The 55,360-nt window shown below is 62.3% G+C and carries 56 protein-coding genes and 1 riboswitch (2 of these 57 only partly in view); of the genes, 26 read left to right on the forward strand and 30 right to left on the reverse strand.

Annotated elements, in window-relative coordinates; all coding sequences use genetic code 11:
* On the forward strand, positions 1–511 hold the 3' portion of the coding sequence (locus C6W91_RS11615) for a crotonase/enoyl-CoA hydratase family protein (protein WP_370570845.1). 275 nt of this gene lie to the left of the window's left edge; 511 of the gene's 786 nt are visible here — the last part of the coding sequence; its start codon lies off the left edge, out of view; the stop codon is at positions 509–511.
* On the opposite strand, the gene C6W91_RS11620 is transcribed toward C6W91_RS11615, so the two are convergent.
* Together C6W91_RS11620 and C6W91_RS11625 are read right to left on the reverse strand one after the other, a co-directional pair.
* On the reverse strand, positions 501–1,481 hold the full coding sequence (locus tag C6W91_RS11620) for an ornithine cyclodeaminase family protein (protein WP_370570846.1): 981 nt from the start codon (positions 1,479–1,481) through the stop codon (positions 501–503). The two genes, C6W91_RS11615 and C6W91_RS11620, sit on opposite strands and share 11 nt — an antisense overlap.
* Complete coding sequence (locus tag C6W91_RS11625) at positions 1,478–2,353, reverse strand: PhzF family phenazine biosynthesis protein (protein ID WP_370570847.1); 876 nt, start codon at positions 2,351–2,353, stop codon at positions 1,478–1,480. Before C6W91_RS11625 ends, C6W91_RS11620 begins: the two co-directional genes overlap by 4 nt.
* 31 nt (positions 2,354–2,384) lie before the next feature.
* On the opposite strand from C6W91_RS11625, the gene C6W91_RS11630 reads away from it, so the two are divergent.
* Entirely contained in the window at positions 2,385–2,726 is a 342-nt protein-coding gene (locus C6W91_RS11630) for a helix-turn-helix transcriptional regulator (RefSeq protein WP_274832433.1), read from the forward strand.
* A gap of 86 nt (positions 2,727–2,812) precedes the next feature.
* Positions 2,813–4,111, forward strand: coding sequence for a ferric reductase-like transmembrane domain-containing protein (locus tag C6W91_RS11635; protein ID WP_370570848.1), 1,299 nt, complete (start codon positions 2,813–2,815; stop codon positions 4,109–4,111).
* Between the two features lie 115 nt (positions 4,112–4,226).
* On the opposite strand, the gene C6W91_RS11640 is transcribed toward C6W91_RS11635, so the two are convergent.
* The 5 genes from C6W91_RS11640 to secG form a co-directional block, all read right to left on the reverse strand.
* Positions 4,227–4,535 carry a DUF4389 domain-containing protein gene (locus C6W91_RS11640; protein WP_370570849.1) on the reverse strand — a complete coding sequence of 103 codons (309 nt, stop codon included), beginning with the start codon at positions 4,533–4,535 and terminating at the stop codon, positions 4,227–4,229.
* 155 nt (positions 4,536–4,690) lie between these two features.
* Positions 4,691–5,593, reverse strand: coding sequence for a fructose bisphosphate aldolase (locus C6W91_RS11645; protein ID WP_370570850.1), 903 nt, complete (start codon positions 5,591–5,593; stop codon positions 4,691–4,693).
* A gap of 113 nt (positions 5,594–5,706) precedes the next feature.
* The gene (locus C6W91_RS11650; protein WP_370570851.1) at positions 5,707–6,099 is read right to left on the reverse strand and encodes a DnaJ family domain-containing protein; all 393 of its coding nucleotides are present in this window, start codon (positions 6,097–6,099) and stop codon (positions 5,707–5,709) included.
* 7 nt (positions 6,100–6,106) lie between these two features.
* The gene (locus C6W91_RS11655) at positions 6,107–7,750 is read right to left on the reverse strand and encodes a CTP synthase (RefSeq protein WP_065270874.1); all 1,644 of its coding nucleotides are present in this window, start codon (positions 7,748–7,750) and stop codon (positions 6,107–6,109) included.
* A 161-nt stretch (positions 7,751–7,911) separates the two neighbouring features.
* Positions 7,912–8,280, reverse strand: coding sequence for a preprotein translocase subunit SecG (gene secG, locus C6W91_RS11660; RefSeq protein WP_065270873.1), 369 nt, complete (start codon positions 8,278–8,280; stop codon positions 7,912–7,914).
* Between the two features lie 216 nt (positions 8,281–8,496).
* Here secG and nthA point away from each other — a divergent pair, with 216 nt between their 5' ends.
* The 5 genes from nthA (at position 8,497) to C6W91_RS11685 (ending at position 11,808) form a co-directional block, all read left to right on the forward strand.
* Entirely contained in the window at positions 8,497–9,117 is a 621-nt protein-coding gene (nthA, locus tag C6W91_RS11665) for a nitrile hydratase subunit alpha (RefSeq protein ID WP_370570852.1), read from the forward strand.
* The gene (nthB, locus tag C6W91_RS11670; protein WP_368946972.1) at positions 9,117–9,794 is read left to right on the forward strand and encodes a nitrile hydratase subunit beta; all 678 of its coding nucleotides are present in this window, start codon (positions 9,117–9,119) and stop codon (positions 9,792–9,794) included. The genes nthA and nthB overlap by 1 nt, the downstream gene beginning before the upstream one ends.
* Before the next feature lie 2 nt (positions 9,795–9,796).
* Entirely contained in the window at positions 9,797–10,132 is a 336-nt protein-coding gene (locus tag C6W91_RS11675; RefSeq protein WP_370570853.1) for a nitrile hydratase accessory protein, read from the forward strand.
* A gap of 123 nt (positions 10,133–10,255) precedes the next feature.
* Positions 10,256–11,569, forward strand: coding sequence for an adenylosuccinate synthase (locus tag C6W91_RS11680; protein ID WP_065270870.1), 1,314 nt, complete (start codon positions 10,256–10,258; stop codon positions 11,567–11,569).
* Positions 11,569–11,808, forward strand: coding sequence for a DUF2842 domain-containing protein (locus C6W91_RS11685; RefSeq protein WP_065270869.1), 240 nt, complete (start codon positions 11,569–11,571; stop codon positions 11,806–11,808). The genes C6W91_RS11680 and C6W91_RS11685 overlap by 1 nt, the downstream gene beginning before the upstream one ends.
* 100 nt (positions 11,809–11,908) lie before the next feature.
* Here C6W91_RS11685 and C6W91_RS11690 read toward each other — a convergent pair whose 3' ends face one another.
* Positions 11,909–14,074 carry a chemotaxis protein CheA gene (locus C6W91_RS11690; RefSeq protein ID WP_370570854.1) on the reverse strand — a complete coding sequence of 722 codons (2,166 nt, stop codon included), beginning with the start codon at positions 14,072–14,074 and terminating at the stop codon, positions 11,909–11,911.
* Positions 14,075–14,213: 139 nt separating this feature from the next.
* Between C6W91_RS11690 and C6W91_RS11695 the strand changes: the two genes are divergently transcribed.
* Entirely contained in the window at positions 14,214–14,885 is a 672-nt protein-coding gene (locus C6W91_RS11695; RefSeq protein ID WP_370570855.1) for a thiamine diphosphokinase, read from the forward strand.
* Here C6W91_RS11695 and C6W91_RS11700 read toward each other — a convergent pair.
* From C6W91_RS11700 to C6W91_RS11710, 3 genes are read right to left on the reverse strand one after another with little or no spacing between them, the layout of a single operon-like run.
* Positions 14,851–15,786 carry a DMT family transporter gene (locus C6W91_RS11700; protein WP_065270866.1) on the reverse strand — a complete coding sequence of 312 codons (936 nt, stop codon included), beginning with the start codon at positions 15,784–15,786 and terminating at the stop codon, positions 14,851–14,853. The two genes, C6W91_RS11695 and C6W91_RS11700, sit on opposite strands and share 35 nt — an antisense overlap.
* A gap of 55 nt (positions 15,787–15,841) precedes the next feature.
* Positions 15,842–17,215 (reverse strand): L-serine ammonia-lyase, encoded by a 1,374-nt coding sequence (locus tag C6W91_RS11705; RefSeq protein WP_369001399.1) that lies wholly within the window; start codon positions 17,213–17,215, stop codon positions 15,842–15,844.
* The gene (locus tag C6W91_RS11710) at positions 17,216–17,923 is read right to left on the reverse strand and encodes a glutathione S-transferase family protein (RefSeq protein WP_370570857.1); all 708 of its coding nucleotides are present in this window, start codon (positions 17,921–17,923) and stop codon (positions 17,216–17,218) included. It lies immediately after the preceding gene.
* Positions 17,924–18,103: 180 nt separating this feature from the next.
* On the opposite strand from C6W91_RS11710, the gene rpiA reads away from it, so the two are divergent.
* The 5 genes from rpiA (at position 18,104) to C6W91_RS11735 (ending at position 24,350) form a co-directional block, all read left to right on the forward strand.
* Positions 18,104–18,892 carry a ribose-5-phosphate isomerase RpiA gene (gene rpiA / locus C6W91_RS11715; protein ID WP_274828289.1) on the forward strand — a complete coding sequence of 263 codons (789 nt, stop codon included), beginning with the start codon at positions 18,104–18,106 and terminating at the stop codon, positions 18,890–18,892.
* A 15-nt stretch (positions 18,893–18,907) separates the two neighbouring features.
* Positions 18,908–20,263: a glutathione-disulfide reductase gene (gene gor / locus C6W91_RS11720; protein ID WP_274828290.1), complete on the forward strand. Its 1,356-nt coding sequence runs from the start codon at positions 18,908–18,910 to the stop codon at positions 20,261–20,263.
* A gap of 79 nt (positions 20,264–20,342) precedes the next feature.
* Positions 20,343–21,494 (forward strand): FtsH protease activity modulator HflK, encoded by a 1,152-nt coding sequence (gene hflK / locus C6W91_RS11725; RefSeq protein WP_065270861.1) that lies wholly within the window; start codon positions 20,343–20,345, stop codon positions 21,492–21,494.
* The gene (gene hflC / locus C6W91_RS11730; RefSeq protein ID WP_065270860.1) at positions 21,494–22,375 is read left to right on the forward strand and encodes a protease modulator HflC; all 882 of its coding nucleotides are present in this window, start codon (positions 21,494–21,496) and stop codon (positions 22,373–22,375) included. The genes hflK and hflC overlap by 1 nt, the downstream gene beginning before the upstream one ends.
* Positions 22,376–22,919: 544 nt before the next feature.
* A complete protein-coding gene (locus C6W91_RS11735) occupies positions 22,920–24,350 on the forward strand; it encodes a Do family serine endopeptidase (protein WP_274838369.1) in 1,431 nt (476 codons plus the stop codon).
* 312 nt (positions 24,351–24,662) lie between these two features.
* Here the strand turns inward: C6W91_RS11735 and C6W91_RS11740 are convergent, their stop codons facing one another.
* From C6W91_RS11740 to C6W91_RS11750, 3 genes are all read right to left on the reverse strand, one after another.
* Positions 24,663–25,331 carry a Crp/Fnr family transcriptional regulator gene (locus C6W91_RS11740; RefSeq protein WP_065270858.1) on the reverse strand — a complete coding sequence of 223 codons (669 nt, stop codon included), beginning with the start codon at positions 25,329–25,331 and terminating at the stop codon, positions 24,663–24,665.
* A gap of 108 nt (positions 25,332–25,439) precedes the next feature.
* Positions 25,440–26,048, reverse strand: a complete 609-nt coding sequence (locus C6W91_RS11745) for a peptidoglycan-binding domain-containing protein (RefSeq protein ID WP_274839021.1) — start codon at positions 26,046–26,048, stop codon at positions 25,440–25,442.
* A 51-nt stretch (positions 26,049–26,099) separates the two neighbouring features.
* Positions 26,100–26,513, reverse strand: coding sequence for an OB-fold nucleic acid binding domain-containing protein (locus tag C6W91_RS11750; protein WP_274838301.1), 414 nt, complete (start codon positions 26,511–26,513; stop codon positions 26,100–26,102).
* A gap of 152 nt (positions 26,514–26,665) precedes the next feature.
* On the opposite strand from C6W91_RS11750, the gene C6W91_RS11755 reads away from it, so the two are divergent.
* Both C6W91_RS11755 and C6W91_RS11760 read left to right on the forward strand, forming a co-directional pair.
* Entirely contained in the window at positions 26,666–26,989 is a 324-nt protein-coding gene (locus tag C6W91_RS11755; RefSeq protein WP_274835986.1) for a 2Fe-2S iron-sulfur cluster-binding protein, read from the forward strand.
* A 134-nt stretch (positions 26,990–27,123) separates the two neighbouring features.
* On the forward strand, positions 27,124–27,819 hold the full coding sequence (locus tag C6W91_RS11760) for a VCBS repeat-containing protein (protein ID WP_274838300.1): 696 nt from the start codon (positions 27,124–27,126) through the stop codon (positions 27,817–27,819).
* A gap of 106 nt (positions 27,820–27,925) precedes the next feature.
* On the opposite strand, the gene C6W91_RS11765 is transcribed toward C6W91_RS11760, so the two are convergent.
* The 4 genes from C6W91_RS11765 to purD form a co-directional block, all read right to left on the reverse strand.
* A complete protein-coding gene (locus C6W91_RS11765; RefSeq protein WP_370570859.1) occupies positions 27,926–28,408 on the reverse strand; it encodes a GNAT family N-acetyltransferase in 483 nt (160 codons plus the stop codon).
* Complete coding sequence (locus tag C6W91_RS11770; RefSeq protein WP_065270854.1) at positions 28,405–29,022, reverse strand: LuxR C-terminal-related transcriptional regulator; 618 nt, start codon at positions 29,020–29,022, stop codon at positions 28,405–28,407. Before C6W91_RS11770 ends, C6W91_RS11765 begins: the two co-directional genes overlap by 4 nt.
* Positions 29,023–29,134: 112 nt before the next feature.
* Complete coding sequence (locus tag C6W91_RS11775) at positions 29,135–30,016, reverse strand: bestrophin family protein (RefSeq protein ID WP_274838298.1); 882 nt, start codon at positions 30,014–30,016, stop codon at positions 29,135–29,137.
* An 83-nt stretch (positions 30,017–30,099) separates the two neighbouring features.
* On the reverse strand, positions 30,100–31,365 hold the full coding sequence (gene purD, locus C6W91_RS11780; protein WP_274838297.1) for a phosphoribosylamine--glycine ligase: 1,266 nt from the start codon (positions 31,363–31,365) through the stop codon (positions 30,100–30,102).
* A 210-nt stretch (positions 31,366–31,575) separates the two neighbouring features.
* On the opposite strand from purD, the gene xseA reads away from it, so the two are divergent.
* Complete coding sequence (xseA, locus tag C6W91_RS11785; RefSeq protein WP_274838296.1) at positions 31,576–33,120, forward strand: exodeoxyribonuclease VII large subunit; 1,545 nt, start codon at positions 31,576–31,578, stop codon at positions 33,118–33,120.
* Positions 33,121–33,176: 56 nt separating this feature from the next.
* On the opposite strand, the gene C6W91_RS11790 is transcribed toward xseA, so the two are convergent.
* Both C6W91_RS11790 and C6W91_RS11795 read right to left on the reverse strand, forming a co-directional pair.
* Positions 33,177–33,566, reverse strand: a complete 390-nt coding sequence (locus tag C6W91_RS11790) for a hypothetical protein (protein WP_370570860.1) — start codon at positions 33,564–33,566, stop codon at positions 33,177–33,179.
* A 43-nt stretch (positions 33,567–33,609) separates the two neighbouring features.
* Positions 33,610–34,632: an alkane 1-monooxygenase gene (locus C6W91_RS11795; RefSeq protein ID WP_274838294.1), complete on the reverse strand. Its 1,023-nt coding sequence runs from the start codon at positions 34,630–34,632 to the stop codon at positions 33,610–33,612.
* Positions 34,633–34,780: 148 nt separating this feature from the next.
* Here C6W91_RS11795 and C6W91_RS11800 point away from each other — a divergent pair, with 148 nt between their 5' ends.
* The 4 genes from C6W91_RS11800 (at position 34,781) to C6W91_RS11815 (ending at position 38,304) form a co-directional block, all read left to right on the forward strand.
* Positions 34,781–35,425 carry a lysoplasmalogenase family protein gene (locus C6W91_RS11800; protein WP_370570861.1) on the forward strand — a complete coding sequence of 215 codons (645 nt, stop codon included), beginning with the start codon at positions 34,781–34,783 and terminating at the stop codon, positions 35,423–35,425.
* Between the two features lie 76 nt (positions 35,426–35,501).
* On the forward strand, positions 35,502–36,677 hold the full coding sequence (ftsY, locus tag C6W91_RS11805; RefSeq protein ID WP_274835975.1) for a signal recognition particle-docking protein FtsY: 1,176 nt from the start codon (positions 35,502–35,504) through the stop codon (positions 36,675–36,677).
* A gap of 67 nt (positions 36,678–36,744) precedes the next feature.
* Positions 36,745–37,647: an EamA family transporter gene (locus C6W91_RS11810; protein WP_274838293.1), complete on the forward strand. Its 903-nt coding sequence runs from the start codon at positions 36,745–36,747 to the stop codon at positions 37,645–37,647.
* Positions 37,648–37,683: 36 nt separating this feature from the next.
* Entirely contained in the window at positions 37,684–38,304 is a 621-nt protein-coding gene (locus C6W91_RS11815) for an inner membrane-spanning protein YciB (protein ID WP_274828303.1), read from the forward strand.
* 113 nt (positions 38,305–38,417) lie between these two features.
* On the opposite strand, the gene C6W91_RS11820 is transcribed toward C6W91_RS11815, so the two are convergent.
* The 10 genes from C6W91_RS11820 to C6W91_RS11865 form a co-directional block, all read right to left on the reverse strand.
* Complete coding sequence (locus tag C6W91_RS11820) at positions 38,418–39,107, reverse strand: glutathione S-transferase N-terminal domain-containing protein (protein ID WP_274838292.1); 690 nt, start codon at positions 39,105–39,107, stop codon at positions 38,418–38,420.
* A 231-nt stretch (positions 39,108–39,338) separates the two neighbouring features.
* Positions 39,339–40,178, reverse strand: a complete 840-nt coding sequence (locus tag C6W91_RS11825) for a 3-keto-5-aminohexanoate cleavage protein (RefSeq protein WP_274838291.1) — start codon at positions 40,176–40,178, stop codon at positions 39,339–39,341.
* Positions 40,175–41,056 (reverse strand): intradiol ring-cleavage dioxygenase, encoded by an 882-nt coding sequence (locus C6W91_RS11830; RefSeq protein ID WP_274828306.1) that lies wholly within the window; start codon positions 41,054–41,056, stop codon positions 40,175–40,177. Before C6W91_RS11830 ends, C6W91_RS11825 begins: the two co-directional genes overlap by 4 nt.
* Before the next feature lie 9 nt (positions 41,057–41,065).
* Complete coding sequence (locus C6W91_RS11835; RefSeq protein WP_274835971.1) at positions 41,066–42,820, reverse strand: FAD-dependent monooxygenase; 1,755 nt, start codon at positions 42,818–42,820, stop codon at positions 41,066–41,068.
* A 2-nt stretch (positions 42,821–42,822) separates the two neighbouring features.
* Positions 42,823–43,878: a branched-chain amino acid ABC transporter permease gene (locus C6W91_RS11840; RefSeq protein WP_274838290.1), complete on the reverse strand. Its 1,056-nt coding sequence runs from the start codon at positions 43,876–43,878 to the stop codon at positions 42,823–42,825.
* Positions 43,879–43,889: 11 nt separating this feature from the next.
* Positions 43,890–44,753 carry a branched-chain amino acid ABC transporter permease gene (locus tag C6W91_RS11845; protein ID WP_274832458.1) on the reverse strand — a complete coding sequence of 288 codons (864 nt, stop codon included), beginning with the start codon at positions 44,751–44,753 and terminating at the stop codon, positions 43,890–43,892.
* Positions 44,750–45,457, reverse strand: a complete 708-nt coding sequence (locus tag C6W91_RS11850) for an ABC transporter ATP-binding protein (RefSeq protein ID WP_065270839.1) — start codon at positions 45,455–45,457, stop codon at positions 44,750–44,752. Before C6W91_RS11850 ends, C6W91_RS11845 begins: the two co-directional genes overlap by 4 nt.
* A complete protein-coding gene (locus tag C6W91_RS11855) occupies positions 45,457–46,176 on the reverse strand; it encodes an ABC transporter ATP-binding protein (protein WP_065270838.1) in 720 nt (239 codons plus the stop codon). Before C6W91_RS11855 ends, C6W91_RS11850 begins: the two co-directional genes overlap by 1 nt.
* A 95-nt stretch (positions 46,177–46,271) precedes the next feature.
* Complete coding sequence (locus C6W91_RS11860; protein ID WP_274838289.1) at positions 46,272–47,546, reverse strand: ABC transporter substrate-binding protein; 1,275 nt, start codon at positions 47,544–47,546, stop codon at positions 46,272–46,274.
* 44 nt (positions 47,547–47,590) lie between these two features.
* Positions 47,591–48,655, reverse strand: a complete 1,065-nt coding sequence (locus C6W91_RS11865) for a maleylacetate reductase (RefSeq protein ID WP_065270836.1) — start codon at positions 48,653–48,655, stop codon at positions 47,591–47,593.
* Between the two features lie 91 nt (positions 48,656–48,746).
* Here C6W91_RS11865 and C6W91_RS11870 point away from each other — a divergent pair, with 91 nt between their 5' ends.
* From C6W91_RS11870 to C6W91_RS11890, 5 genes are all read left to right on the forward strand, one after another.
* Positions 48,747–49,697, forward strand: coding sequence for a LysR family transcriptional regulator (locus tag C6W91_RS11870; RefSeq protein WP_065270835.1), 951 nt, complete (start codon positions 48,747–48,749; stop codon positions 49,695–49,697).
* Between the two features lie 232 nt (positions 49,698–49,929).
* Positions 49,930–50,006, forward strand: a riboswitch (SAM riboswitch).
* 58 nt (positions 50,007–50,064) lie between these two features.
* On the forward strand, positions 50,065–51,267 hold the full coding sequence (gene metZ / locus C6W91_RS11875) for an O-succinylhomoserine sulfhydrylase (RefSeq protein WP_274838288.1): 1,203 nt from the start codon (positions 50,065–50,067) through the stop codon (positions 51,265–51,267).
* A 183-nt stretch (positions 51,268–51,450) separates the two neighbouring features.
* Positions 51,451–52,554 carry a GTP cyclohydrolase FolE2 gene (gene folE2, locus C6W91_RS11880; protein WP_065270833.1) on the forward strand — a complete coding sequence of 368 codons (1,104 nt, stop codon included), beginning with the start codon at positions 51,451–51,453 and terminating at the stop codon, positions 52,552–52,554.
* A gap of 1,090 nt (positions 52,555–53,644) precedes the next feature.
* Complete coding sequence (locus C6W91_RS11885; protein ID WP_065270831.1) at positions 53,645–55,093, forward strand: TrkH family potassium uptake protein; 1,449 nt, start codon at positions 53,645–53,647, stop codon at positions 55,091–55,093.
* Positions 55,094–55,261: 168 nt separating this feature from the next.
* A protein-coding gene (locus tag C6W91_RS11890; RefSeq protein WP_065270830.1) for an aspartate kinase crosses the window boundary here: on the forward strand, positions 55,262–55,360 show its 5' end (the start). Its footprint extends 1,140 nt past the window's final position; the window shows 99 of its 1,239 coding nt (coding positions 1–99); the start codon lies at positions 55,262–55,264; the stop codon falls past the right edge of the window.

A 55,360-nucleotide genomic window follows, 5' to 3' on the forward strand; every position in this document is an offset into this window, starting at 1 on the left:
GGTTGCGATGGCCTGGCGCCGGGTACCGGTGCCGGTGATCGCGGCCGTGCAGGGCGTCTGCTTTGGCGGCGGTTTGCAACTGGCGCTGGGCGCGGATATCCGCATCGCTGCGCCGGATGCGCGGTTTTCGGTGATGGAGATGAAATGGGGCATCGTCCCCGATATGGGCGGCATGGCGCTGTTGCCCCGGCTGCTGCGCTCGGACGTGCTGCGCCGCCTGACCTATACCGCCGAAGTGTTCGAGGCTCCGCAGGCGCTGGACTGGGGGCTGGTGACCGAAGTGTCCGACGATCCCCTTGCCTCTGCGCAGGCGCTGGCGGCAGAGATCGCAGGCAAGAACCCCGAAGGCATCCGCGCGGCCAAACGGCTGATCGGTGTGGCCGAAACCGCCGATCAGGCCGCAGTGCTGATGGAGGAAAGCCGCGAGCAAGTGGCCCTGATCGGCACGCCCAACCAGATGGAGGCCATCGCAGCGCAGATGCAGAAACGCCCGCCGCAGTTCAAGGACTGATAGGCGCGCCCTGAGGCGGCAACCGCGCCTTGTGCAACAGCTTGGGCCAGATGGCATTGACCGCGGTGAGATCCTGAACCCCGAGCCCGGACAGGCAGGCGATGCTTGTCCGCTCAGGGTTCTTGCAAGTACCTGCCTTCAGCGCCGCGCCGATCTCGGTCAGATCCGTCGCGGCCATCAGTCCGGATCGGATCGCACGGTGCGGCGCGCCAAAAGCCAGGCCTGACGCGTGCGCATCGACAAAGACCTGCGCCTGCGACAGGGCCACGGGATCAATTTCGCATTTGGTTTCGTCGTCTGATCCGACCGAAGTGATATGTTGGCCGGGGCTGAGCCAATCGGCATGGATCAGCGGTTGTTTTGCTCCGGTGGCGGTCAGGATCACATCGGAGGACCGGGCGGCCTGTTCCAGATCATCGGCGACCTCAAACCGCACCCTGGCAAAGTGTGCCTGCAACTTATCCACCAGCGCCTGCGCCTTTGCCCGCACCCGCCCCCAGACCTGAACCGAGGTCACGGGACGTACCAAAAGCAGCGCCTCAACCTGCAGCCGCGCCTGCGTGCCGGTGCCGATGACGACGGCGTGTTGCGCCCGGTCGGCGACCAGAAGATCGGCCACGACCGCGCCAGCGGCGGCGGTCCGGTAATCCGAGATCAGATGATCATCTTGCAGGATAGCAACTGGCCTGCAGGTCTGGCTGTCGAACACCACAATCATTCCGCTCGACGGCGGTGCGCCGATGTTGGCGAGATCCTGCGACCATCCCGCCATCTTGACCGTGAAAATGGGGCAGCCTGCAAGCGTCGCGGATTTCACATGAATGTCTGCGCCCGGTGATGGGTAGAGCACCTGGACAGGCGCTGTTGCCGTCCCGTCGGACAGCGCGCGAAAGGCCTGTTTCGCGGAGGGTATCAGATCCGCGACAGACATATGGGGGCGAATATCCTCTGCGGTGTAGATCGGGATCATGGCGCGCTGATCTCTCCGGTTCCGACAAAGGCGACCTCGCCCGCAACGGTGACATGGCTGATGGCATCAGGGGTGCCATAGGGGGTCACGAGCAGGGCGCTGGGCCGTCCAATGTAGTGGCCTTGCGTCAGGGTAAAGGTGTAGTCCGCCTGCACAAGTCCATGTTTCAATGCATAGGCGCCGATGACGCCACCGGCACTGCCGGTGGCGACGTCCTCAAGCAGACCGTCGTTGTTCCAGTGGCGGCCTTCGAAGCTCTTGGTGTCGAAAAGATAGGCGAATTCGGCGCCAACGGTCCGCAGCCTGTCCTCAAGATCAGGAACCATGATCCGGGCCTCACGTAGTCCGCCGGTCACGGGGACCACCAGGTACTTCAACCCCGTCGATATGATCTCAAGTGGCAGAGGCGACAGGTAGTCGGGGGGTAGGTTGAAGGCTTCGGCGAAGGCGGTGCGGCTGTCGTCCGGCACGGTGCCCAGGAAGTCGGGCTGTCCCTGATTCAGCGTTCCGAAATAGCGTCCGGCGCGGGCCATGGTGGTCACGCGCACTGATCGGTTGCCCTGCAGGGTGAAGGTCCAGGATTTTTGCCCGGGCGCCCCGCATTGCATATGAAGGCTACAGGCCGCTCCGATGATCGGATGGCCAGCAAAGGGCAGTTCCTCACTCAGGTCAAAGACCCGCGCTTCGATCTGGCCTTCGGTTTCCGTCAGGAAGATGGATTCGAAATGACGAAGCTCCTGCGTCATGGTCAGCATCTGTGCGGCGCTGAGGCCCGCACTATCGGGAAAAACCGCAAGACTGTTGCCGGAGTAGGGGCGGGATGCGAAGACATCACAATGGACAAAGTTGTAAGAGCGGTTGCACTGTGACATGACTGACCTGCATAGTGGAGAATCTATATAGATGATTGACTATACGTCTGCTGATTTGCTGTCAACGGCCGCCGCGTTGAAGGCGCTGGCCAATGAGAACCGGCTGCAAATTCTGCACTGGCTCAGCGATCCGGAGCGGCATTTTCCGCCACAGGAGGATGGTGATCTGGTCAGAGACGGGGTCTGTGTAGGGTTCATCACCGAGAAGATCGGGCTGCGACAGCCGACGGTGACGAACCATATGCGAATCTTGCAAGAGGCCGGGCTGGTGACCAGCAAGAAGATCAAGAACTGGGTGTTTTACAAACTGGTCCGTAGCCGGGCCGATGCCATCCTGGCCGACGCCGCCCACCTGTGGGAAGAACCGGAATAGGCCACAAGCCACAGGGGCAGTGATCGCACTGCGGGATATTGAGACGGATCAAGGACGCCAGGAGGGAAACCGATCAGACAAGGCCTATGAAATCGCTATTTCTCATACTGCTTTACGTTGCTGTGGTCATATCGCCGCTTGTGGTCTCTGCGATTTTCGGGGGACCGCCGCGCTCTTTCGGGGCTGAACTGGGCACCGGGCTGGGGATGCTCGCCTACGCCATGATCCTGGCCGAATTCGTCTTGTCTGGCCGGTTCAGGCGGGTGTCGTCCGAGATCGGTATGGATGTGACCATGCGGTTTCATCAGGTCATGGCGCGGGTGGCGCTGGTGCTTGCGCTGCTGCACCCTTTTTTCTACGGCGGCAGCCTTGTCGGCGGGCAACGGCCCTGGGATCAGACGCGGGTTTTGACCGTGACGACCGATTTTTCCGCCCTGTCGACCGGGATTGTCGCCTTCCTGCTGCTGCCCGCACTGGTGGCGTTGGCTGCCTTTCGCACGCAGCTGGATTACAAGTACGAGACCTGGCGCCTGATGCACGGGGTTGGCGCGGTGCTGATCGCCGGTGCCTTGCTGCATCATGCTCTGGCAGCGGGGCGTTACAGTGCTGACCCTGCCATGGTCTGGCTCTGGGGTGGGATGACCGCCGTGGCGGTGGGATCGCTGGTCTGGGTCTATGTGGTTGAGCCGCTGCGGGCGCGGCCCTGGCGGGTGGCCAAGATCAAACGCCTGACGCCCCGGCAATGGGGCCTGACCCTGAGGCCGGAAGGGCACGATGGGCTGCGCTACAAGGCCGGGCAGTTTGCCTGGCTGAACATTGGTCACTCGGCCTTCTCGCTTGATGAAAACCCGTTCTCGATCAGCTCCGCCCCGGCTGCGGGGGCAGAGGTCTCTTTCGTGATCAAGGAACTTGGCGATTTCACCGGTTCTCTGGACCAGGTGAAGCCGGGTATGCGCGCCTATCTGGATGGTCCCTATGGCAGCATGTCGGTTGAGGGGCGGTCAGAGCCGGGGATTGCATTGATCGCGGGCGGCGTTGGTATCGCACCGATGCTGAGCATTCTGAACCAGATGCGCCTGACCGGGGATTCGCGCCGGGTCCGATTGATCTACGGCAACCGCCTTGAAGAGCAGATCGTGTTCAGGGAGGACCTGCCGCGCGAGGATACGATTCTGGTACTGTCAGAGCCACCTGTGGGCTGGCAGGGGGAGACCGGGATGATCGGCCCAAACCTGTTGGATGGGAGTTTCACGGATGATGAGTTTGCAGAGTGGCTGTTCGTTCTCTGCGGGCCGCCGATCATGATGGATACGGTCGAGGATCACCTGATCGCACGTGGCGTCTCATCCGGCCGAATCCTGTCAGAAAGGTTCGACTATGGCTGAGTTCCTGCGAAACCGACCAATGCGGCGCCGGGTGGCTCTGGCGATCCGGGCGGTGGTCATTGTGGTCCTGTTGGCGCTGCTGGTCTTTGTCCTGCGATAGGGTGGAGCGCCCTTGTCAGTCCAGATCCGTCCAGGGCCAGGGTTTGACCTTGCTGGCGGCGGTCTGATAGCGCGCCGCCTTTGCTACCCAGATGCCAAGGTCCGTGCCGAACTCTGCCAGCCGTTCGTTTGGCTGCTTGTTGTTGAGCAACATCACCACGAACTGAATGACAGTCACCACGCCCAGCACCGTCTGCGCCAGTGAGATCAGGACGGCGATGATCAGCATGTAGATCAGCCGTGTCAGCAGGCCATCCTCGCCCTCGGGCTCAAATTGTTCGCCGTGCAGACGGCCGTCAATCTTGTCGTCGTCACTTCGTGCCATCGTAAATCCCGCTGGGTGGTTCCTGATGCAAATCATCATGCCCGTGGCTGTTGCCCGGAGCTGCAATACTAGAAACAGGATTTCACATCCGGGACAAAAGGAAAAGGCCGCGCCTGATATCAGACGCGGCCCGGATCTTTTGCCGTTAGCGCGCCTTACAGCGACGCGTCATAGATCTTGGAAATATTCGCGCCAAGGGCGGCATTATACTCCGCATCGCTCATCGACACATTCAGACCTTCGGTCAGCGCGCGGCTGAAGGAGGCGATCATCTTGGGGTTCTGGGACAGTTTCGCGCAGGCATCGTCGGTGCTGTAGCCGCCGGACAGGGCAACAACGCGCACCACCTCGGGGTGGTCGGCCAGATCATCATAAAGACCGGCTTCGGTCGGGATGGTCAGCTTCAGCGCAACCTTGGTGCCGCTCGGCAGGGCGTCTAGCGCGGCTTTCAGCTCGGTCTTCAGGATGGCTTCGGCTTCGGCCTTGGTCGCGGAGTGGATGTCGACCTCGGGCTCGATGATCGGAACCAGTCCGGCGGCGGCGATCTGCTTGCCCACTTCGAACTGCTGGGCGACCACATTCTTGATGCCGGTTTCGTTGGCTTCCTTGATGACCGAGCGCATCTTGGTGCCAAAGATCCCCGCTGCCACGGCCCGCGCCAGAAGCGCGCCCAGATCAGGCATCGGTTTCATCATCTGGGCGCCGTCCTGTTCGTCGGCCAGACCCTTGTCCACCTTCAGAAAGGGCACTACGCCGCATTTTTCCCACAGGTAGGTGGGGACCTGAATGCCATCAATTGCATTGTCCATCGTCTTTTCGAACAGGATCGCGCCAAGGATCTTGTCGCTGTTGAAATCCGGCGCGGTGATGATCCGGGCGCGCATTTTCTGGATCTCGCCAAACATCTCATCATCGTTCGAATAGGCGTCTTCCATCACACCATAAAGCGCCAGCGCCTTGGGGGTGGAGCCGCCCGACTGATCCAACGCGGCGATGAAGCCCTTGCCCTTTGCAATACGGTCAAACTGTTCCTGCTTGGTGGACGTCTCTTGCGCCATGGGTCGGGATCTCCGCGAATATCTGTTGGACTATTTCCAACCGTCTATACCGTGCCCGTGAACAGAAACAACTGGCCTGTCATACGGTTGCGCTAACAGTGTGAGCGATTGCGCTAACGGAAGAAGGATTTACGCGCATCCCGCGCCATGCCCCAGCGCAGTTCCAGATCCGCGATACGGGCCATGGCTGCGCGGCGCTCCTCTGCATCGGTCAGTGTGGCGTATTCCGCCCGGGCTGCGTCGAGTTCTTTCTTGAGCGTGAATTCTTCGGGAACCGCGCCTGCCTCGGCCATCACCCGCAATCCCGCCGCTAAACCGGGATCAACCAGTTCCTGTCCGGTGCGGTCGGGTAGGGGTTTGCCTTCGCCCTCAAGCCCCGCATGAGTGGCAGAATGGGGTGGACCGCAGCCAGTTGCAAGAACGGTATAGTGTCGCGGGGACTGTGCAGGGAGAAATGCAAAACGGCAGACGTTTAGGTCTGCCGTTTGCTGAATTTGGTTTGTCACTCTGGTTTTAAACCAGACGCGAGGTTTCCTTGGCCGCGCGCACGAAGTCCTTGAACAGGGGATGCGGCGCAAAGGGTTTGGATTTCAGTTCCGGGTGGAACTGCACGCCGATGAACCACGGATGGTCGGACCATTCCACGATTTCCGGCAGGCGGCCATCCGGCGACATGCCGGAGAATTTCAGCCCGCAGGCTTCCAGCTGGTCCTTGTATTTGATGTCCACCTCATAGCGGTGGCGGTGACGTTCCTCGATGTGGGTGCTGCCATAGACTTCGGCCACTTTGGAGCCTTCGGCCAGCGTCGCATCATAGGCGCCCAGACGCATGGTGCCGCCCTTGTCGTCATCGGCCTTGCGGCTGACCTTGTGGTTGCCCTGTACCCATTCCTTGAGGTGGTAGACGACGGGTTCAAACCGTTTCTTGCCTGCCTCGTGGTCGAATTCCTCAGAACCGGCCTCGGTTATCCCGGCCACATTGCGGGCGGCTTCGATTACCGCCATCTGCATGCCGAGGCAGATCCCCAGATAGGGAACATTATGCTCGCGTGCATATTGGGCCGCCTTGATCTTGCCTTCGGTGCCGCGTTCGCCAAATCCGCCGGGTACCAGAATCGCGTGGAACCCCTGCAGATGCGGCGTGGCGTCCTCACGGTCGAACAGTTCGGCGTCGACCCACTCGATCTTGACCTTGACGCGGTTGGCCATGCCGCCGTGGGTCAGGGCCTCGGCGATGGACTTATAAGCGTCTTCCAGCTGGGTGTACTTGCCCACGATGGCGACCTTCACTTCGCCTTCGGGGTTGTAGATGCGGTCGGCCACATCGTCCCAGCGCATCAGATTGGGTTTTGGAGCCGGGGCAATGCCAAAGGCATCCAGAACAGCCTGATCCATGCCTTCGCGGTGGTAGGCCAGCGGCGCCTCGTAGATGGATTTCAGATCCTGCGCGGCGATGACGCTGTCGGGGCGCACGTTGCAAAACAAGGCGAGCTTCTCGCGCTCTTTCTTCGGAATCGGGCCTTCGGAGCGGCAGACCAGAATGTCAGGCGCCAGACCGATGGAGCGCAGTTCCTTCACCGAGTGCTGGGTTGGCTTGGTTTTCAGCTCGCCAGAGGCCTTGATATAGGGCAGCAGGGTCAGATGCATGAAGATACACTGACCGCGCGGTTTGTCCTGGCTGAACTGACGGATTGCTTCGAAGAAGGGCAGGCCTTCGATGTCGCCCACGGTGCCGCCGATCTCACAAAGCATGAAATCGACCTCGTCTTCGCCGATCGAGATGAAGTCTTTGATCTCGTTGGTGACGTGCGGGATCACCTGAATAGTCTTGCCGAGGTAGTCGCCGCGGCGCTCCTTCTCCAGCACGTTGGTGTAGATGCGGCCCGATGAAATCGAGTCGGTCTTGCGCGCCGGTACGCCAGTGAACCGCTCGTAGTGACCAAGGTCGAGGTCGGTTTCTGCGCCATCGTCGGTGACGAAGACCTCGCCATGTTCAAAGGGGCTCATCGTGCCGGGATCGACGTTCAGATACGGATCCAGCTTGCGCAGGCGAACGGAGTAGCCGCGTGCCTGCAACAATGCGCCAAGGGCTGCAGATGCCAGCCCTTTGCCAAGCGATGAAACAACGCCACCAGTGATAAAGATAAATCGCGCCATGAGTGTTCGGCTGCCCCCGTGAGAAGTCAGATTTCAGCTGCCCGACGGCCTGTAAAAACCGCAGCATCACGGGACTTTACGTATAAAGGATTCGCGCAATAAGCGCAAGGGAACCGCAAGATGCTGTTACGGTCCCCGTTTTATTTTCTAGCTGTAGTAGGTTAGTCGGCGCTGGGTACCAGCGGTGCGTTGTCGCCTTCTGCCGGAGGCAGCAGGTCGCTGCCAAGGGGCGCTGCCGGTGCCGTCTCTGCGCCGTCGTCGCCAGCGGGTGCAACGATTCGGTCAGCAACCGAAGAACCTGCGGATTTCTGGGCGGCTAGAACGGTCAGGGTGATCGAGGTGACGATAAAGGCCGCTGCGAGGATCCAGGTCACTTTGCTCAGCGCCGTTGCTGCAGCGCGGCCGGTCATTGCGCCGCCACCGCCACCGCCGCCCATGCCAAGGCCGCCGCCTTCGGACCGTTGCAGCAGAACGACAGCAATCAGGCCCAGAGCCAGAAGAAGATGGATGATCAGTACAACGTTTTCCATGGGTCCCTGCGGCGGTTGGCTCAGTATCGGGCGGTAAATAGGGAAGAATGCAGACAGGGGCAAGGGCCGAGTTGGCCGGGCCGCATTCTGTCGCGCCCGAATGTGTCAAATGAAACAGAACCGGACGCGGGAAGCGCCCTGTTTTCGCGCCCTTCTGCGGAATTTCCGGTATTTGTGACTGGACAGAATTGGCGCCCGGGGGGCACATGTTTGACCATGCCACATGATCATTCTGACCACCCGCATGCTTTGCTGCCGCCCGATCCCGCCCTGCGGGTCAAGGCGCTTGAAACGATTCTGACCCGCAAGGGGCTGATCGACCCGGCGGCACTCGATGAGATCATCGACACCTATCAGACCAAGGTGGGCCCGCAGAATGGTGCCCGCGTGGTCGCCCGCGCCTGGAGCGATCCCGCCTTCAAGGCTGCGCTTCTGGCGGATGCGGACCCGGTGTTGTCCGAACTCGGCTATTATGGTCGTCAGGGAGAACACATGGTGGTGGTCGAAAACACACCCGAGCAACATAATATGGTCGTCTGCACCCTGTGCAGTTGCTATCCGTGGCCGCTTTTGGGAATCCCGCCGGGCTGGTATAAATCTGATGCCTACCGCGCCCGCGCCGTGCGGGCGCCGCGTGCGGTGCTCTCTGAATTTGGCGTGACTCTGCCTGAAGGCACCCGGGTGCGGGTCTGGGATTCCACCGCCGAGGTCCGTTATCTGGTCCTTCCAATGCGTCCCGAGGGCAGTGAAGGACTGGACGAAAATGCGCTTGCTGCGCTTGTGACCCGCGACAGCATGGTGGGCACCGGCCTGCCGAAAACGCCTGGGGCACCCTGATGACCCGACTGCATGATATGGGCGGACGCTTTGGTGACGGGCCGGTACGGCCGGAGGGGCCGAATGCGCCGGTCTTCGCCGCAGAATGGCATGCCCGCGCGCTGGCGGTGACGCTGGCCTGTGGCGCCCTGGGACAATGGAATATCGATACCTCCCGCCATGCCCGCGAAAAACTGGCGCCGCTCGATTACACCCGGTTTTCCTACTATGAAATCTGGCTTGCCGCGCTCGCGGATCTTCTGGTCCAGAAGGGGGTCCTTAGCGAGGATGATCTGGCCGGGCAGGGAGGGGATGGTCCGCACCCCCTGGCCGATCGGAAACTCTCTGCCGACGCCGTGGCCGCGATGCTGGCCAAGGGCGGTCCGGCTACCCGCACCGGCGGGCCGGAGCCGGTTTTCAGCGAAGGCCAGAGCGTGCGCACGCGCCATCCCGGTGGCAGCAGGTTGGTCGATGGCGGCCACACACGGCTGCCTGCCTATGCCACCGGCGCGACGGGCCGCATTCTACGCCTGCAAGGAACCCACGTGCTGCCAGACAGCGCTGCGCACGGTCTGGGTGAGGCGCCGGAGCCACTTTATGCGGTCGTTTTCCCGGCGGGGGAATTGTGGAGCCATCCGGAAGATCCGGCGGATGAGGTGGTTCTGGACCTGTGGCAAAGCTATCTGGAGGCGGTTTGAACATGAACACATGTCGTCCTGGCGATGTCCCCGAACCGGCCTTTGAACAGCCCTGGCACGCGCAGGCCTTTGCGCTGACAGTGCATCTCAATGAAAACGGCCGCTTTACCTGGCCCGAATGGGTTTCGCGCTTCTCGGCGACACTGGCCCGGCACGGGGTGTCGCGCGACCTTAATGGCGGCGATGATTACTTCGCAGCTTGGCTGGAAACCCTCGAGGCGATTCTGGCCGAGGACGGGGCAGCCCCGGCAAGCGAGGTGGAAAGCACCCGCGAAGGCTGGGAAAAGGCCTATCTGGAAACCCCGCATGGGCATCCGGTGGTCCTGCGCGACGCCTGAGCCGGTCTAACCGGCAAGAAACACGCTGCAGGGGGGCGCCTGCGGCGAATTTGCGGTTTTACTGGGCCTGCGGCACCGCTATACCGGCCCGGGTTTGAACCAGACAGCTATAAAGGACCGGATATGGCCAATGTCGTCGTAGTCGGCGCCCAGTGGGGCGACGAGGGAAAAGGCAAGATCGTGGACTGGCTGAGCGAGCGCGCCGATGTGATCGCGCGCTTTCAGGGCGGCCATAACGCCGGCCATACGCTGGTTATCGACAGCAAGGTCTATAAGCTGCACGCGCTGCCCTCTGGCGTTGTGCGCGGTGGCAAGCTGTCGGTGATTGGTAATGGTGTGGTTCTTGATCCCTGGCATTTGATCAAGGAGATCGAAACCGTACGGGAACAGGGCGTCGATATCACGCCCGAGACGCTGATGATCGCCGAAAACACGCCGCTGATCCTGCCGCTGCATGGTGAGTTGGATCGCGCCCGCGAAGAAGCCGCCAGCAAGGGCACCAAGATCGGTACCACCGGTCGTGGCATTGGCCCGGCATACGAAGACAAGGTTGGCCGCCGTGCCATCCGCGTTGCCGACCTGGCAGACGAAGCCACGCTGGAGGCCCGTGTGGACCGCGCGCTGCAGCATCACGATCCGCTGCGTAAGGGGCTTGGCGTCGACCCGATCGACCGCGATGCGTTGATCGCGCAGCTGAAAGAGATCGCTCCCAAGATCCTGCCCTATGCGGCGCCGGTCTGGAAGGTTCTCAACGAAAAGCGCAAGGCCGGAAAGCGGATCCTCTTCGAAGGAGCCCAAGGCGCGCTGCTGGATATCGATTTCGGCACTTATCCTTTCGTGACCTCCTCCAATGTGATTGCAGGTCAGGCGGCCACGGGTGTCGGAATCGGGCCTGGGTCCATCGACTATGTTCTGGGCATCGTCAAAGCCTATACCACCCGCGTGGGGGAAGGCCCGTTCCCGACCGAACTGCTGGGCGCCGATGGCAAACCCGATGCGGATGGTGAACGCCTTGGCACCCGCGGGCATGAATTCGGCACCACTACCGGCCGTCAACGCCGCTGTGGCTGGTTCGATGCCTGTCTGGTGCGCCAGACCTGCGCCACCTCGGGCATCAACGGCATTTCGCTGACCAAGCTGGACGTTCTGGATGGGTTCGAGACGCTGAAGATCTGCACCGGATACGATCTGGATGGAGAACGTCTGGATTACCTGCCGACCGCGGCAGACCAGCAGGCCCGCTGCACGCCGATCTACGAGGAAATGCCCGGCTGGTCCGAATCCACCGAAGGCGCGCGCAGCTGGAATGACCTGCCAGCCAATGCCATCAAGTACGTTAAACGCGTGGAAGAGCTGATCGAATGCCCGGTTGCGCTTCTCTCCACCAGCCCGGAGCGGGACGACACCATTCTGGTGACGGACCCGTTTGCTGACTGATGGCGGATAAACCCCGTCTCAGCTACAAGGCCCGCCGTCGCTGGGCGCTGGTGCTGCTGCTGATTGGCATGCCGCTTTATATCGTCATCGCGGTGACCATCCTCAACCTGCTGAACCGACCGCCGGTGGTGGTTGAACTGCTGGTCTACGCGGTGCTGGGCATCGCCTGGGCGCTGCCGTTCAAGTTCGTGTTCCGGGGTATCGGCCAGGCCGACCCGGATCAGCCGCCGGAAGAATAAATCCTGTCCGGTAAGGGCATATCCAAATGTAAAAAAAGGCGGGCTGTTCGGCCCGCCTTTTCGTTTGGATGGTTCGGGTGGAAACGCCTACCGCGGCAGATTAGCCAACGGCCCGTTTGGCCGGGCGGAAGCCGGTTTCATCGGTTGCGGCAAAGCGGCCGTTTTCGGAGCGCTCGATCTTGCCTTCCCGCAGCAACTGCCCAAAGGAACGCAGCCCGTCTTCGCGATTGAATTCGGCAGCGCCTGCATCGCGCACCTTGTTCATCAGCTGCGGGCGGGAGAAGTGATCGCGGCCTTCGACAAAGCTCATATAAGCGGCTGCAGCCTCCAGCAGATCCTGCAGCTCGACCGCGCCGCGCTCTGCGGCATAGGCCGCGAAATCTGCGGCAGTGGCATCCGAGGCAGAGCCTTCATCCTTCAGCACCGAAATCCGACGCGGGCGCACGGGGCGCGTGGCTTGCGGCGTGCCGCTGGCGTTGTCCTCGGCTGCGGGGGAGGGATCGATGCGCTGCTCCGCCACCAGTTTCAAAGGCGCGGGACGGGACGCATTGCTCCGTTCGCGCGCGCTGCGGCCACCGGTCGGCACCGGCCGACGCGGTTTGACCACGCTGGCCAGGTCCTGGCGGTAGGCGTCTTCACTGTTTTCGCTACCTGCGCTGCCACCGGCAGAGCGATCTGCCTCGGCTGCTGCCACTGCGGCGCGCAGATGGCCGTAGGTTTCGCGCGAAGAGGCGGTTTCCGGCGCGTCGAGTTTGGCATCTGCTGCATCCATCAGCCGCGATACATCGCTGTCGGGGAAATCTGCGGAAGGGGCTGCCGGGCGTTTCTTGGCAGCATCCTCGGCGGCAGCTGGCGCTTCGGCCTCTTCGGTGCTTTTTTCTGCCGTCGCGGTTTCCGCTTTCTGCTCTTCCTGCAGGTCTTCTTCGGTCTCTTGCGAGGCGGCGAGGAGTTCGGCCTCGACTTCTGCCAGCTCGCGCATCAGATCGGCTTCATCCTCGTCCGACAGACTGCTGTCGACGCCAGGGGTTGCGGAGGCAGTGGCGGGCTCGTCCTCGGCGCTGTCGGAAAGGTTTGTCAGGGCACCTGTGGCGACAACCTGTTCAAGATCGGCCCGTTTGACTTTGATAACACGGGCGCGCATCGGACGGCGCGCCTCCTCAGCCGCTTCCGGCTCGGCCTGGTCAAGTTCGGCGGCTGGTTCAGCCTGTTCCGGTTCAGCCTGTGCCTCTGGCTGCGCGGTTTCCTGTTCCGGGGCTGTCTCGGGCGCAGGTTCAGCTTCAACCGCTGCCTCTACAACGGGCTGATCCGCTACGCTGTCCTCGGCTTCGGCGTTGCTTTTGTCCAGCTGGGCCAGAACGCGAGAGATCTCGTCATCCTCCGAAGTGTCTTCGTCGACTTTGGCTTCCTCTGCGGCCGCGTCCTCGGCCAGGGCTTCGGAGATGTCGCTTGCGGCCTCTGACAGGATGCTTTCGGCGTGTTCGTCTTCGGAGAAATCCTCTTGTGGGGTCTGGGACACCACGGCACGGATCCGGCGCAGTTTGGCGGCGATGCTTTCGGCGGCAGCGGCGTCACGCTTCGGCGCTTTCGGCTCTGCGATTTCCGCTTCGGCGCTTTCGTCTTCAGCTGCTTTCGCGGGTTTCGAATCTTCGTCTTCTGCAGCCTCGGCTTCACTGTCATGGGCTGCGGCAGCGGCCGAGATGGCGGCGATCTTGTCCGCGTCAGGAGCCGGGGGCTGTGCCTGCCCTTCCTCGGTTAGGGGGGCGGCATCGCCGTCCGCCTCATCTGTATCCGTTGCGTCCGCGGGTTCTTCTGCGGCCTCGTCGGCAGAAGCTTCGGGCGCCGGGGATTCTTCGATGCTCGGCTCGGCTGCGCTGTTTTCCGTCGGCTCTGACTGTTCGCTGGTCGGAGCGACAGTGTCTTCAACATCTGTTTTCTGTGTATCTCCAACCTGCGCTTCTTCAGTCGGTGCGTCTGAAACCGCAGCCTCTGCAGCGGGCGCGGGCTGTGGCGCTGTGGCGGCGCGCAGATGGATGCCTTCGGTGCTGGTGCGGGCCTCGACCTGACGTGCGATCTCCCGCTGCGCAATACGGGCGAGCATGTCTGCGTCGGGCTGTGGCGGTTCGGCACCGAAATATCGGTCATCAGAGGCCAGGTCACGAAAATACTCTGCAATCGCCTTCATGGTGCCAAAGGAGTCCTCGAACCCTTCCAGCGTGCAGGAGAATGTCCCGTAAGAAACGGTCAAAACTTTGTTATTTTGTACCATAGGGCTGCGCGTCCTCACCAAAGTCGTTGACGTTTACAGTATGGATCAGGTCGTCAAATTCTGCGCGAATCCGTGCAATTGATCGTATCATTTTGTGTTTAGATTGTGGCCTGTTTCCAGATCTGCGAGAAATCCCGGCATGAATAAGCTGATTGTTGATGAGATGACGCCAGTAACCCTGGTTGGTGGCGGTCATCTGGGTCTGGAAGACCTGAATGAGGCGTTGCGCCATGCGCCGGTGCTCGTGGCTGCGGACGGCGGCGCGGGGGCTGCGCTGGAGCAGGGACACGTACCTGAGGCGGTGATCGGGGACTTCGATTCGCTGCCTGAGGCGGTACAAAACCGGTTGCCTGCGGAAAACCTGTTCCATCTTCCTGAGCAGGACACCACCGATTTTGACAAGGCGCTGCGGTCGATCCGGGCGCCGGTGGTGCTGGGGGCGGGGTTTCTTGGGGCGCGCGTCGATCACCAGTTGGCGGCCTTTCACACGCTGATCCAGCCCGGGCGCAGCCCCTGCATTCTGATCGGTGCGACTGAACTGGTATTTCACGTCACCCGGCGTATTGCCCTGCCGATGGCGGCGGGCGATGTGGTGTCGCTGTTCCCGATGCAGCCGGTAACCGGACGCTCCGGTGGGCTGGTCTGGCCGATCGAGGGGCTTCAGATGTGCCCGACCAGCCGCATCGGGACCTCCAACCGCGCCGTGGGGCCGGTCTGGATCGAAGCGGACGGGCCGGGGTTGCTGGGCATCGTGCCGCGCCGATACCTGGAGCCGCTTATGCAGGTGATTGCGTCACCGGGGCCTTGCTAGATTGCGCCGCTTGCCGTGCCACGGCCTGTTCGCGCAGGATTACGTAAAGACCCGCCGCAACGGTGATGGTGATCCCAAGGGCGGCCAGGCCATCCGGCAGTTCGATGAAGATCAGCCAGCCGAACAGGGTGGCCACCGGGATTTCCAGATATTGCATCGGCGCAAGGGTCGCGGCCGGGGCATAGCGCAGGCTCCAGGTCATCAGCAGATGCGCGCCGGTGCCCAGAACCCCGATGCCAAGCATCAGAAAGCTGGTCCACAGATCCGGAACCACGATCTGCAAACCCTCGATCCCCAGCGGATCGCCGATCAGCAGCAGCGGCGCCAGCATAACACAGGCCATCGTGCCGGATACGGCCTGTAGGCTGATCGGATCTGTCTCCTTGGCGATCTGCCGGGTGACCATCATGAACAGGGCAAAGATCACCGCCACCGCCAGCGGCCAGAGGGCGTGCAGGCCAACTTCGGCAAAGCTGGGCTGGATCACCAAGAGGGTGCCGGCAAAGCCGACAACGCAGGCCAGGATGCGGCGCAGGCCGACCTCTTCGAGCAGGATGAACTTGCCGATCAGCAACATGATAAAGGGCATGACAAAGGCAATCGCCACCGCATCCGCCAGCGGCAGGTATTTGAGGGCGGTAAACATCGCGCCGATCCCGCCGATATGCAGCAGGGTACGCAAAAAGGTCAGCCGCAGCACACGCCCGCGCATGCGCCACATGCGGGCGCCCCCCCAGACCAGCGGCATCAGCAGAATCACCTGTGCGGCAAAACGGACAAAAATCAGCTCTCCCAGTGGGATATGCTGGCCAAGCAGTTTGGCCACCGCATCGCCCAGCGGCGCGAGGATGCAAAAGCCAAGCATCAGAAGGATGCCGAGAAGGGGACGATCTTGGGTCATGAAACGCACGCTAGGCGGGCGTCCCGGGAAGGGCAAGACAGGTAATCCCGCCTGATCAGCAATTTGGCACGTTTACGGCCAGCCCCCCAAGCGATGTTTCCTTGTATTTTTCATTCATGTCGGCGCCGGTCTGCCGCATGGTTTCGATCACCGCATCAAGCGGCACAAAGTGATGCCCGTCACCGCGCAGGGCCAGCGATGCAGCAGAGACCGCCTTGATCGCGCCCAGACCGTTGCGTTCGATACAAGGCACCTGCACCAGACCTTTGACGGGATCGCAGGTCATGCCCAGGTGGTGTTCCAGCGCGATCTCGGCGGCGTTTTCGACCTGTTCGGGGTTGCCGCCCATCACGGCGCAAAGACCGGCAGCCGCCATCGCGGCAGCGGAGCCCACTTCGGCTTGGCAGCCCGCTTCGGCGCCCGAGATGGAGGCGTTGAATTTCACCAGCCCGCCGATTGCGGCTGCGGTCAGCAGGAAATCCTCGATATTGCGCTCGGATGCGCCAGGGACGTGATCGAGGTAATAGCGCATGACGGCCGGCAGCACCCCGGCTGCGCCATTGGTGGGGGCGGTCACCACCTGTCCGCCGGCGGCGTTCTCTTCGTTGACGGCAATCGCGTAGACGCTGATCCAGTCGTTGATCGTATGCGGCGCAGTCAGGTTCATGCCGCGCTCGGCCATCAGCGCCTCGTGGATCCCCTTGGCGCGGCGGCGGATGCTGAGACCACCGGGTAGGATGCCGTCGCGCTCCAGTCCGCGATTGATGCAATCGTTCATCACCTGCCACAGCCGCGCGGTGCCCTCTTTCAGGCTGATCTCACTGCAGCGGGAGACCTCGTTTGCGCGTTTCATTGCGGCGATGCTTTTGCCGCTCTGCTTGGCCATTTCCAGCATCTCTGCGGCTGATTTGAACGGGTAGGGCACCGGCGCGCCTTCGTCCGTCGCCTTGCCTGCCGCCAGTTCTTCCTCGGTCAGGACAAAGCCACCGCCGACAGAGTAGAACACCTGCTGCAGGATCACGTCGCCCTGCGCATCGGTGCCCATCAGGATCATTCCGTTGGCGTGGCCTTCAAGCGTGTGATCGTAGTCGAAGATCAGGTCGGTCTTCGGATCGTAGGCCAGCGTGCCCAGCCCCTCGGGGCTGACCTGACCGGTCTCGCGGATCTGGGCCAGCGCGGTTTCGGCCTTTTCGTCGTCGTAGGTGTCGGGGCGGAACCCGGCGAGGCCCAGGGTGGTGGCGCGGTCACTGGCGTGGCCGACACCGGTAAAAGCCAGCGATCCATGCAGCGAGGCGCGCAGCCCGTGAAAATCAAAGGGCGAGGCGCGCATCTGGTCAAGGAACCGCGCCGCTGCCACCATCGGGCCCATGGTGTGCGAGGACGAGGGGCCGATGCCCACTTTGAACATATCAAAAACGGAGAGGAACATTCAGGTAGCCGATCCTTCTGGGGGATTTGCGTAAACAGGGGCGGTGAAGGGCGCAGGACCCAGACCTTCGGCGGTCTGGGCGGCAGCCGTGGCAGGACGCTGCTCAAGGCGGTGCAGCATGGCAGAGAGGCGCGGATAATCGGCCAGATCGAACCAGCTGCGATCCCGGCTCATAGGGTACAGCGCCATCCAGCGCATCAGGCAGGCGAGATAGAGGTCCAGTATCGACGGATCCTCTGCCGCCAACCAGATGCCGCCGTCGCTGGTTGCGCGCTCCAGCGTGGTCAGATGCGTGGTGAGGCGGGCGGTCAGATGACGGTGCAACGTATCCTGCTGCGCCAGATCATCGCCGATGTATTTCTGCGGGTAGAATAACATGCGCAGGTCAGCATGCAGGGTGTTGGACAGAAAGAACAACCACTTCAGCGTCCATCCCCGGTCCGGACTATCCGCCATCGGCAGCAACGCAGCGTGGCGGTCGGCCAGCCACAACAGGATCGCGCCGGTCTCAAATAGGGTGCCAGCAGGCGTTTCCAGTACCGGGATCAGCCCCTGCGGGTTGAGGCTGCGATAGGCCGGGCTGTCCAGCGCGCCGCCCCGGCGGTCGATCAAAACCGTCTCATAGGGTTGCTGCATCTCTTCCAGCGCCAGGCGGATCACCAGCGAGGCGTTGTCGGGGGCATAGTGAAGGCGGTAGCTGGGCGTCATGGGGCAACCTTAGAAATACTCGTCACAGGGGTAACGTCCGTTTCCGGCGTTTCCAATAGGAAACACGCCAAAGGCTCCGCAGCCGCCAAGGATACATGGCAAAAGCCGTGGAATTGTTTCTCGCCCTTCCGGGGGACATTCTTTATAAGGCCATCAAACCCTTATCACGGAGCCGTTACTATGGCCGGAGAACTGTCACCCATCGACAAGGCAAAATTCGTTGCCGCGAAACGGGCTGCCGATCTGGTTGAAGATGGCATGCGCGTGGGGCTGGGAACCGGATCCACCGCCGCCTGGCTGGTGCGCTGCCTTGGTGAGATGGTTCGCGAACAGGGGCTGAATTTCACGGCGGTGCCGACCTCGACCCGCACGGCGGAGCTGGCACGTGAAATGGGCATCCGGGTGATTTCGCTGGATGAGGCCAAGTGGCTCGACCTGACCATCGACGGCGCTGATGAATTTGACGCCGACCTCAACCTGATCAAGGGCGGCGGCGGTGCGCTGTTGCAGGAGAAGATCGTCGCGACCGCATCCGATCAAATGGTTGTTATCGCCGATGCCGGAAAAGAGGTGGAAACACTGGGGGCTTTCCCGCTTCCGGCAGAGGTGATTCCCTTCGGCTGGCAGACCACTCAGGCGTTGATCGAGGAAACCCTTGTTTCTATGGATGTTCTGGGGCGTACAGCGACGCTGCGGATGAATGGTGATGCGCCGTTTGTGACGGATGAAGGCAACTATATTCTGGACCTGCATCTGAAGCGGATCGGCAATTGCCGACAGCTTGCCATGGTGCTGAACCAGATTCCTGGTGTGGTTGAAAACGGGCTCTTTATCGATATTTGTGACACCGTCATCATCGGCTATGGCGATGGTGAGGTTGAAACACGCGATATCAATGAAGGAACCGTGGAGAAGGACAGGCTCGACTTTGTCGAGACCGACAACCTGTTCACGGATCTGGCGGACTGAAAAGGCTGAAATTCCATGAGTTTTGATTATGATCTCTTTGTCATTGGCGGTGGCTCCGGCGGCGTACGCGCGGCACGTGTGGCGGCTGGCGGTGGTGCCAAGGTCGCCCTGGCCGAGGAAGACCGCTATGGCGGGACCTGCGTGATCCGTGGCTGTGTGCCCAAGAAACTAATGGTTTTTGCCAGCGAATACTCTGGTATGGTCGAGGATGCACAGGCCTATGGCTGGGACATTCAGCCCGGCGCCTTCAACTGGGATGCCTTCAAGGGCAAGCTGGAAGCGGAGCTGGACCGGCTCGAAGGGATCTACCGCAATCTTCTGAAAAACAGCGGTGTCGAAAGCTTTGATGCGCGCGCAAAACTGGTCGACGCCCATACGGTGGAGCTGTCCGACGGGACCCGCAAAAGCGCCAAGCACATCCTGATCGCCACCGGTGGCCGCCCCATCGTGCCGGAATTCCCGGGCAGCGATCTGGCGATCACCTCAAACGATATCTTCCATCTCGACAAGCTGCCCGAGAGCATCCTGATTGTCGGCGGCGGCTATATCGCCTGCGAATTTGCCGGCATCATGAACGGGCTGGGCGTGAAAACCACGCAATACTACCGCGGTGCGCAGATCCTGCGCGGCTTCGACGATGAGGCGCGCGGTCTGGTCTCCGATGAAATGTGCCAGGCTGGGATCAACCTGCATCTGGGCACCAATGTGATCGAGATGGCCCGCGAGGGCGACAAGATCCGCGTCAAGGCCACCAATGGCGACGAGGCGCTGTTCGATCAGGTGATGTATGCCACCGGTCGTGCGCCCAATGCCGATGATCTGGGGCTCGAAGGTCTTGGCATCGAACGCGGCCGCAAGGGCGAGATTCTGGTCGATGAGTACAGCCAAACCGGGGTGCCGTCTGTCTATGCGATCGGCGATGTGACCGACCGGGTCAACCTGACGCCGGTGGCGATCCGCGAAGGCATGGCCTTTGTCGAAACCGTGTTCAACGGTAACCCGACCAGCCCGGATCACGAGCTGATCCCGACGGCAATCTTTACCCAGCCTGAAATGGGCACCGTGGGTCTGAGCGAGGAAGACGCAGCCAAGCAGGAGCCGATCGAGGTCTATGCGACATCGTTCAAGCCGATGCAGCAGGCCTTTGCCGGGCGCGCCCAGCGGGTGCTGATGAAACTGGTCGTCAGCCAGGCCACTCGCAAGGTGCTGGGATGCCATATCGTCGCACCCGGCGCAGGCGAGATGATCCAGCTGGCAGGCATTGCGGTCAAGATGGGCGCGACAAAAGAAGACTTTGACCGGACCGTGGCGGTACACCCGACCATGTCCGAAGAGCTTGTGACGATGAAGACTCCGGTCCGGACCGCTTGAATTATCGGTTTCGGACCACAGGTTAGGTCGCAGGAAAACATGTGCCGCAACCATGCGGCAGCAAAGGGATAGGAGACACATGGCGGGAAATAGCGGTGGTCCCTGGGGGGGCGGAGGCTCTTCCGGTGGCGGTGGAGGCAACCGGGGCGATAACAACGGCGGTGGCGGCGGCGGTGGCCGTCGCCCCGAGGATCCTCAGATTCCCGAAATCGACGAGCTGCTCAAGAAGGGCCAGGAGCAATTCCGGGTCCTGATGGGCGGCCGGGGTGGTGATGGCTCCGGCGGTGGTGGTCGCGGTGGTTCCGGCGGCGGTGCGCCGCTGTTCACCAAAGGCACCGTAGCCATTGGCGCGATTGCCGCTGCGGTTCTGTGGGGCATGGCCAGCTTCTATTCGGTCAAGACCGAAGAACGCTCTGTCGAACTGTTCCTTGGTGAATACTGGGATACCGGCCAGCCCGGTCTGAACTTTGCCCCCTGGCCGCTGGTCACCTACGAGGTGATCCCGGTTCTGGTCGAGCAGACCGAGAACATCGGCGCAGGTTCGCGCGGGGTTGATGCCGGGCTGATGCTGACGGGCGATGAGAATATCATCGACGTCGATTTCCAGGTCGTCTGGAACATCAACGAGCCGGACAAGTACCTGTTCAACCTGCGCGATCCGCGGGCCACGATTCAGGCTGTCGCCGAATCCGCTATGCGGGAAATCATTGCCCAGTCCGAACTGGCACCGATCCTCAACCGGGACCGGGGTGTGATTACCTCGCGGCTTGAGGAGCTGATCCAGTCGACGCTGGACAGCTACGACAGCGGCGTGAATATCGTCCGGGTCAACTTTGATGGTGCCGATCCGCCAGAGCCTGTGAAGGATGCCTTCCGCGAAGTGCAGTCCGCCGGTCAGGAACGTGACCGTCTGGAAAAACAAGCGGATGCATATGCCAACCGGAAACTGGCCTCCGCACGGGGTCAATCCGCACAGACGCTGGAAGAGGCCGAAGCCTATCGTGCTCAGGTGGTCAACCAGGCCAGCGGTGAAGCCAGCCGCTTCTCGGCGGTTCTTGCCGAATATGAAAAGGCGCCTGAGGTGACCCGCAAGCGTCTGTATCTGGAGACCATGGAAGAGGTGCTGGGCAACGTGGACAAAGTCATCATCGACTCGTCCGTCGGCGAAGGCGGCCAGGGCGTGGTGCCTTATCTGCCGCTTAACGAGTTGCGCCGGACGGAGGGCAAGTGATGAAAAAGACTACGTTTATCCTCCCCATTCTGGTGATCGCCGTTGTCGCGGCCCTGTCCGCTGTCTTCATCGTGGACGAACGCGAAAAGGCACTGGTGCTGCGCTTTGGCCGTGTGGTCGCGGTACAGGAACAGCCCGGTCTGGCCTTCAAGGTGCCGCTGATCGACGAAGTTGTCACCTATGATGACCGGATCCTCAGCCTTGAGGTTGGCCCGCTGGAAGTCACCCCCGAGGATGACCGCCGTCTGGTGGTCGATGCCTTTGCCCGCTACCGGATCACCGATCTGCGTCAATTCCGTGAAGCGGTGGGTGCCTCCGGCATTCCGGGCGCAGAAAACCGTCTGGACAAGATCATGCGCGCTCAGACGCGTGAGGTGCTGGGCTCCGTCAGCTCGAACGACATCCTGTCTTCGGACCGGGCTGCCCTGATGCTGCGCATCCGCAACGGTGCGATCAGCGAGGCCAGCGGTTTCGGGATTGAGGTGATCGACGTGCGTCTGAAGCGTACCGACCTGCCGCAGGCGAACCTCGATGCTACCTTTGCGCGGATGCGCGCCGAGCGTGAGCGAGAGGCCGCCGACGAGATCGCCCGCGGTGAGGAAGCCGCCCAGCGAGTGCGTGCGCAAGCGGACCGGACCGAGGTCGAATTGGTGTCCGAAGCTGAACGCGAAGCCGAAGTCATTCGCGGTGAAGCGGATGCGGAGCGCAACGCGATCTTCGCCGAAGCCTATGGCCGCGATCCGGAGTTCTTCGAGTTCTACCGTAGCCTCACCGCCTATGCGCGGTCGATGCAGGACGGCAATTCCTCGATGGTTCTGTCGCCGGACAGCGAGTTCTTCAACTACCTGAAATCCTCGACCGGTGGAGTTTCGACGCGATAACGCGCTGGTTTCACAGGGTTTCGAAGAGTTTCTAAAATAAAGGGGGCCGACATTTCGTCGGCCCCTTTTCATTTGCTCTGCGTGGCTTGCGTCGCGTTGGAGGGGCAGTCGGGCTGTCGTCCGCTGCCGGTGTCTCCCCAGTCTTGGTCTGGCGGGAAAAAGGCGGGAAAAGGCAGGGGGTGCAGGGAACACCCTGAGCTGCACCAAACCTGCAATTTTGTTCAAAACCTTGTGATGATCGCCACGCCGGGCATCCTGGTGGATTCTTGGTGCCCTTTAAGTGACGGATTAAATGGGGGAAAATGGCGTGCTCCGGTTCTCTACCGCTTTCACTTTGCCTCGAAGACGTGCAACATTCATTGCAGCGAGGGAGAGAGTCCCTACATTAATCCCATCCTGTACTTCTGCCGATCACGCGTGGAACCGCAGGCAGAGGTCAGGAGGAGAAACCGGAATGGCGATGACAAGGAGTAGTGCCGTGCAAGCACAGGCAATTTCTTATTCGGATGCGCAGGACAGGACAGGGGCGCCATGGCGGCTTCTGATGCTCGCCCTGATCAGCAGCATCATGGTACTGGCCCAGGTCCTGATGGCCCAGGCCCGCCCCGAAAGCCTGGCACCGCTGGCGGAAAAAGTCAGCCCTGCTGTAGTCAACATCACCACCACGACCGTGATCGAAGGCCGGTCTGGTCCACAGGGGATCGTCCCCGAAGGCTCTCCCTTCGAAGATTTTTTCCGCGAGTTTCAGGACCGCAACGGAAACAATGGCGGCAATGACCGTCCGCGCCGCTCATCGGCGCTGGGTTCCGGCTTCGTGATTTCCGAAGACGGCTATATCGTCACCAACAACCACGTGATCGAATCCGCCGACGAGATCGAGATCGAATTCTTCCCGGGCGACGGCCAGCCTGCGCAGCCGCTCCCGGCCAAGGTGGTCGGGACCGACCCCAACACCGATATCGCCCTGCTGAAGGTCGATGCGCCGATGCCGCTGAAATTCGTGACCTTTGGCGACAGCGACACCGCCCGTGTCGGCGACTGGGTGATTGCCATGGGCAACCCGCTGGGGCAGGGGTTCTCCCTGTCGGCCGGTATCGTCTCCGCTCGTAACCGGGAGCTTTCGGGTTCTTATGACGACTACATTCAGACGGACGCAGCCATCAACCGGGGCAACTCGGGCGGGCCGCTGTTCAACATGGATGGTTCGGTTGTCGGCGTGAACACCGCGATCCTGTCGCCCAATGGTGGTTCCATCGGGATCGGCTTCTCGATGGCGTCGAACGTGGTCAGCAAGGTGGTCAAACAGCTGAAGGAATTCGGTGAGACCCGCCGTGGCTGGCTGGGCGTGCGGATTCAGGACGTGACCAGTGACGTGGCCGAGGCGATGGGCATGGACAACGCCAAGGGCGCTCTGGTCACAGACGTGCCCGAAGGTCCGGCACAAGAGGCCGGCATGCTGGCGGGGGATGTCATCCTCAGCTTTGACGGCAACGATGTCGAAGACACCCGCAGCCTGGTGCGCACCGTAGGTAACACAGAAGTCGGCAAGACCGTGCGCGTGATCGTCTACCGCGAAGGCAAGACAGAGACGCTCAAGGTTACTCTGGGCCGCCGTGAAGATGCCGAGCGCAAGGCTGGGCCTGCCGGTGGTGACGATACTCCGCAGGAGCAGACCGAGAAGCAGCTTCTGGGTCTGTCGGTTGGCGTTCTGAACGACCAGCTACGTGGTGAGCTGAATGTCCCCGAAGGCACCAATGGTCTGGTGATCCTGTCGGTCGACGAAACCTCGGAAGCCTGGGAGAAGGGGCTGCGCGCAGGTGATGTGATCACCGAAGCCGGGCAGCAGAAACTCTCTGGCATCAGCGATCTGGAGGCCCGTATCGACGAGGCCAAGGAAGCGGGCCGCAAGTCGCTCCTGCTGCTGGTCCGCCGCAACGGTGAGCCGCGTTTCGTGGCGCTCAATCTGGCGGAATAATCCACGGACCTGTCGCCGGGCGCGGCGCAGGACTTCGTGCAAAAGGCCGGGCATTGTCCCGGCCTTTTCTATTTGGGGCCGGAGGCGGGTGGCGCCACGCTGGGCTCTGGGCTCTGGGCTCTGGGCTCTGGGCTCTGGGCGCGAATAGAAAAGAGCCATGTGCTGGCGGGCACATGGCTCTTGTAGGTACAGGCTGGCATTGGGATGGAACGGTAAATGCCTGCCCTTGAAATGACCTTCGCAGATCAGCGGTCCCGGCTCTGTGACCCAGTTCACACCAATGTCAGAAAATGTGTTTTTGGGTCGTTTGGCTCAGATCAGTTCCGGTTCCGCCAGCAGGCCGAGGGCCGTGCGATCGAGGATCTGCAGGGCGCCGCGGTTGATTTCGATGATGCCGCTGCGTTTCCAGTTCGACAGTGTTTTCGACACCGCCTCGCGGGTGGCGCCGACGAATTCGGCAAGCTCACTTTGCGACAGTCCCAGTCGCCCGTCGCCGCTGTCCGGGGTAAGGTACAGCAATTTGCGGGCCAGCCGGACCGGCATCGGCAGAAACACCTGTTCGTTCAGCTGTGCATTCATCCAGCGCATGCGCTGCCCCGCCAGTCGCAACAGGTCCCCGGCCAGTTCGGGATGTTGCTGGATCTGAGCCAGCACATCCCGGTTGCGCAGTCGCCGGATACGGCTGGGCTCGCTGGCGGTGACTGTCGCGGTGCGAGCGCCCGGATCAAATAGGGCAATCTCTCCGAACACCGCTCCGGGGCGCATCAGATCGAGCGTCAGCTTGCGCCCGGCGATGGACAGGATCGAGAACTCCAGGGCGCCTTCGATGATGGCATAAAGCGCATCGCCGGTATCGCCTTGTTCGAACAGAACTTCGCCTTGGGACAGCCGGATGTCACTGGCCTGGCTTTCCAGCATCTGCCGCAGCGGCGCCGAGGCCCCGGAAAGGAACCCTGTGTCCGGCAGGCGGTCATGTCGCATCGTGTCATCTCCGCAGAGGTTTGCCCGGGATGCCGTTGTCCGGCGCCGGTACGGTCTTTTGCGCCAGACACTATCAGAGGCGGGGCGGGCGGGGAACTGCTGTTGCGCTTACGATTTCGGGATCGCGATCAGGCCTAGACGGCGGGCGCTGTCCAGCGACAGGATGTGGCTCTCAAGGCCGTGTCGCTGCTGATAGCGCAGGATCGCCTGCCGCGTGGGCCGGTCCAGCTTGCCGGTAACGCTGCCCTTGTAGTGCCCCCGCACGGCCAAGGCGCGCTGTAGCGAGGCGATGAAGTCCGGCGTCATGTCGACGGGGCAGGTGATCTGCAGCCAGCTTTCGGTGCGCGGGCGCACGATGTCCTGCCGGGTTTCGGTGCGGAAGACAGCGGGCTGAACAATCCGGCCATCGGCGTCGCGCTGTTCCGGCTCGGCCAAAACCTGGACAGTTACCGTTTCGATGATGGCGGGGCTGACGTGGCGGTCCCAGCAACTGCCCGGCGCCGCGCCGGGCGGGGCAGCAGGTCGGGAGCGCGCATCGGCGCCGGTGCCGGGAGCACTGGCCGGTGTACAGGCGCTGAGCGCTGCGAATGTCAGAAGGATGACCAAGGACCGGAACAGGGGCTGCCGCAGCAACCCTGCCAGATGTCTTGTCTGGGGCGGCATCGACGGGCGTTTCAGCTGTCGTATCTGGAGCCTCGGCAAGGGGGCGCTGATCATATGCTCGGACCTCTGAGGGTCTGCAGGCAGACCGGCGGGTTTTGCCGCAGGTTAGTCCATTTTCTGCACTGGCGCAAAGGCCGGATCCTCGCTGCGTCCCTGACGGCTCAGCAGGATGTCCAGCATGCCCGAGATATCCTCGATCCCTTCGGCAATCACATGGGTGACACCGTCGCCGCGTTGCAGGCGGCCGGTGATCCGCAGAAGCCGCCCGGAAATGACGGCGCGGCGGTAGGCCTCGTATACCTTGCGCCAGACGATGACATTCACCACCCCGGTTTCATCCTCCAGCGTGATGAAGATCACCCCTTTGGCGGTGCCGGGGCGCTGGCGCAGGATCACCAGCCCGGCCACCGTGACGCGGGCCTGTTGCGGCACCCGCTCCAGCTCGGCAGCCCTGAGGCAGGCAGGCGGGCGAGGCCATCCGGGGGCGGTGCGGCTTTTCTGTGGTGGGGTGGGTGTCATCGTGACGCTTTGGTGGTTTGAAAGTTAAGAACAAAAATAGAACATATGCCGTCAAAGTCCACCCCTGGCCCGGGTCAGGGCAGATTGCACTGGTGCAGCGGCGGGGCCTTGGATAAACAGGCGGGAAGGACCGAGAAGGGGAAGAAACGACCATGGCAAAGATTACCTATGTCGAGCACAACGGCACCGAGCATGTTGTGGAAGTGGCCAACGGGCTGACCGTGATGGAAGGCGCGCGGGATAACAATATTCCGGGGATCGAAGCCGACTGCGGCGGCGCCTGTGCCTGCTCCACCTGCCACGTCTATGTCGATCCTGCCTGGGTCGAGAAGCTGCCCGCCAAGGATGACATGGAAGAGGACATGCTGGATTTCGCCTTTGAGCCCGATCCCGCGCGCTCCCGTCTGACCTGTCAGCTGAAGGTGACGGATGCTCTGGACGGTCTCGTTGTAAAGATGCCCGAAAAGCAGATCTGATGACTTTGCCGGGGGCAGGAGCGCGGCGTCTGCCGTCACGATCCTGGCCCCGCACCATCCGCCGCGCGGGGCAGGTGTTATGCATGTGGCTCCTGTGCGGGGGAGTTTTTGGCAGCGGTTCGGCCACTGCGCAAATGGGAAAAAATGACATCGGTCATTGGTACCCGAGCGGAAGCAAGATCCTGTCCGCCGAGTATACCGGCCCGACCACACGCTATGCCCATGGCGTTCTGGGGGACGCGGTGGAGTGGTCCGGCCTCTTCCTGACATTTGCAGGGCCGAATGGCACCACGATGCGTGTCGAGATCGAACTACCCAAGGATCACGTGTTCGAAGATCTGCAGCCCCGTCTGGTGGATCTGTCCCTGGATGGCCGTGCCGATGCCGTCATGGTCGTGGAAACGGATATGGCGCGGGGGGCGGCGCTGGCGCTTTATGGCGCTGGTGGGAAGATCGCGGAGACGCCACACATCGGGCAAAGCAACCGCTGGCTGGCCCCTATCGGCGCTGCAGATCTGGATGGCGATGGCCATGTGGAGCTTGCCTATATCGACCGACCGCATCTGGCCAAGACACTGCGCATCTGGCGCTATGACGGCAGGACGCTGACCGAGGTTGCAAGCCTGCCGGGGCTGACCAATCACCGGATCGGGCAGGATTTCATCACCTCCGGCATTCGCAGCTGTGAAAACGGCCCCGAGATTGTGACCGCCGATGCCAGCTGGTCCCGCATCATGGCCTCCCGCCTGACCGTCGCGGGGATCAAGACCCGCGACATTGGCCCCTTTTCCGGGACGCAGTCGGTTGAGGATGCCCTGACCTGCGAATAAGGCGGCATGCCCGCCGAGCTGCGGCGCCGGGCGCAAGGGCTAAAAGCATTCCGTGAATGCGCCTCAGCGGGAGGGAGGGCGACGATGCATCCTCAAAGCAGACCTCTCAGACAGGGCGACGAAATGTCAGCGAGGTTGGCCGGTCATAGCCGGGATGCGCTGTGGCGCCGACCTGCACAAATCCCAGCCGCGAAAAGGCCTGATGGTTTTCCACCAACTCCACGCGGGTTTGTAGCTCCACGGCGGGCAGGCCCAGTTCCCTTGCCCGCTGGGCGGCGTGATCCACTAGAATGCGCGCCAGACCGGCGCTGCGGCTGCTTTCCTCCACCGCCAGTTTTCCAAGATACAGACAGTCCGGTTTCGGGGTCAGGAACACGCAGGCCAAGGGCGGCGTGCCAAGGATCCAGATCTCGCCGCGTCGGCATTGTTCCTGCAGCGCCTCTACCGTCAGACGCCGCATCGAGGAGGGCGGATCGATGCGCCCCTCCATGAAGGCAAAGCTGCGCCGGATCAGGTCGAGAACCGCCGACAGACGTGGATCCGATGCGGCTAGGCGCTCCGGTGTCAGCCGTGAGGAAACGCCAGTCACGGGCTGTTGCCGCCCACCACGTGATCGCCGCCGATATCCCCGAGCGAGGAGAACAGGCTGGCGGTATTGTTGGCTCCAACCTTTTTCAGAAGCCGCGCCCGGTGCACCTCGACCGTGCGATAGCTGAGCGTCAGGATCCGGGCGATCTCCTTGCTGGTCTTGCCTTCACGCAGCAGGGAATAGACTTCGCGTTCGCGCCGGGTGAGGGGTTGATAGGGGCGCACGCCCGACAGGTCGGCAAAGCTCCAAACCGCGCGGCCCAGCGGCTCATCCGGGGTAAAGGTATGGCCCCGCACCCGCACCCAGAACAGATCCCCGGTCTTGCGTTTCATCACCCGCTCGTCCCAGTAGGGATTGCCCTGTCCAAGGCTCTTGTCACCGCGGTTGCGCAGGTTCTGGAACTCTTCGTCCGACGGATAGAGAAAGGAAAAAAGCTGGTCCAGCAGCTCTTCGCGGGCATAACCAAACATGTCGCAGAACCGTTGATTGCATTCCCGCAGCACGCGGTTTTCCGTCACCACGATGCCGACAGGGGAATATTCAAAGGCAAGTTGTGCCAGATCGCGGTCGGCATAGAGCCTGTCCAGCGTGGCGGGATCCGGGTGTTTGTCCATTGTGCATTGTGCCTCCCAGGCTTGACCCAAGTTAGTAACCTACCGCAAAGCCGCTGAAAACACTTATAGACAGCGCAAAAGCCGCAGGGCGGGCCGGGCAATGGGCGCGCTTTCAGGTCAGGATATAGTTCTGCGGTGTCATCGGCGCGGGTGGGGTTTGCTCCAGATGGTCGCAAAGAGAAATTTCGGCCGTCCGGCACACCGCATCCAGCGGCAGGCCGTTCACGGTTTCGCCGAACGGATGCGACAATTCCTCGGTCACCTCGGCAAGGCCGAAGAACACATAGGCCACGATGGCGACAAAGACGGGGGTCATCCAGCCGGTGCTTTCCAGCAGCGCAAAGGGGATCAGCAGGCAGTAGAGATAGGTGGTCCGGAACACTAGCAGCGAGTAGACATAGGGCAACGGCGTCGCGGCGATCCGTTCGCATCCGGCCTGGGCCAGGGTGATCGAGGACAGGCGCTCTGACAGCGCCTTGCGGGCAAACCCGTCAGGCGCGGATGTTGCGGCCAATGTCGTCATCCGGTTCATCACGGCGCAGGGCGGATGCGGCGCTTGCGAGAAATCCTCACCGGCCCATGCGTTTGCCTGGGTGAAATCCGATGATTTGCGCAGATTGATCCGGTGCAGGTGGATGAACCCCAGCGCCAGTCGCAACAGTTGCTGCCGATCTTCGCGCTGCGGCAGGAACAGCTCCGCATCGCGGCCAAGCGCCCTCAGATCGGCAAGCAGCTGCCCCCAGAGGCAGCGCCCCTCCCACCAGCGTTCATAGGCGGCGTTGTTGCGAAAACCGAGAAACAGCGACAGGGCCACGCCGAAGACCGCAAAGGGCGCGGCGTTGGTGTGGGGTAGTGGAAGAATATTTCCGTCCAGCCAGACCACCACAGCGGCCAGTGCGGAGACCGCAAGAATGCGCGGCAGTATGCGGGGCAGGACAGAGCCACGCACCGCAAACAACAACGCCACAATGCCAGGCTTTTCGCGCAGGATCATCGGCAGGGTCCTTCAACAAAAGTGGGAGTGGTCAACTGAGGGCTGCCCCGGACCAGGTCGGCAGCCCCCGGAAACTGTACCTGCTACGACAGGGCGCGCCAGCCGATGTCACGGCGGAAGAACCCGTCTTTCCAGTCGATCTGGTCGACCATCGCATAGGCCCGGTCGCGGGCTTCAGCCAGGCTGTCGCCGCGGGCGGTGACGTTCAGCACCCGGCCGCCATTGGCCAGAACCTTGCCGCCGTCTGCCTTGGTGCCAGCATGAAAGACCATGTTGCTGCTGTCCTCGGGCAGGGCATCCAGACCGCCGATCTCGGTGCCTTTTTCGTATGAGCCGGGATAGCCATTTGCCGCCATGACAACGGTGATGGCGTGGTCATCGCCCCAGTTCACCTGCGCGTCGCTCAGGCGGCCTTCGGCGGCGGCGTGCATCAGGTCCAGCGCCTGGGCGCCAAGCCGCATCATCAGAACCTGACATTCCGGATCGCCAAAGCGCACGTTGTATTCCACCAGACGCGGTTGGCCGTCCTTGATCATCAGACCTGCATAAAGAACCCCCTGATAAGGCGCGCCGCGCCGGGCCATTTCGGCCATGGTGGGTATGACGATCTCTTCCATGGCGCGGGCTTCGATCTCGGCCGATAGCACGGGGGCCGGGGAATAGGCGCCCATACCGCCGGTGTTGAGACCGGTATCGCCTTCGCCGACGCGTTTGTGATCCTGCGCGGTGCCGATGGACAGCACGTCCTCGCCATCCACCAGTACAAACAGCGAGGCTTCCTCGCCCTCCATGAACTCCTCGATCACCACCTCGGCGCCGGCGCCGCCGAAACTGCCACCGAACATGTCCTCGATGGCATCCAGCGCGGTCTGTTCGTCCATCGCAACGATGACGCCCTTGCCAGCGGCCAGACCGTCGGCCTTGACCACGATGGGGGCGCCTTGTTGCTTCACATAGGCCTTGGCGGCCTCGGCATCGGTGAAATGGCCATAGGCTGCGGTCGGCGCCTTGGCCGCGTCGCAGATCTCCTTGGTAAAGCTTTTGGAGGCTTCCAGTTCCGCCGCCGCCTGCGAGGGGCCAAAGACCAGAATGCCCGCTTCGCGCAGCCGGTCGGCAACACCAGCGGCCAGCGGCGCCTCGGGGCCGACGATGACGAAATCGATGGCGTTTTCCTCGGCAAAGGTCACCACCGCGCCGCCTTGCTCGATATCAAGGCTGGCACAATCGGCGATCTGGGCAATGCCCGCATTGCCGGGCGCCACGATCAGCTTGTCGCATTTGGGGTTCTGCATCACCGCCCAGGCCAGAGCATGTTCGCGCCCGCCGCTGCCAAGGATAAGGATATTCATCGCGTCTTCTCCGGTCTGTCCGCCCCGGAACCGGAGCGTATATCGCCATGCGGCAGCGGCCTGTCTGGAGCAGGAAATGACACCTGCGCCGGGGGCTTGCCATGCTTGTCGCGGGTTCTATGCTGCGCGGGCCTGTAAAACAAGAACTGCGTATGGTCGCAGGCCTGCCGCCATCTCAACTGCCCAGATAACAGTCCGAAAGATCCGCCGATGTCCGACCTGCTCGACGATCCCACCCCCGGTCAGAACGCGCCGGAATTCACCGTTTCCGAAATCTCGGGTGAGGTGAAACGCACCCTGGAAAGCACCTTTGGCCGGATCCGTGTACGCGGCGAGGTAGGGCGGGTGTTCAAGGCGCGTTCGGGGCATCTGTACTACGACATCAAGGACGACCGGAACGTGCTGGCCTGTACCACCTGGAAAGGTCAGGTCGCGGGTCTGTCGGTGGTGCCCGAAGAGGGACTGGAGGTGATCGTCACCGGCCGCCTCACGGCCTTCGGGGCGCAGTCCAAGTACAACATGAACGTCGAAGAGGTCGCGGTCGCCGGGCAGGGCGCGCTGATGGCGCTGCTGGAAAAACGCAAGAAACAGCTTGAGGCCGAGGGTTTGTTCGCGCCTGAGCGCAAGAAACCACTGCCTTATCTGCCGGGAATCATCGGGGTCGTGACCTCGCCTTCGGGGGCGGTGATCCGCGATATCCTGCACCGGCTGCGAGACCGGTTCCCGCGCAAGGTTCTGGTCTGGCCAGTTGCCGTTCAGGGCAGTAATTGCGCCCCGGAGGTGACCCGCGCCATCGAAGGTTTCAACCGCATGACACCGGGCGGCGCTCTGCCGCGCCCCGATCTGATCATCGTGGCGCGCGGTGGTGGTTCGATCGAGGATCTCTGGGGCTTCAACGAGGAAATCGTGGCCCGGGCAGTGGCGGCCTCGGATATTCCGCTGATCTCTGCCGTGGGGCACGAAACCGACACCACGCTGATTGATTTTGTATCGGACCGTAGGGCGCCGACGCCGACGGCGGCGGCCGAGCTGGCGGTGCCAGTACGGCTGGATCTTCTGGGCTGGAGCGAGAATCAGGGTGCCCGGCTGGCGCGTGCCGCGGGGCAGGCGGTGCAGCTGCGTCGCCAACGCCTGAATGACCTGTCGCGCGCCTTGCCCCGCCCGGAAACCTTGCTGGAAACGCCCCGGCAGCGGCTGGATCAGGCCAGCGATGGCTTGCCGCGTGCGCTGACCTCGGTGGTGCAGCGCCGCCGTGTGCAGCTGAGCGAGACGGCTGCAAGCCTGCGCCCCTCGACCCTGCGGCAGCTTGTGGCGGGGCGGACGGACCGTTTGCGCAACCTGTCATCGCGGCTGTCTTTGCGACCCATCCAGCAGGAAATCCAGCGGCGTCAGGATCGGATCACCCAGTTGGGACAGCGGCTGGACACTGTGCAGCGGCAACGGCTTGACCGGCAGCGGCAACAGCTTTCGGCGGCGGGGCGGCAGCTTGAGATCCTCAGCTACAAGGCAACGCTGGAGCGTGGCTATGCGGTGGTGCGGTCCGGTCAGACCGTCATCACCACCCGCGCCGCGGCCGAAAAAGCGGGGCCATTGGAAATCGAGTTCAAAGACGGACGGCTTGATCTGGGCGGTGCACCTGCGCCAGCCGCAAAGACAGGCGGCGGTGAGGCGTCGGCAGCAAAGCCAAAGGCCAGCAAGCCCAAGGCCAAACCCAAGAGCACCCCGGATGATGGGGAGCAGGGATCGCTGTTCTGATAGCAATTTGATCCTGCCGACCCGTACCTCACTATTCGGCGCGGAGTGAGCGCGCGTCAGACCCCGACGTCGGGGCCGAGGCAGATCATCTCTTCGCCGATATCCTCGGCCTCATAAAGCTCGGTGGCTTCGGGGTCATTCTGGAACCGCGCGCTGAGACCGTTGGGGGTAAGGGAGAACCGCCAGCACTGGGGATCATTGCGGTCCTCATAGAGGAAACAGATCTGATCGGCTTGCTGGTACCAGTGCCCTTCTTGACAGCGGCCATCGAGGAAGGACCAGATGACACGGCGGTTCGGCAGATAGCGTTCTACCCCGTAGGCGATGCCATCAAAGCCATAGAACAGCGTCTTGCCCCGGGTGTAGCTGTCGAACTCCTCAGCGCCCATCGGCTCAGAGGCTTTGCCCATCCCGGGGACAGCCAGCAAAGCGCACAGGGGAATCATCAACAAGGTCCGCATGGAATGAAGTGTGCCAGACAGGTGGGGCTCAGTCCAAGCCTTCGGACCGCTTGCCGCTCAGTTTGGCCAGTTCCCGCCCCATCTTGCGCCGCCAGAGGGAGGGGATCAGCGCAATCGCGCCCATCACGGGCAGGGAATGCGGCAGTGTCGGCATATCGGGCGTGAGCCGCAGTTCGGGGAACCGGCGGGCGGGCACGACGTGGTGGTCGGAATGGCGCGGCGCGTTCAGCATCATCGCCGAAGAATACCAATGCGGTGCGTTCCAGGAATGCTGCGGCCCGACGGGCACCGGGCGGCCCGTGTCACGGGTTTGGCGCAGCAGCCCGTAGTGCTGCACGTAATCGGCCAGAAAGATCTGCATCTGCGCATGGGCTGTGGCAAACAGGAAAAGAATGAGGGCGATGATCCCGCCCGCCAGATAGGCGGCCGCGCAGCACAGCAAGGCGATACCGATATAGGCCACATAAGGATGGCTGAGGGGCGACGGGGGGATCTGCTTGCGCTGCCGCGCAGCGTTTTCAGCAGCCAGCCCTGCGCGAAAAGAGCCAATCCAGGCCCGCGGCAGGAACCGGTAAAAGCCTTCGCCGCGTCGGGCCGTGTTGGGATCCTGTGGGGTCGCTACATGCACATGATGCACTTTCAGATGCGCCGAGGCATGGTGCCCGATCAGCATGGTAGCATAGACCAGAACACCGAGGCGGCGCAAAGCCCGGGTTGGGCGGTGGATCAGCTCATGCGCGTTGGGATGTGAGATCTGTCCCATGAACAACCCCTGCGCCAGAACCAGCGGTATCGCCCCGCCCCAGCCGATCCGGGGCAGGGCCGTGGCCACTGGCAGCAGCAGGGCAAAATGGGCAAGAGCCAACGCGACCTGAAGCGCCTCTGCGCCGCGCGCGCCGGTCTGGTTCTGCGCCCGTCGCCCGATCCGGTCCAGTACCAGCACCAGTGCGGACATGGATCCAAGGGCTGCCCAGCTCCAGATCCCGCCCCAGAGACTGGCAAGCCCGATCAGAACGGGCGGCGTCAGGCTGGCAATGGCGAACCAGAACATGGGGGCGGTCCTTGTGCAGGTGCAAAGGGATGAAGGGCGTGCTTTTCCCTTGGTTACCTTTGACCGAAGCCATCGCCTCGGGCAAGCATGCGGGGCAATGACGCGCGGCATCTGCCGTAGCAAGATGAGGCAGGGGAGAGAGGCCAGAATGGAAACCCTATTATTGAGTGCCGCGGCAGGCTGCGCGCTGGCCTATCTGTTTTTCACGGCACGCCCCGCAGGGCTGTTGCGCAGTATTCTCAAAACCTCCTCTGTTGCCTTGCTGGCTTTGCTGGCGCTGATTGCCGGGGCTCCGGTCCTGCTGGCGCTGGGGCTGCTGCTCTGCGCGCTGGGCGACTATTGCCTGTCCCGCGATGGGGAGGGGGCCTTAATGGCCGGGGTCGGGGCCTTTGCCGCCGGGCATCTGGCATATGTTGTGCTGTTCCTCAGCACGCCGGGAAGCGATCCCGGGCGGCTCTTGCAGATGTCAGGCCTCCTCATCTTGACCGCTCTGGTCCTTCTAGGCGGTATCATGGTGCGGGTACTTGCGCCGCGCGCAGGGGCGCTGAAGGGCGCGGTGCTGGCCTATATCCCGATCATCCTGTCGATGGGGGCGGCGGCTGCCACCCTGCCCGGGCAGGGCGCGTTGGTCTGGGCGCTGCCTGCGGCCCTTGCCTTTGTCGCATCGGACGTGGTGCTGGCCTTTGAAACCTTCGTCCTGCCTGAGGGGCACCGGCTGCGCCGGATTGCCCCCTATGCGGTCTGGCCGCTTTATTGGGGCGCCCAGCTTGGCTTTTGGTATGCATTTTCCTGACCTCTGTGCTGTCATCCGCTTTGCAACCGCGGGCAAACCGCATTAGGTGAGTTACAGACTTACTGCGGAGACCCCGATGGCGTTTTTCACAAAGCTCAAGGACCGGTTGTTCAAATCCTCTTCGAAACTGGAGGATGGGCTGGATGCAATTGTTGCGGAAGGGGCCGACGAGAAGGCCGAGGATAAGGCTGCTGTCGAGAATGCCGCTGCCCCTGAACCTGCGTCTGAGGCAGCGCCGCAAGTTTCGGAGCCTGTTGCGGAGGAGGTGCCTACGCCGCAGCCTGTCGCGACTGAACCGAAGCCCGCCGCCCCCAAACCTGTTGCTGAACCAATCCCCGAACCAGAGCCTGAAAAGCCGCAGAAATCGCCGGGGCTGCTGGGGCGGCTCATGGGGCGCGCCGGGGGCACTGCGCCGCGTCGGGTGCTGGACGACGAGATGCTGGAGCAGTTGGAAGAGCTGCTGATCGCTTCGGACATGGGGGTGGATACGGCCCTGCGGGTGACCGCGAATATGGCCGAAGGCCGTTTCGGAAAACGCCTGTCCACGCAGGAGATCAAGGAACTGCTCTCGGCCGAGATCGCCCGCGTGATGGAGCCGGTGGCCAAGCCACTGCCGATCTACGCCAAGCGGCCGCAGGTGGTGCTGGTTGTCGGCGTCAACGGATCCGGCAAGACCACCACCATCGGCAAGCTGGCCAGCCAGTTCAAGGCGGCGGGTAAGAACGTGGTGATCGCGGCCGGCGATACCTTCCGCGCCGCGGCGGTGGAACAGCTGCAGGTCTGGGGCGACCGCGCCGGGGTACCTGTGCTGACCGCGCCCGAAGGATCGGATCCGGCGAGTCTCGCCTTTGATGCTATGACCCGCGCCGAAGCGGACGGGGCGGATCTGTTGCTGATCGACACCGCCGGGCGGCTGCAGAACCGCGCCGACCTGATGGAGGAGCTGGCCAAGATCGTGCGGGTGATCCGCAAGAAGGACGAGACCGCGCCGCACAATACGCTTTTGGTGCTGGATGCGACCACTGGCCAGAACGCGCTGAACCAGGTCGACACCTTCCAGAAGCTGGCCGATGTTTCGGGGCTGGTGATGACCAAGCTGGACGGCACCGCCAAGGGCGGCGTGCTGGTGGCGCTGGCGGACAAGTTCGGCCTGCCGATCCATGCCATCGGTGTGGGTGAGCAGATCGATGACCTTGCGCCCTTTGATCCGGAAGAATTTGCCGCGGCCCTGACCGGGCTGGACCGATCTTGAGCCGCCGGTTCGTCGGCCGGATGAGGTCCATTGTCCCGGCGCCGTCGCGCCCTGAGGGCCACCGCGGATGAGCGACTGGCTGATCTCGCTGGAGGGCACCGAGGCGGGCCACCAGGCTGCATTAATGCTGGCCTTGATGGCGGCTTTCCTGCACGCGGTCTTTGGTGCACTTCAAAAAGGGCGACACGATCCCTGGCTGTCACGCGGGGCAATTGACGCCTCCTACGGGCTGATGGCAGCGCCGTTCGCGCTTTTCGTCGTGCCCTGGCCCGAGCCGCATATGTGGCCGATCTTTGCTGCCGTCTGGGTCATTCACGTCGCCTACAAGGTGCTGCAAGCGCTGGCCTACACCAAGGGCAGCTATACGGTGGTTTATCCGGTGGTTCGGGGCACCGGCCCGCTATTCACCGTCATCGGCGCCTATTACCTGTTCTCCGAGACCTTCACGGTGATGCAATGGATGGGCGTTGCGGTGCTGCTCATGGGGATTTTTGGTTTGGCGGCCTATAACTACCGCTATCTGGAAACCAACCGCGACACGCTGATGGTGGCGCTGGGGCTGGCCGTGGTGACGGGGCTGTTTGTGGCACTTTACACCACCTATGACGCTTATGGTATCCGCGCCACCGCGAACCCGTTCACCTTTCTGGCTTGGTTCTTCATGATCGACGGGATCGCCATGCCGCCGGTGGCCTACCTGCGCTGGCGCAAGATGGCAGAGCGCCCGGAACCGGGGCCGCTTTTGGTCCGGGGCGTCTTTGGCGGACTGGTGGCCTTTGCCTCCTTCGGGGCGGTGATGCTGGCAACCCGGCTCGACAAGGTGGGCGAAGCGGCGGTGCTGCGGGAAACCTCGACCGTCTTTGCCGCGCTGATCGGCTGGCTGGTGCTGAAAGAAACCGTGGGGCCGCGGCGTATCGCGCTGATGTCCCTAATCGCGCTGGGCGCGGTGATTGTGGAAGTGGGTGGCTGACGCGGGCCGCCGGAAGACAACCGAACAGGAGCGCCAATGGCTGGCAAGAAAATCAATCCGATCCTGAAGATGGTGCTGGAGTTCGGCCCCATTGTTCTGTTTTTCATCGGTTACCTGAAGCTGAAGGATGAGATCTTTCTGATTGGGGGCGAGGAATACAAGGGTTTCATCCTGGTGACGGCTGCCTTTGTGCCGCTGATGATGATGTCGACTGCCGCCCTGTGGAAACTGACCGGGCACCTGTCGAAGATGCAGCTGGCGACGCTGGTTCTGGTCGTACTGTTCGGCGGGCTGTCGGTTTGGTTCAACGACGAGCGGTTCTTCAAGATGAAGCCGACGATGATCTACCTGTTGTTCGGCGGGCTGCTGGCCGTCGGGCTGATGCGCGGCGAAAGCTGGCTGAAGGTGGTGATGGAAGAAGTCATGCCGATGGAAGAGGCGGGCTGGATGATCCTCACCCGGCGGATCTGCGGCTTTTTCCTGGGGCTGGCCGTGGCCAACGAGGTGATCTGGCGGTTCTTCACCACTGACACATGGGTCTATTTCAAGACCTTCGGTCTGCCGGTGGCGATGTTCCTGTTCTTCATGACCCAGGGGCCGCTGCTGCAGAAATACGGTCTTGAGGACGACGAAGAGGTCGAAGACCCCAAGGCGTGAATTTCCGGGGCGCAGGGCTCCCGCGCCTGTGTGGCGCATCAAGGATGCGCCACAAACAGCCTTGGGCCGGGCAGCGCGCAGGGCGCGCTGCGGTTGGCATCATGAAGGCGCTGTCAGTCCTTGCCGCCAAAGAGGATTTCCTGCGCCTTGCTGTCCGAGCGGTCGGCGCGCAGATCGGCGTGGAGGGCACGCCCTGCCACCAGGCCGGGGCGTTGCCACAGAAGGTCCAGCCAGCGGGCCAGATGCGGTTTGTCCTCCAGCGTCTGTTCCTGCCCTTCCCAGAGCGACGCCCAAGGCCAGATCGCCATATCGGCGATGGTGAACTCATCCCCCGCCACATATTCGTTTTCGGCCAGCTGCCGGTCCAGCACGCCATAGAGCCGGGCGACCTCGGACCTGTAGCGGTCCTTGGCATAGGGCAGGTCCTCGGGCGCGTATTTCAGGAAGTGATGCGCCTGACCAGCCATCGGGCCAACCCCACCCATCTGCCACATCAGCCATTGATCCACCATTAGGCGCGCCCGTTCATCGCTGCCGTAGAAGCGCCCGGTCTTGCGGGCAAGATACTGCAGGATGGCGCCGCTTTCGAACAGGGAGAGGGGGGCATCGCCTGGGCCAGCGGGATCGATAATCGCGGGCATGCGGTTGTTGGGGGCGATCTTGAGGAACTCCGGCGCGAATTGATCGCCTTTGCCGATATTGATCAGATGCACCCGATAGGGGAGGTCCATTTCCTCAAGCGCGATAGAGACTTTCCAGCCGTTCGGCGTTGGCCAGTAGTAAAGATCGATCGGTTCCTGCAATGCCCTGTTCCCTTATCCGGTGTCGCCAGTGATTGGCTGCGCCATGTGATCATAGATCGCCCTGGGGCAGCAAGACGACCAGCGGCGCGCGCACAACTCTGTGATCGCAGGCGGCAGCTGTTGGGAGCAGAGGGAGGGGAGGAACGAAAGGCGCGGCACCTAAGAGGACGCCGCAATCAGGACTTCCCCGGTCGGCTTGGGACGATCGGGGAAGCTGCGCGCGATGATGCGCTACTGCGCGCCTTGGCGCAGGCCCAGGATCCGGCGCGCGGTGGCGGCATCGGCAACGCTGCGGCCATTCTGTTCACAGAGCGCCACCACCCGTTTCACCAGCGCCGCGTTCGAGGGCGCGAGGCGATCCTTGTCGAGCCGGATATTGTCCTCGAGCCCGGTGCGGGCATGCCCGCCTGCCGCCACGGACCATTCATTGAGAACGGATTGGTTTGCCCCGATCCCGGCCGCGCACCATGGCGCGTCCGCACCGAACAGGCGCTTTACCGTTTCGACGTAGAAATCGAACACCGCCTTGTCTGCAGGCATGGCGTTTTTCACCCCCATGACAAACTGCACATAGGGCGTGTCCGCGATCTGCCCGGCCGCATGCATCTGGGCGGCCTTCAGGATATGTGACAGATCAAAGGCCTCAATCTCGGGCTTGATCTGATAACTGCGCATTTCAGAGGCGAGCCAATCGACCAGATCCGGCGGGTTCTCATAGACCCGGTTGGGAAAGTTGTTCGATCCCACCGACAAGGACGCCATGTCCGGTGCAAGCGGCAGCATGCCGCCGCGCGTCTTGCCCGCGCCGGACCGCCCGCCAGTGGAGAACTGGATGATCATCCCCGGGCAGTGTTTTTCGATACCTTCCTTCAGCGCTGCGAACTTGTCCGGATCGCTGGAGGGGGTTTCATCGTCGTTGCGCACATGGGCGTGCACGATGGCAGCGCCCGCCTCAAAAGCCTCATGGGTGCTTTCGATCTGTTCGCTGACGGTGATCGGCACGGCGGGATTGTTTTCCTTGCGTGGCAAGCTGCCGGTGATTGCCACGCAGATGATGCAGGGCGCCGTCATGATTTCGGCGCCAGCACGAAGTCGTGCACGACCTCGTAATAGGGGCGGTCGAAACCGGCTGCGCTGATCCGGGCGGGATCTTCGATCAGATCGAACTTGGCCAGCAGGCTTTCCTTCACGCCAAAGACCGCATCGGAGTGGATATAGGGATCATCCGGGTCAAAGATATGGGTGATCAGCGTATCAAATCCGTCTGCCTCGAGGATGTAGTGCAGATGCGCGGGTCGGTAGGGGTGGCGCCCCAGTTGCGTCAGCATCTGCCCCACCGGGCCATCATCGGGGATCGGGTAGTATTTCGGTTTCACCCCTTTGAAATGATAGGTGCCATCGGCCCCGGTGCGGAAGACGCCGCGCAGGTTGAAATCGGGCTGAAGGCCCTTTTGCTGCACGTCGTAGAAACCTTCGTCATTGGCTTGCCAGACGTCGATCTTGGCATTGGCGATGGGTTGGCCATCGGTGCCGGTGATACGGCCCTTGACCAGCATCGGCTCACCCTTCTGATCCAGGCAGATATCCGCGCCCATGGGCAGTTCGGGCGCGTCCTCGACGTGGAACGGGCCGAGGACGGTGGATTCCGAGGCGCCGGAGGGTTTGCGGTTGTTGATCGCATCGACCAGCATGGAGACGCCCAGACTGTCGGACAGCAGGATGAACTCCTGCCGCCAGTCGTTGCAGGCGTGGCCCACCTTGGTCAGAAACTGGATCGCCTCGAACCATTCCTCCTGCGTTGGCTCGATCTCCTTCACGGCGGCATGCAGATGCTTTGTCACCACCGCCATGACCTCGGCGAGGCGTTCATTCTTGGCGTTGGCATTGCGGCTGATGACAACCTCGGCCGAGTTTTCTTCGGTGAAATACCCTTGTTCCTGATCGCTCATTGTCGCCTCCTATCGGGCCAAAATGGTTTTGAAGACGCGGGTCAGCTCGGCTTCGGCATTGTCGGGAGCGCCATCGTGACGCCAGCAGACATGCTGGTCGGGGCGGGTGATGATGCAGCCGCTATCGCCGACCTCGCGGGCGCGGGCCCAGTCGCCGGTGTAATCCATGTATTCCTGACGTGGGCCGATGACATGGGCGTTGAGCGTGATGCCGAACTCCTTGGCGATCTTGCTGGCCGCTTCGACCCAGGCTTCGCCGCCAAGGCCGGTAAAGACTGTGAAGGCACCGCCGCCCGCCAGATCAAGGGTGGAGTGTTTCTGCCCCGCCGCGTCGAACAACCAGGCATGGGGAATGCGTGCCCCGGGCCATGTAGTGGGCTGGTAGTGCAGGTCGGCATCCAGTTTGAAATCCGGCTCGATCTGACCATCGGTCACGGTCGCATCTGACCGGTAACGTTGGTTCATCTCGACGCCATGGGCATCGAACTCGTACTTCTTGAAGGCGATGGCCTTGTTCAACGCCTCGCGCTGGGCCTCGGCCTCGGGGGTGGAGTCACAGCGGGCGTCCATATTGGCCTTGATCTTGGTAATGTCGGTACCGCCGGTCATGCCAAGGGCCTCGAAGATGGGACCGAATTCGCCGATGGACTGGTTGGCGCGGGTGACGATCTGCTTGGCCACCGGGGCGCGCTCTTCGGAATAGGTTTCCAACAGCCGCTCCCCGGCCTGACCTTTGACCACGGCGGCAAGTTTCCACGCCAGGTTGAAGGCATCCTGAATCGAGGTATTGGAGCCCAGACCGTTCGACGGCGGGTGGCGGTGGGCGGCGTCGCCCATGATGAAGACACGTCCGCGCGACATCTGGGTGGCGTAGGTGTCGTTCACCGTCCAGGTGTTGGCGCTGAGCAATTCGATCTCAAGCTCGGGATCGCCCACCAACTGCCGGGCCACATCCGTCGCCATGGCCTCATCCACGTTGGGGGCGGGTTCGTTGATGTCATAGCCCCAGACGATCAGCCATTCGTTCCACGGGCGCACACAGCGCACCAGCCCCATGCCGATGCCGCCGACATCCGCGCCGGGCTGCATCACCCAGTAAAGGACCGAAGGACGATGGGCTACGTATTTCGACAGGTCCGCCCGGAACACGATGTTCATCGAGCCGCCGACGCCCATCTGGCCTTCGAAGGGCAGGTTTTCATTCTCGGCCACCAGCGAATTGCCACCATCGGCGCCGATCAAATATTTCGAGCGGATCGTCAGCTCTTGCCCGGTCATCCGGTCATAGCAGGTGGTGGTGACACCTTCAGCGTCCTGCACGTGGCTTTTGTACTCGGTGCTCATCCGCGCCCGGGTGCCGCGTTTGCAGGCAGTCTTGAAGAGGATCGGCTCCATAAAGGTCTGCGGCAGATCGTTCATGAAGGTCGGCGAGGAGAGCATGTGCTCGGCCTTGGACAGGGGATGGGTGCCCCAGGATTTCATCCGGCCGATTTCCTCACCAGCAAGGCTTTCGCAAAAGACGTTCTCGCCCATGATGCTCTGGTCCATCGCGTTGAGGTAGACCTCGTCTTCGACCTCTTTGCCCAGATCGCGCAGGACCTCCATCGTGCGCTGGTTGGTGATATGGGCGCGCGGGGTATTGGCTAGCCAGTGATAGCGGTTGATCGCGACATTCTCGATGCCATAGCTCGACAACAGTGCCGCCGCGACCGACCCTGCAGGCCCGGTGCCGATGATCAGAACCTCTGTGGTGATGTCAGCCATGTTTATTCCTCCGATGGTGATAGTTTGCCGCCCCGCAGGGTTCGGCGAATTGGGAAAAGGTGCAGCCCTGTGCGCTCGGAGATCAGTCCCCAGAGCCCACGCGGGGCGATCAGCATGATGGCAATGGCCAGAAGGCCCAGCGTCAGCAGGTACCAGCTGCCGAAATCGGCCAGCAGGGATTGCAGCGCAAAGAAAATGAGTACGCCTAGGATCGGACCTTCGATGGTGCCGATGCCGCCGATCACCACGATGAACAGCACATAGGCGGTCCAGTCGGTGACGCTGAAGGCGGCGTCGGGCGAAATCCGGGCTTTTTGCAGGTAGATCAGCGCCCCGGTGAGGCCGGTGCCAAAGGCGGAGGTCAGGAACACCACCAGCTTCATGCGTCCGGCATCTACGCCAACGGATTTGGCCGCTTCGGTGTTGTCACGCACCGCAGCGAGGGCCAGTCCGTTCTTGCTGCGCAGCAGCCAGTAGATGCCGCCGATCGTCGCCAGCGCCAGCGCCAGCGCCAGCCAATAGGCGAGGATATCGCGCGCCGCAGCAGAGCGCACGTCCAGCACCTCTTCGATCATCTCGACCAGCCACATGTCGCGGGTGGCGCTGCGCGGCAGCGAGGTGCCGGTGCCGCCGCCAAGCGTCTTCCACTGGGCGACGCTAAGGCGGACAACCTCGGCGATCACCCATGTCCCAATGGCAAAGTAGGCGCCGTTCAGGCGGAAGGCGAAAAATGCGGTGGGCACGGCAATCACCAGCGCCGCGATGCCGCCCAGAAGGATGGCGGAAACCGGATCAAGTCCCCAAAGGATCACGCCGCCAAACAGCGCATAGGCGCCCATACCGACGAATGCCTGCTGACCGATGCTGACGAGACCGCCATAGCCCGCCAGAAGGTTCCAGAACTGCGCCAGCACCAGCATCGTCAGGATGAAAAACATGTCCTGAATGGTTCCGCGCCCGGCAAAGAAGGGCAGGGCCGCCAAGATCAGCGTGCCGCTAAGGCCAAGGATTGCCGCGATGCGCGAGACTGGGGTTCGGGTGGATACAGTATATGTCATGTCTGCCTCCTTTAGTCGTGTGCCCGGGGGAACAGCCCCCGCGGTTTGATCAGCAGCACCAGAAGGAAGGCGACATGCCCGGCCAGGATTTGCCATTCCGGGGTGATCGCGGCCCCGAGGGTCTGCGCCACACCGATAATGATGCCGCCCGCCAGCGTCCCCCAGAGAGAGCCAAGCCCGCCGATGATCACCGCCTCGAAGGCATAGATCAGCCGGGCCGGTCCGATGTTGGGGTCGAAGTTGGCGCGCAGGCCCAGATACAGGGCGGCGATGGTCACGATGATCAATGCGATCCCGGTCGCGGTCGCAAAGATGTTTGCGGGCTTGATCCCCATCAGGCTGGCCGTGGTCGGATCATCCGAGGTGGCGCGGAAGGCGCGCCCCAGTTCGGTGCGGTAGAACAACTGGTTCAGCCCGACGATGACCAGAACGGCAGAGGCAAAGGTCAGCAGCGGCATCACGCCAAGCGAGATCGGCCCCATCTGCACCGATGCCGTGGTCAGCGCGTTGGGCGGCAGGCGCTGGCTGTCGGCGGAGAAGACTTCCAAGAGCGCGTTTTGCAGCGCAATCGACAGGCCAAAGGTGATCAGCAGCGGCGGCAGGATGTCATCGCCCAGCGTCCGGTTCAGCAGGAACTTTTGCAAGGCCCAGCCAAGGACGAACATCACCGGCATGGCAATAAGCAGCGCGAGAAAGGGAGAAATCCCGAGCATCGTCACCAGCAACAGGATCAGGTAGGCGCCCATCACGATCAGATCGCCATGCGCGAGGTTGACCAGCCGCATGATGCCGAACACCAGGCTCAGCCCGGCTGCAAAAAGGGCATAAAGGCCACCCAGAAGGATGCCTTGGAGTATCGTGTCGATCCAGATCATGCGGCTGCTCCGAAATAGGCGTCGTGGATGGCCTCGCGGCTGAGGCTCTCGGGGGTGCCGGACAGGGTGATGCGACCTTCCATCATGCAGTAGACGCGGTCGGCGACGGCCATGGCCTGGGCGATGTCCTGTTCCACCACCACCAGCGAGGCGCCCGCCGCCTTGATCGCCGGGACGGCGGCGTAGATGTCCTTGATCACCACCGGGGCAAGGCCAAGGCTGATCTCATCACACAAGAGAACCCGCGGGTTGCTCATCAGGGCGCGGCCGATGGCGACCATCTGCTGTTGCCCGCCCGACAGGGCCGTGCCGGGGCTGTTGCGGCGCTCCCGCAGGATGGGGAACAGATCGTAGACGGTGTTTAGCGTCCAGTGGCCGCTTTTCTTGCGCCCGTAGGTCCCGATCAGGAGGTTCTCCTCGACCGAGAGAGAGGGGAACAGCTTGCGCCCCTCGGGCACCATGGCGACGCCCTGCGCCATGATTTCATCAGCGGGCTGCGCGCCAACGGGGCGGCCATCGTAGGTGACCGCCTCGGCCGCATTGCGCAGCACCCCGGCAATCGAGCGCATCAGTGTCGTCTTGCCCGCGCCATTGGCGCCGATGATGGCCACGGTTTCCGCCTCTTCAAGGGTGATATCCACCCCGAACAGGGCTTGAAAATCACCGTAGTGGGCGGTCAGGTTATGGGTTTCCAGCAATGACATCAGACTTCGATCCCCAGATAGATTTGCTGCACTTCGCGGCTGGCCATGATGGCGTCGGGGTCACCCAGACCGATGACCTTGCCGAAATCGAGCACCAGCAGGCGCTCCACCACCGAGGTGAGCGCGTGCAGGACATGCTCGATCCAGATGATCGTCACGCCCTGCGCGTGGATGTCCCGGATGGTACCGATCAGCGACTGGCACTCGGCCTCGGTCAGGCCGCCTGCGATTTCGTCCAGCAGCAACAGTTTGGGCTGGGTCGCCATGGCGCGGGCCAGTTCCAGACGCTTGCGCTCCAGCAGCGACAACTGTCCGGCCGGGGTGTTGGCACGCCGGATCATCTCCGTGCGTTCCAGGATATCGGCGCAATCGTCCCGCACGGCGGCCTCACCCAGGCGGCGGCCATGGGTGGCGGCGACCAGAAGGTTTTCGTAGACGGTCAGTTTTTCGAACGGCTGCGGGATCTGGAAGGAACGCCCGATTCCCGCCATGCAGCGGTCCATTGCCGAGGTGCGGGTGACGTCGCGCCCTTCGAAATTGATGGTGCCAGAATTGGCGGTCAGGTTGCCGGTGATCAGGTTGAACAGCGTCGATTTCCCGGCGCCATTGGGGCCGATGATACCCAGCGCCTGGCCCTGTGGCACCTCGAAGGTGACATCGTCGGTCACGGTCAGGGCGCCAAAGCTTTTTGAAACCGATTGGAGAGAGAGGATCGACATGAAAGGTCCTTTGCCAGTCCGCAGGACGGGGTGTGAAAAGGCCGGGGGAGGGCGCGGGTCCTACGTGCAGCAGGACCCGCAAGGGCAGGATGGGATCAGGAAATCTCTTCCATCTTGCCGCCGGTCGGGATCTCCGGGTGATCGGAGTTGTCCACCACCACGAGATCATAGCTGCCATCGTCCTGAAGCCGCCACTGACCGCCCGCAAGCGGGGTTTTGGCGACATTCGCGGCGGCGAACGGCGGCAGGCCCTTGCCGTCGAATGCGATGCATCCGACCATCGAATCCAGCTGCGTTGCGGCGATCGCGGCTGCAACTTCATCCGGGTCGCGGCTGTCTTCGACGCGACCCATGACACTGGCCGCCATTTCGAACAGCGCGTGCACGAAACCGATGGGCTGGGTCCACTGCTTGCCCGTCGCCTGGCTATAGCCTGCGGCCAGATCGGCAGCGGATTGCCCGGTCAGGGAGGAAGAGAACGGATGGTTCGGTGACCACCAGACCTCGGAGGACAGGTTGTGCCCCTGATCGCCCAGAGCCTCGACCGCCTGCGGGAATAGGATGGCCTTGCCGATGCTTGCGGCCTTGGGGGTGAAGCCCTGCTGTTTGGCCTGTGTCCAGAAGGTGGTGAAATCCGGCGGGATCGGCACGCCGGTGACGATTTCAGCATTTGCCGCCTTGAAGGCATTGATCTGGGCGCTGAAGTCATCGGTGAGGTTCTGGTAGCGGCCGGTGTCGGTCAGCTTATACCCTTGGGCGTCCAGCACTGGCGGGAAGCCCACGTTGGGATCGCCCCAGGCGTTGCCATCGCCATCGTTGGGGAAGATCGCGCCAACCGATTTATTGGTGTCGAGCTGGTTCCACATTGCCGTGAAGGTGGAAATCACGTCTTCCAGTCCCCAGAAGAAATGGAAGCTGAAATCAAACGGCCGCCAACTGCCGGGATCGCCCGGGTTGCCTTGCTGACCGATGAAATAGGGTTGCCACGGGGCCACGGTGGAGATCACCGGGATTTCCTCGGCCTCGCAGGTGGTGGCGACCGGATTGGTCGTCTCGGGGGTAGAGGCGACGAGCATCATGTCGATCTCGTCGTCGATGATCAGTTCCTTGGCGACCTCTGCAGCGCGGTTGGGGTTGGACTGGCTGTCCTTGACGATCACTTCGAAGTTGCTGCCTGCATCCGAGGCTAGAAAACCCTCGATGATGAACCGGTCGGCGTCCGAAAATGCGGCCAGCGGGCCGGATTGCGGGCTGACATAGCCCAGCCGGATCTTGGCATCCCGGGCCAGAGCTGGTGCCGCCAGCCCCCCGGCAGCAAGCGTGAGGCCGGTGGCGGCGGTGGATTTGAGCAGTTTACGGCGTGTAATCATGATGTCCTCCCTGACGTCATCAAAAGTGTTCGCGAAGCCCCGGTTCAGTGGGCGGGTGGTGTTCCCGCCCAGGCCGCCTGCAACAGCGCGCGGATATCGTCGCGCGTGACAGGCTGCGGATTGGGGTAGGGTTTGGTGGTGGCCAGTTCGGCGGCGCGGTCCAGGTCTTCCTCCTTCAGACCCAGATCGCGCAGTGCCAGCGGCGCCCCCAGTTTTTGTGCAAAATCATACAAGGCGCGCCCGGCATTCTCACCGCCCAGAAGATCGCAGATCGGCAGCAGTTCGGTCGCTGCCGCGCGGGCGTTATAGGCAATGGCATGGGGCAGAACGATTGCGTGGGTTTCGGCGTGGGGCAGGTCGAATGAGCCGCCCAGCGTGTGGCACAGCTTGTGATGCAGGGCCATGCCGACCTGGCCTAGCACCGTGCCACAGGCCCATGCGCCGCGCTGCGTCTCGGCGCGGGCTGCGAGATCCGTAGGCGCGGCCAGAACGCGGGGCAGACCGCCGACGAAGGCCTTCAGCCCGTCGATGGCCAAATGCACCGTCTTTTCGGTGCGGTCGCGCGCATAAAGCGCCTCGGCTGCATGCGCCATGGCGTTAAGCGCCGAGGTCACGGTCATGGCAACCGGCAGCGTTGCGACGCGCTCGGGATCATAGAGGATGACTTCGGGCAGCACCTCGGGGTGGCTCAGCGTCGTCTTGATGCCGTTCTCGGTCTGGCCGAGGATCGGCGTCGCTTCACTGCCGGCGTAGGTGGTCGGGATCACGATCTGCGGCAGGCCTGTGCGATAGGCGATTGCCTTGCCCAGCCCGATGGTCGAGCCGCCGCCGATTGAGATGATGCAGTCCGCTGCGACCTCTTTGGCGTGGGCCATGGCCGCTTCGGTGACGGTGACGGGGGTGTGCATCGCCGCCTGACAGAAAACGCCAGCGGCCAGTTCGCCCAGTGTTTCGGCCATTTCCAGCGCTGCGTCGGATTGCTGAGGGGTGGACAGAACCAGGGCGTTCTTCGCGCCCAGCCGCTGAGTCTCTGCGACAAGGATGTCCTTCACCCCAGCCTGGAATACAACGCGCACACCATCTGTTGCGGTTTCTGCCTCTTGTGTCATTTCAGACCTTTCTCCTCCGGTTGTGCCGGACGTTAAACCTCAGTGAATGGTCTGTTGATCGAGATTACGGCATTTAATATACCACGATGTTATGTACATCGATCCCAATCACCTGCGCATCCTGGCAGCGATCGTCGACTCGGGCGGGCTAAGTGAAGGCGCGGCCGCGCTAAACAAGTCCCAGCCCAGCCTGTCGCGCACGGTTGCGATGCTGGAGTCGCGGCTCGGTTCACGATTATTTGAAAAGGGTATCCGGCCGCTGCGGCCGACCGAGCTGTGTCTGTCGCTGGCCGAACAGGGCCGGGTGATCGGTCAGGCAAGTGAGGCGGCGCGCATCGCAGCCGAGCTTTATTCAGGGGGCAAGGCGGGCACCGCGCGGATCGCCGGGACGCCCATCTTCATGGATGGAGTGATCTCCTACATGATCGCGTCGTTCCAATCTGCTTTCCCGGATGTGGCGATTCAGCAAAGCTATGGCTATTTCGCGGAGCTGTCTGAACAGCTGAAGACGGGGAACATCGATCTGGCGATCTGCCCGATGCGCGGCGATGACATCCCGGAAGAGCTGTCGTTTGAACCGATCCTGCGTGGCCGCAACGTGATTGCCTGCGCGCCGTCGCACCCATTGGCGCGTAAATCCACGTTTCGATTGGAAGATATCGCCCAATACCCTTGGATCGCCCCCCCGGCGGGCAGCCCTCTTTATGCGGACCTGAAAAACGCGCTGGAGATCGTAGGCATCACCGATTTCCGCGTCAGTTTTACTGGCGGCTCGCTGGCGGCGATCCTGCGCATCATGTCCGGATCGGATGCGCTGACGGTGTTGCCTTATTCAGTGGTGTTCATGCAGCGACCGTCCAATATGGTCACAGCGCTGCCGGTGAAGCTTGAACACCCGGACCGGCAACTGGGTTTGCTCTGGCGCAACGACCGCCCGGTGCGCCCCGCGGTGTCCCGGTTTCAGAAGTTCCTCAAGGGTGAGTTTTCCGGTCTGGCCGACAGGATCGACGTTCGCGGCCGCGAAGCCGTCTGGAGACGATGATACCTGCCTGTGTGGGCGGCACGAGAGTGCGAGGCCTGCTCAATCTGATGAGGGGCGGTGCATTTGGACTTGCGCAGTTGCGGCGGCCTGCGTTAAGGCGCAAGCCTTACCGGTCGTCTGGGGTCGCCCCAATCGAATTGCTGGTGAGAGGGGCAGGGTCGCGGCAAAGACCCCATGAAAGAAATCGGTTAATTCTCCGGTTTCTGTCCCGCCGAATTTCTGAGGTTTGCCACCTTGGACGTGTGGGATTTGTTACCGGATTGCGGGCCACGTTAAACACACCGCTAAAGAGGTCAGGACGCAAAGGAACCCCTTTCGCTTGGCCGAATGGGGTTTTTTATTGCGCCGACGCGCAGGAGTGTGTGCCATGAACGACACGAAAGAAAGCAACTGGAACAGCCGCACCAAACTGGTGCACGGCGGCACCCGCCGCAGCCAATGGGGCGAGGTGAGCGAAGCGATCTTCCTGACCCAGGGCTTTGTCTATGACAGCGCCGAACAGGCCGAGGCCCGGTTCATCGAAACCGGCCCGGATGAATTCATCTACGCCCGCTATGGCAATCCGACCGTGGCGATGTTCGAAGAGCGGATCGCAGCGCTTGAGGGCGCCGAGGATGCTTTTGCCACCGCTTCTGGCATGGCAGCGGTCAATGGCGCACTGACCTCGCTTCTTAAGGCGGGCGATCACGTTGTGTCGGCGCGGGCGCTGTTTGGCTCTTGCCTTTATATCCTTGAAAACATCCTGACCCGCTTCGGAGTCGAAGTGACATTCGTCGATGGCACCGATCTGGAGCAATGGCGCGATGCGGTACGACCGGACACCAAGGCGGTGTTTTTCGAATCCATGTCGAACCCGACGCTGGAAGTGATCGACGTGGCTGCGGTGGCCGAAATCGCCCATGCCGTCGGCGCCACTGTGGTGGTGGATAATGTGTTCTCGACGCCGGTCTTCTCTGACGCCATCGCGCAAGGCGCGGATGTGGTGGTCTACTCGGCCACCAAACATATCGACGGTCAGGGCCGGGTTCTGGGCGGTGTCATCCTTGGCACACGCGATTTCATCCGCGGCACGGTTGAGCCCTATATGAAGCACACCGGCGGTTCCCTTAGCCCGTTCAACGCCTGGACGCTGCTAAAGGGGCTGGAGACGATTTCCCTGCGGGTGAATGCACAGGCCGAAACGGCGCTGCAGATTGCGACTGCCCTTCAGGGGCATCCGAAGCTGGCGCGCACGATCTATCCCGGCCTAGCCGATCATGCTCAGAACGCGCTGGTGCAGCGGCAATTGGGCGGTAAGGGCGGAACGGTCCTGTCGCTGGATCTGAAGGGTGGCAAGGAGGCGGCCTTTGCCTTCCTGAACGCCCTGACGATTCCGGTGATTTCCAACAATCTCGGCGATGCGAAATCCATCGCAACCCATCCGGCCACCACCACCCACCAGCGGCTGGCCGATGATCAGAAGGTGGCGCTGGGCATCACGCCGGGTCTGGTGCGCTTCTCGGTTGGGCTAGAGGATCCGGAGGATCTGATTGCGGATCTGACGCAGGCATTGGACGCCTGCGGCGGCTGAAGTCTTGGGGACGCTGTGGCCCGCGTTGTTCGCGGGCCGGGGCGGGTTCACTTGTGGTGCGGGGTCAGTTCCGGGCCGGAACCTGCCGTATTTGTCTGATCCATTTTGTGTTTTCCCGCGTAACAGAGTAATACTGAACATCGCTGCGCCCCGGGGCGTAGCAGCAGCGGAGGAAGTGGTCGTATGAATATCCATATGCGCGGCGTGGACGAGACACCGGACCGGACCGAGGCAGAGGCGGCTCTTGAGACGCTTCGCCAATGGGCCGCGACAGCCACCCAGACGGAAATTGCGCAGCTTGACCCAGCCGTTGCCCGGCTTCTGCCAGAGCGGGCGGTGCAGAACTACCCCGATCTGTCGCGCAACTACCCCGAGGATTTTGTGGCGGATGAGGGCTATCGCGCCACATTGCCCGACCTGCAGAACGGCCCCTCCAGCCTGATCCGGGGCGCCAATGAGCAGATCCAGCATGTGGGGATCTCCAACTTCCGCCTGCCGATTCGCTTTCACACACGGGACAATGGCGATCTGACGCTGGAAACCAGCGTGACCGGCACCGTCAGCCTTGAGGCCGACAAGAAGGGCATCAACATGTCCCGGATCATGCGGTCCTTTTACAAACACGCAGAAAAGACCTTCAGCTTTGAGGTGATCGAGGCCGCGCTTGAGGATTACCTCAGCGATCTCGGCAGCATGGACGCGCGCATCCAGATGCGGTTCTCCTTCCCGGTGAAGATCGACAGCCTGCGTTCGGGCCTGTCGGGCTATCAATATTACGATATCGCGCTGGAACTGGTGGATCGGGACGGGGTGCGCAACAAGATCGTGCATCTGGACTATGTCTATTCCTCGACCTGCCCCTGTTCGCTGGAACTGTCGGAACACGCGCGTCAGTCGCGCGGGCAACTGGCAACCCCGCATTCGCAGCGGTCAGTGGCGCGGCTGTCGGTGCAGATCGACCCCGAGGCCCCCTGCCTGTGGTTCGAGGATCTGATCGATCATTGCCGCCGTGCGGTGCCTACCGAGACGCAGGTCATGGTCAAGCGCGAGGACGAACAGGCCTTTGCCGAACTGAACGCTGCCAACCCGATCTTTGTCGAGGATGCAGCGCGCCTGTTCTGCGAAGCCCTGCAAAGCGATCCGCGCATTGGCGATTTTCGCGTGGTGGCCAGCCATCAGGAAAGCCTGCACAGCCACGATGCAGTCAGCGTGCTGACCCAAGGGCCATTGTTTGCCGAAACCAGCCTTGATCCGGGTCTGTTCTCGACCCTGATTCATCGGGGGTAACAGGTAGGCAGCGGCGCACGTTGCGCCGCCTCCTGCCTGTTCCGCTATCACTCAAGCGCGAATTTCCGCTGCAATGCCGCATTTTTTTGCTGCGTTGCCGCATTCTCGTGTTAGCCTTCCATCAGGTCCGGACCCAGATGGCTACGGAATCCTTCTGCTGGCCAGATATCCATGCCGGATCTCTTTGATGTAAGGAGTTCCCGATGTTCTTTTCGCCCATCCTCCAAGATCAGCCTGCAACGCTGCCGCAATGGGTCGGCTATTCTGCCGGGACCCAATTGCGATGCTGGCGTGCGATGACGGCGCTGGCGGTGCAGGCGCCTTATGAACAGATACGCCTGACGCATGTACTGATGACCGCCGGAACGGCGGTGTTCAGACCGGCTGCTGTTGCTGCTCCGGCCCCGGCGCCGCAAAAAACGAAAACACCTGCAAAACGGGCAACCAGCGAACGTCCGGCCGCCAAAACCAAGACCCCTGCGCGGCGTCCGGCACGCAAAAGCAAAGCCGCCCCGGCGGCCAGGACTACGGCGCGCAAATCGCCTGCTGCCAAACCTGCCGCAGAGAAACCGGTCGCGGCCAGACCTGCAACGCCCAAGGCGGCTGCCACCACAGCGACTGCGAGTAAGACTGAGAACAAGGCAGCGGCCCGCAAGGCGACGACAACCAAGCCTGCGGCGACAACGCCTAAGTCGACAGCGGCAAAGACGACCGCGCCCCAAACATCGCCTGCTGAGCCTGCACCAGCGACACGAACACCCACCAAGACCGCAGCAGCAAAACCCGCACAGGCAAAAGCCTCCCCAACGAAACCTTCCTCGGCCAAACCTGCAGCAACAAAGCCCGCAGCGGATACTACTGCGGCCAAGGCGACAGCCAAGCCGTCCGCTGCGGCATCCACTCCGCCACAGGCAAATAAGGCTGAAGCCACCACAGCGGCACCGGCACATTCCACCGCGTCCAAGGCAAAACGCGCGCCGTCCAAGCCTCCGGCGCTGCCAGAGCGCTCCGCGGCAAAGAGTGACGCCGAGAAGGCATGACGCCGCCTTTGACTTGACACTTTGCGCAGGGGGCGCCAACGCTGCCCGTCATGTTGGATCTTCGCCCGGTCGCATATGTCATTGGCCTGTTGGTCGTCATTCTTGGCGCCATGATGGTCTTTCCGTTCCTGATCGATCTCTACGATGGGCAGGGCGAATGGCCGGTATTTCTTGAAAGCGGCCTGATCACCATTCTGGCGGGCGGGCTGCTGGCGCTCAGCTGTGGCAATTCAGTGCGGCAGGGGCTTAGCATTCGTCAGACCTTTCTGCTGACCACTTCGGTCTGGGCGGCGCTGCCTGTGTTCGGTGCGATCCCGCTGATGATGGGGGCGACCGAGCTCAGCTTTACAGATGCGTTTTTCGAAGCGATGTCGGGGCTGACGACCACCGGGTCCACGGTAATCTCCGGCCTTGATGACCTGCCACGGGGGATCCTCTTGTGGCGGGGTATCCTGCAGTGGCTCGGCGGGATTGGTATCATTGTCGTCGCCATGGTGTTTCTGCCCGAGCTACGGGTCGGGGGTATGCAGATCTTCCGCTCCGAAGCTTTTGATACCATGGGGAAGATTTTGCCCCGTGCGCAGACGATCGCACGTCAGATCTCGTTGATCTACGTGGCGCTGACGCTGCTATGCATGGTGGTCTATGTGGTGCTGGGCATGGGGCTGTTCGATGCGCTGGTGCATGCCCTGACCACCATGTCGACCGGTGGCTTTTCGAACTACGATGCCTCTTTCGGCACCTTCTCCGGTCCGGCCGAATACGCGGCATCGTTCTTCATGATCATGGCGGCGCTGCCCTTCGTGCGCTACGTACAGCTGATCAACGGGCAGGGGCAGCCGCTGCTGCGCGATAGCCAGATCCGCGCCTTTCTGGGCACTATTCTGGTGCTGATCATCGTGACCGCCAGCGTGCTGCTTTATATCTTCCCGCACCACCCCGAGCAGGCCCTGCGCGAGGCGCTGTTCAACATCACCTCGATCATTTCCGGTACCGGCTATGCCAGCGTCGACTATATGGAGTGGGGCAGCTTCCTGATTATGGTGTTCTTTTTCATCGGTCTGATCGGTGGCTGCGCGGGTTCCACAGCCTGTTCGGTCAAGGTGTTCCGCTATCAGATCCTGTTTGCCTCGATCCGGGTTCAGATCCAGCGTATCCGCTCACCCAACGGTATCTTCATTCCGCGCTTTGACGGACGCCCGGTCGGGCCGGATGTCCTCAGCTCGGTGATTTCCTTTTTCATGTTCTTCGTGGTGACGCTGGGGGTTGTGTCCTGGGGGCTGGCTCTGACAGGGCTGGACTTCATCACAGCCGTCTCGGGCGCGGCAACCGCAGTGGCCAATGTCGGGCCGGGGCTGGGCGATATCATCGGGCCTGCGGGCAATTTTTCCACCCTGAATGATGCGGCTAAATGGATCCTGAGCGCGGCCATGCTGATCGGGCGTCTGGAACTGATGGCGGTCTACGCGATCCTGACGTTGAGGTTCTGGCGCAACTGACACCACGCCGGAGCGCTGGGGGGCGTGTAAGGGGGATTGGGGCCACAGGCAGGGCCCCCTGCGGCGGTTTGGCCCTTGTATTGCTACAATCCGCAGTCTTGCCCTGATCACGGACCTCCCCTATGAGGCGGTGATCGGAATCTGCGAGCGCACGGAGACGAATGCCCCATGCCCGTTCTAGTAATGAAATTCGGCGGCACCTCTGTCGCCAACCTTGACCGGATCCGGCGCGCGGCAAAGCGGGTCGGTGTCGAAGTGGCCAAAGGC

It is taken from the genome of Phaeobacter sp. SYSU ZJ3003 (genome assembly GCF_041300735.1).
Lineage (GTDB): Bacteria > Pseudomonadota > Alphaproteobacteria > Rhodobacterales > Rhodobacteraceae > Phycobacter > Phycobacter gallaeciensis_A.

Excerpts from the sequence above, each read along its gene's own strand:
- C6W91_RS11620 (WP_370570846.1), bottom strand. The coding sequence starts at position 1,481 with ATGATCCCGATCTACACCGCAGAGGATATTCGCCCCCATATGTCTGTC.
- C6W91_RS11625 (WP_370570847.1), bottom strand. The coding sequence starts at position 2,353 with ATGTCACAGTGCAACCGCTCTTACAACTTTGTCCATTGTGATGTCTTC.
- C6W91_RS11630 (WP_274832433.1), top strand. The coding sequence starts at position 2,385 with ATGATTGACTATACGTCTGCTGATTTGCTGTCAACGGCCGCCGCGTTG.
- C6W91_RS11635 (WP_370570848.1), top strand. The coding sequence starts at position 2,813 with ATGAAATCGCTATTTCTCATACTGCTTTACGTTGCTGTGGTCATATCG.
- C6W91_RS11640 (WP_370570849.1), bottom strand. The coding sequence starts at position 4,535 with ATGGCACGAAGTGACGACGACAAGATTGACGGCCGTCTGCACGGCGAA.
- C6W91_RS11645 (WP_370570850.1), bottom strand. The coding sequence starts at position 5,593 with ATGGCGCAAGAGACGTCCACCAAGCAGGAACAGTTTGACCGTATTGCA.
- C6W91_RS11655 (WP_065270874.1), bottom strand. The coding sequence starts at position 7,750 with ATGGCGCGATTTATCTTTATCACTGGTGGCGTTGTTTCATCGCTTGGC.
- secG (WP_065270873.1), bottom strand. The coding sequence starts at position 8,280 with ATGGAAAACGTTGTACTGATCATCCATCTTCTTCTGGCTCTGGGCCTG.
- nthA (WP_370570852.1), top strand. The coding sequence starts at position 8,497 with ATGCCACATGATCATTCTGACCACCCGCATGCTTTGCTGCCGCCCGAT.
- nthB (WP_368946972.1), top strand. The coding sequence starts at position 9,117 with ATGACCCGACTGCATGATATGGGCGGACGCTTTGGTGACGGGCCGGTA.
- C6W91_RS11675 (WP_370570853.1), top strand. The coding sequence starts at position 9,797 with ATGAACACATGTCGTCCTGGCGATGTCCCCGAACCGGCCTTTGAACAG.
- C6W91_RS11680 (WP_065270870.1), top strand. The coding sequence starts at position 10,256 with ATGGCCAATGTCGTCGTAGTCGGCGCCCAGTGGGGCGACGAGGGAAAA.
- C6W91_RS11685 (WP_065270869.1), top strand. The coding sequence starts at position 11,569 with ATGGCGGATAAACCCCGTCTCAGCTACAAGGCCCGCCGTCGCTGGGCG.
- C6W91_RS11690 (WP_370570854.1), bottom strand. The coding sequence starts at position 14,074 with ATGGTACAAAATAACAAAGTTTTGACCGTTTCTTACGGGACATTCTCC.
- C6W91_RS11695 (WP_370570855.1), top strand. The coding sequence starts at position 14,214 with ATGAATAAGCTGATTGTTGATGAGATGACGCCAGTAACCCTGGTTGGT.
- C6W91_RS11700 (WP_065270866.1), bottom strand. The coding sequence starts at position 15,786 with ATGACCCAAGATCGTCCCCTTCTCGGCATCCTTCTGATGCTTGGCTTT.
- C6W91_RS11705 (WP_369001399.1), bottom strand. The coding sequence starts at position 17,215 with ATGTTCCTCTCCGTTTTTGATATGTTCAAAGTGGGCATCGGCCCCTCG.
- C6W91_RS11710 (WP_370570857.1), bottom strand. The coding sequence starts at position 17,923 with ATGACGCCCAGCTACCGCCTTCACTATGCCCCCGACAACGCCTCGCTG.
- rpiA (WP_274828289.1), top strand. The coding sequence starts at position 18,104 with ATGGCCGGAGAACTGTCACCCATCGACAAGGCAAAATTCGTTGCCGCG.
- gor (WP_274828290.1), top strand. The coding sequence starts at position 18,908 with ATGAGTTTTGATTATGATCTCTTTGTCATTGGCGGTGGCTCCGGCGGC.
- hflK (WP_065270861.1), top strand. The coding sequence starts at position 20,343 with ATGGCGGGAAATAGCGGTGGTCCCTGGGGGGGCGGAGGCTCTTCCGGT.
- hflC (WP_065270860.1), top strand. The coding sequence starts at position 21,494 with ATGAAAAAGACTACGTTTATCCTCCCCATTCTGGTGATCGCCGTTGTC.
- C6W91_RS11735 (WP_274838369.1), top strand. The coding sequence starts at position 22,920 with ATGCTCGCCCTGATCAGCAGCATCATGGTACTGGCCCAGGTCCTGATG.
- C6W91_RS11740 (WP_065270858.1), bottom strand. The coding sequence starts at position 25,331 with ATGCGACATGACCGCCTGCCGGACACAGGGTTCCTTTCCGGGGCCTCG.
- C6W91_RS11745 (WP_274839021.1), bottom strand. The coding sequence starts at position 26,048 with ATGATCAGCGCCCCCTTGCCGAGGCTCCAGATACGACAGCTGAAACGC.
- C6W91_RS11750 (WP_274838301.1), bottom strand. The coding sequence starts at position 26,513 with ATGACACCCACCCCACCACAGAAAAGCCGCACCGCCCCCGGATGGCCT.
- C6W91_RS11755 (WP_274835986.1), top strand. The coding sequence starts at position 26,666 with ATGGCAAAGATTACCTATGTCGAGCACAACGGCACCGAGCATGTTGTG.
- C6W91_RS11760 (WP_274838300.1), top strand. The coding sequence starts at position 27,124 with ATGGGAAAAAATGACATCGGTCATTGGTACCCGAGCGGAAGCAAGATC.
- C6W91_RS11770 (WP_065270854.1), bottom strand. The coding sequence starts at position 29,022 with ATGGACAAACACCCGGATCCCGCCACGCTGGACAGGCTCTATGCCGAC.
- C6W91_RS11775 (WP_274838298.1), bottom strand. The coding sequence starts at position 30,016 with ATGATCCTGCGCGAAAAGCCTGGCATTGTGGCGTTGTTGTTTGCGGTG.
- purD (WP_274838297.1), bottom strand. The coding sequence starts at position 31,365 with ATGAATATCCTTATCCTTGGCAGCGGCGGGCGCGAACATGCTCTGGCC.
- xseA (WP_274838296.1), top strand. The coding sequence starts at position 31,576 with ATGTCCGACCTGCTCGACGATCCCACCCCCGGTCAGAACGCGCCGGAA.
- C6W91_RS11790 (WP_370570860.1), bottom strand. The coding sequence starts at position 33,566 with ATGATTCCCCTGTGCGCTTTGCTGGCTGTCCCCGGGATGGGCAAAGCC.
- C6W91_RS11795 (WP_274838294.1), bottom strand. The coding sequence starts at position 34,632 with ATGTTCTGGTTCGCCATTGCCAGCCTGACGCCGCCCGTTCTGATCGGG.
- C6W91_RS11800 (WP_370570861.1), top strand. The coding sequence starts at position 34,781 with ATGGAAACCCTATTATTGAGTGCCGCGGCAGGCTGCGCGCTGGCCTAT.
- ftsY (WP_274835975.1), top strand. The coding sequence starts at position 35,502 with ATGGCGTTTTTCACAAAGCTCAAGGACCGGTTGTTCAAATCCTCTTCG.
- C6W91_RS11810 (WP_274838293.1), top strand. The coding sequence starts at position 36,745 with ATGAGCGACTGGCTGATCTCGCTGGAGGGCACCGAGGCGGGCCACCAG.
- C6W91_RS11815 (WP_274828303.1), top strand. The coding sequence starts at position 37,684 with ATGGCTGGCAAGAAAATCAATCCGATCCTGAAGATGGTGCTGGAGTTC.
- C6W91_RS11825 (WP_274838291.1), bottom strand. The coding sequence starts at position 40,178 with ATGACGGCGCCCTGCATCATCTGCGTGGCAATCACCGGCAGCTTGCCA.
- C6W91_RS11830 (WP_274828306.1), bottom strand. The coding sequence starts at position 41,056 with ATGAGCGATCAGGAACAAGGGTATTTCACCGAAGAAAACTCGGCCGAG.
- C6W91_RS11835 (WP_274835971.1), bottom strand. The coding sequence starts at position 42,820 with ATGGCTGACATCACCACAGAGGTTCTGATCATCGGCACCGGGCCTGCA.
- C6W91_RS11840 (WP_274838290.1), bottom strand. The coding sequence starts at position 43,878 with ATGACATATACTGTATCCACCCGAACCCCAGTCTCGCGCATCGCGGCA.
- C6W91_RS11845 (WP_274832458.1), bottom strand. The coding sequence starts at position 44,753 with ATGATCTGGATCGACACGATACTCCAAGGCATCCTTCTGGGTGGCCTT.
- C6W91_RS11850 (WP_065270839.1), bottom strand. The coding sequence starts at position 45,457 with ATGTCATTGCTGGAAACCCATAACCTGACCGCCCACTACGGTGATTTT.
- C6W91_RS11855 (WP_065270838.1), bottom strand. The coding sequence starts at position 46,176 with ATGTCGATCCTCTCTCTCCAATCGGTTTCAAAAAGCTTTGGCGCCCTG.
- C6W91_RS11860 (WP_274838289.1), bottom strand. The coding sequence starts at position 47,546 with ATGATTACACGCCGTAAACTGCTCAAATCCACCGCCGCCACCGGCCTC.
- C6W91_RS11865 (WP_065270836.1), bottom strand. The coding sequence starts at position 48,655 with ATGACACAAGAGGCAGAAACCGCAACAGATGGTGTGCGCGTTGTATTC.
- C6W91_RS11870 (WP_065270835.1), top strand. The coding sequence starts at position 48,747 with ATGTACATCGATCCCAATCACCTGCGCATCCTGGCAGCGATCGTCGAC.
- metZ (WP_274838288.1), top strand. The coding sequence starts at position 50,065 with ATGAACGACACGAAAGAAAGCAACTGGAACAGCCGCACCAAACTGGTG.
- folE2 (WP_065270833.1), top strand. The coding sequence starts at position 51,451 with ATGAATATCCATATGCGCGGCGTGGACGAGACACCGGACCGGACCGAG.
- C6W91_RS11885 (WP_065270831.1), top strand. The coding sequence starts at position 53,645 with ATGTTGGATCTTCGCCCGGTCGCATATGTCATTGGCCTGTTGGTCGTC.